We start from the raw sequence: 55,323 nt of genomic DNA on the forward strand, positions 1-55,323 counted from the left end.
ACCTTCATCGACGTGATGCGCCCCAAGCTCAACGGCATGCGCGCCATGCTGCGCGCGCGCCAGCGCGTGCTGAACCTGTCGCGCTCTGAATTGATGGACATCACCGAGGACTGGGTGGAAGCCGCGTTTTCCATCGATCCCAAGGACCGCGCCTACATGGAGCGCCTGGTGATGGCGCAGAACCGCCGCACCGCCGCCAGCCCCGACGCGGCGCAGGAAGCCACGGTGCACTAACGTGCCGCGCGATGCCGCCAGCTGTATCAGGCGATCAGATGCAGCCGGCGGCGTTGAGCCAGCCACGCGACGAATTCGGTTGCGGGCATGGGCTTGGCGTACAGATAGCCTTGTTTGGCATCCACGCCCAGCGTGTCCAGGAACGCGGTTTCTTCCAACGTCTCGACCCCTTCCGCGATCACCTTCAGTTCCAGCGTGCGCGCCACGGCCACGATGGCTCGCGCCAGCGCCTGCGACACCGGATTCTCGTTCACGCCGCGCACGAAGCTGGCGTCCAGCTTGATCGCGTCCAGCGGAATGCGCGCCAGTTGCGACAACGACGAATAGCCGGTGCCAAAGTCGTCCAGATGGACCCGCGCCCCTAATTGGCGGAACTGCTTGATCAGGTCAATCGCCGCGACCTCGTCTTCGATCAGGCAGCTTTCCGTCAGCTCGATGTCCAGCAGGCAGGGATCCAGCTCGGCGTCGCCCAGGGCGCTCATGAAGTCGCTGACCACGCCCTTGTCGTCCAGTTGGCGCGCCGACATGTTGATCGCGATGCGGATGTTCAGGCCTTCGCGCTTCCAGGCGGCCGCCTGGCGGGCGGCCTCGCGCATGACCCAGACGCCCAGCGGCGAAATCAGGCCGGATTCCTCGGCGTATGGAATGAAGACGCTGGGGCAGACCATGCCGCGCTCGGGCGAACGCCAACGCAGCAGGGCTTCCACGCCGTCGACGTCGCCGGTGCGCCCGACAAGCTTGGGCTGGTAATAGAGCATCAGGTGGTTTTCGGCCAGCGCCTTGCGCAGGTTCGTGTCCAGCCAGACATAGTCCGCGTTGCGGCGGTCCATATCGGGCTGGAACACGCGGTAGGTATGGCGCCCCGCTTCCTTGGCCACGTACATGGCGATGTCGGCGCTGCGCACGACGCTGTCCAGGTCGGCGCCGTGATCGGGGTACATCGCGATGCCGATCGAGCAACTGGTGTAGACCTCGATCAGCCCTTGGCGGAAGGGTTCGCGCAGGCGCTCGATGATGCGTTCCGCGGTGGCTTCAAGCTGCCACGCCTGCGCCTCTTCCTGCAGCACGATGAACTCGTCGCCGCCCAGCCGCGCCAGCGTTTGCCCTTCGGACAGGCAAGTGGAAATCGCCACCGACACCGCCTTGAGCAAACGGTCGCCGAAGCCGTGTCCGTAGTGGTCGTTGATGCGCTTGAAGTTGTCCAGGTCCAGGAACAGCACGCCGCCCCGTCCTTCCTTGCCGGCCGAAAGCGCTGCCTTGAGCCGCGAGGTGATCGCATGGCGGTTGGGCAGATTGGTCAGGGTGTCGGTATTGGCCAGCACGCGCAGGCGTTCTTGCGCCTGGCGCTCTTCGGTGATGTCGGTGCCCGAGCAGATCAGGTACACGCGTTTTTCGCCGCTGCCGCTGGTGACGAACTTGTTCCGGAACAGGAACAGCCGGGGGCCCTTGACCGTGTTGATCAGCCGCTCGGCCTCGTAGGATTGCCCGCGCTTGTAGAACTCGGCGATATTGCGGCGCGAGGCCATGGCCTCTTCGCGCGTCATGAACATCTCGAACACGCTGCGCCCGACGATGTCTTGTTCGCGCTTGCCCGTGTATTCCTCGCTGAGCTTGTTGAAGCGCTGCACCCGGCCGTTCTGGTCGACGATGACGATCACGGAGTTGGCTTCGGACACCACGGTCTCGGCGAAGGACAGCCCTTCGACCAGGTCCTTCGCAACGGACTCGGTGTCGGAATGCGCCGATGCGGTGCCGGCCCATTCATTGGGGTTGATCTTGCGGCCCACCAGATGCAGCCGCAACGCATCCCCGTAAAGCGAGATATCGATACGCAGGCTTGAGGTGATGCCCGTCAGGGAACGGATGGCGTCGGCCTGATCCGGGCGTAGCGCCATCGCGATATTGGTCGCGCCCTTGACCGCGGCGAGCTGGAAGGCGTCGCTATCGGCCGACAAACGCCAATACGGGCTGTGCGTACCGAAATGCGTATACAGGATCGACCTTTCGTCCTGATTCTCTGTCATCGTGGTATCCCCCCACTGTCCTACGGCTGGTTCACGCTAACAAGGCGTCCTTTAGGATGAACAGCCCTAGTCGGACCGAAAAGTACATTACGGCCTAGCCTGGACGGGGTCAATACCCCGTTGCGGCGCGATATTCCCAGTATTGCGGATTATTGCAACGCCTATCAGCGGCGAACAGGCTGCCTGCGCGTTCCTGGGCGCTTTGATGCGCCGCCACGCCCCCGCGCGATAGCCTTGTTGCGCCTGCGCCGCATTGCAATGCACAAACAAAATCGCCGAAGATTTCCTGAAGAAATCTTCGGCGTGTCGCGTCAGCCGCGCAACCGGAGGCTCAAACCAGCGGATCAAACCGGCCGGTCAGTCTCCTTTCACCCCAGCTTCGTCGATCACTTTGGTCCAACGCGCCACTTCCGCCGACACGCGGGCGCGGGCATCGGCCGGCGTCGTCCACGTGGCGATGGCGCCTTGGTTCAGCAGCGACGCCTTGACTTCCGGCTTGGCCAGGATCTTCTTCAGTTCACCGTTCAGGCGGTCAATCACCGGCGCCGGCGTGTTGGCGGGCGCGACGATGCCGAACATGGAACTGACTTCAAAGTCCTTCAGGCCCGCTTCGGCGGCGGTCGGCACATCCGGCAGCGTCTCCACGCGAGCGGGAGACGTCACCGCCAACGCGCGCAGCTTGCCCGCCTTGATATTGCCCTGCGCCGCGGGCACGGTTTCAATCATGCTCAGTACCTGGCCGCCCATCAGGTCGGTCATGGCGGGGCCGCTGCCCTTGTAGGGCACGTGCAGGATATCGACGCCGGCCGAACGCTTGAACATTTCACCGGCCAGATGCTGGGGCGATCCGTTGCCGGCCGACGCCATGGTGATGTAGCCGGGCTTGGATTTGGCCAGCGCGATGAATTCGGGCAGCGTCTTGGCCTGCACCGACGGGTTCACCACGAATACCAGCGGCACCGTGCCCACGATGGACACCGGGGCGAAGCTCTTTTCCACGTCATACGTAACGCGGCCGCGGTACAGGGCGGCATTGATGGAATGGCTGGTCAGCGCGCCCATCAGCAAGGTGTAGCCGTCGGGCTGCGCCTTGGCGACCTGGTCCGCGCCAATGTTGCCGGCGGCGCCCGCGCGGTTTTCCACGATCACCGACTGGCCCAGCGCGCTCGTCAGCTCCTGCGCCAGCACACGGCCGATCACGTCGGTCGCGCCTCCGGGCGGATACGGCACGATCATGCGGATGGGTTTGTCGGGATAGGCATCGGCCGACAGCGCCGGGGCGGAAACACCGGCACAGAGGGCCAAAAGGGAAAGCAGGACGGCACGGCGCGGCCGCAGACGCAGGTCTGACATGGGGTCTCTCCAGCCGGGATGAGTATAGGAATGGACGGACGCCCGGCTCGTCAACGGCGCAAGTGTAGGAGTCCAAACTTGATTGAAGAATCAGAATTTTTCTATCGACTGATCTAATAAACAGATCAATATATCGGCGTAAACAAAGCGCTTGCCGGCGGCTACAAAGGCTGGATATGATCTTGCCCCTGGATTATCAATAATATTATCGGGACTGAACATGACGGACGAGACCAAAGGCGGCAAGCCCGCAGCAGGGCCTTTCGACAGCGACAGCGCCGCCGCCCAGGGCGTGGCGCGGGGGCTGACCAACTATGGCGACAAGGGGTTCTCGCTGTTCCTGCGCAAGGCGTTCATCAAGGGCGCCGGTCTCTCCGACGATGCGCTGGCACGTCCGATCATCGGCATCGTCAACACCGGCAGCAGCTACAACCCCTGCCACGGCAACGCGCCCCAACTGATCGAAGCCGTCAAGCGCGGCGTGATGCTGGCGGGCGGCCTGCCGATGGACTTCCCGACCATCTCGGTACACGAAAGCTTCTCGCAGCCGACCAGCATGTACCTGCGCAACCTCATGTCCATGGACACCGAGGAGATGATCCGCGCGCAGCCCATGGACGCCGTCGTGCTGATCGGCGGCTGCGACAAGACAGTGCCGGCTCAGTTGATGGGCGCGGCCTCGGCCGGCGTGCCGGCCATCCAGCTGGTCACCGGCTCGATGCTGACCGGTTCGCACCGCGGTGAACGCGTGGGCGCTTGCACTGACTGCCGCCGCTACTGGGGCCGCTATCGCGCCGACGAGATCGACGCGCCGGAAATCGCCGACGTCAACAATCAACTGGTCGCCAGCGTGGGCACCTGTTCCGTCATGGGCACCGCCAGCACCATGGCCTGCATCACTGAAGCCCTGGGCATGATGGTGGCGGGCGGCGCATCCGCCCCGGCCGTCACCGCCGACCGCGTGCGCGTGGCCGAACGGACCGGCGCCACTGCCGTGGCCATGGCCGCATCCCGGCTGACGCCCGACCAGATCATCAACGGCAAGTCCATCGAAAACGCCTTGCGGGTGCTGCTGTCCATCGGCGGGTCCACCAACGGCATCGTCCACCTGACCGCCATCGCGGGCCGCCTGGGCATCGACATCGACCTGGCGGGCCTGGACCGCATCAGCCGCGAAACCCCCGTGCTGGTCGACCTGAAACCGTCCGGCCAGCACTATATGGAAGACTTCCACGACGCCGGCGGCATGCTGGCGCTGCTGCGCGAACTGCGGCCCTACCTGCACCTGGACGTAATGACCGTGTCGGGCCGCACCCTGGGCCAGGAACTGGATGACGCGCCCGCCGCCTTCGCGCAGGACGTGATCCGCACCGCGGCTGCTCCCATCTATCCGGTAGGCGGCCTGGCCGTGCTGCGCGGCAACCTGGCCCCCGGCGGCGCCATCATCAAGCAGTCGGCCGCCAACCCCAAGCTGATGGAGCACGAAGGCCGGGCGGTGGTATTCGAAGACGCCGAAGACATGGCGCGCCGCATCGACGACGACGCGCTGGACGTGACGGCCGACGACATCCTGGTGCTCAAGCGCATCGGCCCGACGGGCGCGCCCGGCATGCCGGAAGCCGGCTACATGCCCATCCCGAAAAAGCTGGCGCGTGCGGGCGTCAAAGACATGGTCCGCATTTCGGACGGCCGCATGAGCGGCACGGCGGCGGGCACCATCGTGCTGCACGTCACGCCCGAGGCCGCCATTGGCGGACCGCTGGCATACGTGCAGAATGGCGACCGCATCCGCTTGTCGGTGGCGCAGCGTGAAATCGCGTTGCTGGTGGACGATGCCGAGCTGGCGCGCCGCGCCGCGGCGCAGCCCATCACCCGGCCCACCGCCGACCGCGGCTACCGCAAGCTGTTCCTGCAAACCGTGACGCAGGCCGACCAGGGCGTCGATTTCGATTTCCTGCGCGCCGGCGTCACCCACGACACCGTGCCGAAGAAGTAAGCCCCTGCCATGAACGCCATCACGCCCGACGCCCTGCAAGCAGAGGCCCCCGACGCCACGCAGCGCGCGGTGGCCGCCCTGGAAGAAGACATCGTCTTCGGCCGGCTGCACCCGCGCGAACGCCTGACCGAAGACGAGCTGATGGCGCGCTTCTCCATGAAGCGCCACGCCGTGCGGCAAGTGCTGGCCGAGCTTGAGCTATTGGGAGTCGTGGAAAAAAAGCGCAACATCGGCGCCGTGGTGCGGGCGTTTTCCACCCGTGAAGTGATGGAGCTGTATGCGCTGCGCGAAGTCCTGGAAGTGCATGCGGCCAGCCAGATGCCGCTGCCCGTGCCCGAAGCACGGCTGGCGGCGCTCGTGGCGGTGCAACGGGAGCACGACGCGGCCGTCGCCGATGGCGACGCGCGGCGCGTGTTCCGCAGCAACCAGCATTTCCACCGCGAATTCTTCGGGCTGCTCGACAACGCCGTGCTGGGCCAGGCCATCGAGGAATACGCCCGGCGCACCCACCCCATTCGCTTCGGGACGCTGGTGGCCGCCGGTTACCGCGAACGCGCCCGCCAGGAGCACTGGGCGATGATCCAGGCGCTGCGCGACGGCGACCGGGCCGGGTTGATGACGGTGTGCCGCGACCACCTGCTGCCCTCGCGCGATGCCTACCTGGCTTCCGAGCTGGCGCGGCCGGGGCGCTAGCCCGCGCTACCGCCCGCGCCGCCCCGCCTACTTGAACGGATTCGAGTCGGCGCCGTAGCTGCCGCCGCCATACGCCCCGCCCACTTCCAGCGACACCGAGCCGGGATCGACCACCGACGCGTCGCTCTTGTAGTGCATCACCATGCCCGGAAAGGCCATCACCGCAGCCACCATCAGCAGCTGGATCACGATGAACGGCACCGAGCCCCAGTAAATCTGCCCGGTGGTGACCGGCTCGATCATCTTCCCGGTGACCCGGTCCTTGTAGCGGTCCCGCGGCGCCACGGACCGCAGGTAGAACAGCGCGAAGCCGAATGGCGGGTGCATGAACGACGTCTGCATATTGACGGCCAGGATCACGCCAAACCAGATCAGGTCGATGCCCAGCTTATCGGCCACCGGCCCCAGCAACGGCACGATGATGAAGGCCAGTTCGAAGAAGTCCAGGAAGAAGGCCAACACGAAGGTCAGGACGCTGACGACGATCAGGAAGCCCCACTGTCCGCCGGGCAGCCCGGTCAGCAGGTGTTCGACCCAGAGGTCGCCGTTGACGGCGCGGAACGTCAGGCCGAACACGGTCGACCCCACCAGAATGAACACCACGAAGCAGGACAGCTTGGTCGTCGTGTCCATTGCCTGCTTCATCAGGTCCAGCGTCAGACGGCGGCGGATCAAGGCCATCAGGATGGCGCCCACCGCCCCCATGGCCCCGCCTTCGGTCGGCGTCGCCACGCCAATGAAGATCGTGCCCAGCACCAGGAAGATCAGCGCCAGCGGCGGAATCATCACGAACGTCACCCGCTCGGCCAGCGCCGATAGCAGGCCCAGCCGCAATGCCTTGTTGATCAGCGCGATGACGAACGCCGTGGCGCCCCAGAACAGCAGCGCCACCACGATGCGCTCGTCGACCGGCGCGGTGTTGTTTTCGACCCAGCGCCCCAGGAAGTACGCCGACACCGCGGAAATAACCATCAGCACCAGCAACGAACGGCCGCCGCGCGTGCCGTTCGGTTCCTGGAAGCGGCGCGCCTCTTCGGGTAGCGCGGGCGCCGAAGCCGGTTTCAGCAGGCTCATGACGACCACATAGACGATGTACACGCCGGCCAGCACGAAGCCCGGCACCATCGCCGCCCGGTACATGTCGCCGATCGAACGGCCCAGCTGGTCGGCCAGGATGATCAGCACCAGCGACGGCGGGATGATCTGCGACAGCGTGCCCGACGCGGCGATGACGCCGCTGGCCAGTTTCCGGTCATAGCCGTTGCGCAACATGATCGGCAGCGAGATCAGCCCCATCGAAATGACCGAGGCCGACACCACGCCCGTGGTCGCGGCCAGCATCGCGCCCACGAACACCACCGCGATGGCCAGCCCGCCCCGGACCGAGCCGAACAGCTGGCCGATCGTCTCAAGCAGGTCTTCCGCCATGCCCGACCGCTCTAGCACCAGGCCCATCAGCGTGAAGAACGGCACCGCCAGCAGCGTGTCGTTGGAAATGATGCCGAACACCCGTTGCGGCAACGCCTGGAACAACGAGGAATTGAGCAGCCCCAATTCCATCCCGACCAGCCCGAACAGGATGCCGTTGGCCGCCAGCGCGAACGCGACGGGAAAGCCCATCAGCAGGAAGACGATCAGCGTGGCGAACATGATCGGCGCCAGATTGGCAATGAAGAACTCCATGATCAGCCGCCCTTGTTGTTCAGTTCACGCAGTGCGGCCGCTTCGCGCGCTTGCGCTTCACGGGCGATTTCTTCGGCCAATTCCTCTTCCGCGCTCTTGGCGCCCTCGCGTTCGCGCGGGTCGCGGCAACGCCCCATCAGAAAGCCGATGCATTTGATCAAGTGCGACAGGCCGGCCAGCACCAACAACGCGAACCCCACGGGTATCAGCAGTTTGACGGGCCAGCGGATAAGGCCGCCCGAGTTGGAGGACTGCTCGTTGCTCAGGTAGGAATCCATGAACACCGGCCAGGACAGGGTCATGATCAGCACGCACGCCGGCAGCAGGAAGCACAGCACGCCGAAGATCTCGATCCAGACCTGGGCGCGCCGCGACAGGCGCGAGGCGATGATGTCCACGCGCACATGGTCGTTCTTCAGCAGCGTGTAGCCCGCCGTCAGCAGGAACATGGCGCCGAACATGTACCACTGCAATTCCAGCCAGGCGTTGGAGCTGTAGTGGAAGACCTTGCGCACGATGGCGTTGCCGGCGCTGACCAGGACGACCAGCAGCGTCACCCAGGACACCACCCGGCCCATCCGCAGGTTGATCGCGTCTATGCCGCGCGATAAGGCGAGTAATGCTTGCATCTGTTTTCCCCAGAATTGTTTTTTGACCACACGTTTTTGATCACACGTTCTCGCGGCCCCGGCGGCGTCCGCCGCCCCGCGCCCGGAACCCGCCTCAGCCGTCTTCGCGGTGATGCGCCAGCCACGGCGTCGACCGGCGTTCCAGCCACGCCAACAGCGCGAACAGCAGCATGCCCATCAGCGCCAGCACGAAAATCGCGGCAAACACCCTTACCGTGTCGAACGTGCCCTGCGCGCTCATGATCACGTAGCCCAGGCCGCGCTGCGACGACACGAACTCGCCCACGATGGCGCCCACCAGCGCCAGCGAGATCGACACCTTCATACCCGCCAGGATCGAGGGCAGCGCGCTGGGCAGCCGCACCTTGAAGAAGAAATCGCGCCGCGAACCCTTCAGCACCCGCCCCAGGTCCAGCACGTCTTGCGGCACCGACCGCAGGCCATGGACGGTGTCCACGATGATCGCGAACACGGCGATCAGGAACGCGATGGCGATCTTGGGCTCGGCGCCCGTGCCCATCCAGATCACGAACAAGGGCGCGATGGCGACCTTCGGCACACTGTTCAGCGCCACGATCAAGGGGTAGATGAAGCGTTCGAACCAGCGCGACCCGACCAGCATGATGGCGATCGCCACGCCGCCCGCCACCGCCAACGCAAAGCCGGCCAGCGTCGTCATCAAGGTGTAGGCGGCGTGGCCGGCATACCAGCCCCACTCCGACGCCAATTCCAGCACTACCTGCCCGGGCAGCGGCAGCATGATGGGACGCACATGGAAGATCCGGGCCGCGAACTCCCAGCACAGCAGGAACACGGCCACCGACACCAGCCCCGCCATCCGGCGGCCGGCCCCCCGCAATAGCCGGATCATCGGACGACCTCCACGCGCGCGTCGGCCCGGGCGCCCTCGTCGATCAGGCCCATTTGCTGGAACAGCCCCCGGATGTGCCGCACGTATTCGCCGAACGCCGGCGTTTCGCGCAGCGCCAATGGCCGGGGCCGCGGCAGGTCGATCTCGATCGACTCAAGGATGCGGCCGGGGCGCGGCGAAAACACCATCACCACGTCGCCCAGGAACACGGCCTCGGCGATCCCGTGGGTCACGAACAGCACGGTATTGCGCGTCTCCATCCAGATCCGCTGCAGCTCTACGTTCATCTGGTCGCGGGTCAGCGCGTCCAACGCGCCGAAAGGCTCGTCCATCAAAAGCAGTTGCGGGTCGTCGACCAAGGCGCGGCAGATCGCGGCGCGCTGGCGCATGCCGCCGGACAGTTCGCGCGGATAGCTTTGGGCAAACGATTCCAGGCCGGTCAGGGCCAGCAGCCCGCGCACCTTTTCCTCGTAGGCCGCCACGGGCTTGTGCGCGAATTCAATCGGCAGCAGGATGTTGCGCCAGACATTGCGCCATTCCAGTAGCGCATCGCGCTGGAACACCATGCCCATGCCTTGTGGCGGCCCCTGCACCGGCACGCCCGCCACGCTCAGCTCGCCGCTGGAGATCGTTTCCAGGCCGGCCACGCAGCGCAGGAACGTGCTCTTGCCGCAACCGCTAGGCCCCAGGATGCTGACGAAGCGGCCTGACGGCACCTCGACCGATACCGCGGCCAGCGCCTCCACGCCCGATGCCCCGGGATAACGTTTGCGCACATTCCGCGCGTCGACGGCCCACGGCGTCATGGTTGCACCAGATTGTCGTAGCGCTCCGGGTGCGCCAGGCCAGGCACGTAGAACGTAGCGGGCTCGGCACCCGCGCTAACCAGGCCCACGGAGGACAGCGTCTTGACCGCCTCGGTCCAGTCCTGCGGCACGATAGCGCCAAGCCGCGCACCGGGCACGGGCTGTCCGAAGTACGGCTGCAAGGCGTCGATCTGGCCGCGCAACACCGTCTTGTCCAGCCGGGCCTGCGGCCGTTGCGCCAGAATGGCGGCCACCGCCTCGTCCTGATGCCCGGCGTAGATGTATTCCCAGGCGCGCGCCGTCACGCCGGCAAATCGTGCGATGGCCTCGCCCCGCTGCGCCAGCTTCGATTCGTTGGCGAACAGGCCGAAGCTGGGCATGTTCAAGCCGAAATCGGCGAAACGCACCGCGCGGGACGGCCGGTTCTGCGAGACGACCGGCAGGAAAAATGGAATCGTGGAGAACGCCGCGTCGGTCCGCCCCACGGCATAGGTGGAGGCTTTGCCGGCGGCGTCCACGTTGATCAGTTCAAGGTCGCTTTTCTTCAGTTTGCCCGCCGCCAGAAAGGCATCGATGAACGGCGCTTCCAGCGAACCGGCGGTGTAAGCCACCTTCTTGCCCTTCAGTTGGGCTGGCCCGGTAATGCCAGCGTCGGCGGGAACCAGCAACCCGATATCGCTCTGGCGCGCGAACACCGCCACCGCCTTGACGGGCATGCCCTTCTCGCGGGCGATCATCATGGAAGCCAGCGCGGCGTGCCCCACGTCGAAACTGTCGCCCGCCCCGACAATCTGCACCGTCGTGACCGACCCATTGCCGTCTTCCAGCGATACGTCCAGCCCGGCCTGCTTGTACCAGCCCTTTTGCTGGGCCAGGTGAAACGCGCCGTGCACGCCCCATGGCGTCCAGTCCAACCGCACCCTCAGCGGCTCTGGCGCCTGCGCCCAGGCCGATGCGCTCAACCCGGCGGCCGCCAGGCCCAATACCGCTTTGCGCCACCCTCTTGCGAATACAGCGTGCATGGTTTTCCCCGTCATCCGTCGACACTGTGCGGCCGCCATTGCAGCGGCCTATCCCCGTGCGTGCTCAGCCGCCGCGGCCGAACCAACGCTTGATGCGCGCCCACAGCACGCTGAAAAACATGGCCGTGGGATTGAAACTGGCTTGAACCAGGGGCTCACCCTGGCCGGCGGGCTGACGCAGCCGGGCCGTCACGTTGTTGCCGAAGTCCGCGATCATGCGGCGCACGAAATCCTGCACCAGCCCCGACCGAGAAAACTGCGCCAGCGGACCCTGCAGCGAATACAGCAGGTTCACGTTGACCCGTGTTTCGGTCGGCGACAGCGCTTCAAGCTGATAGGTGATATCGCCATTGGCGCGCGACTGGCTCAGCGAATCCTGCCCGGCGCCCCGGAACACCGCTCGCATGGCGGCGTCGTCCCGTTCCAGCCGGGCCGCGCCGTTGAAGGCCGCGGCCATCGGGCCAAACTTGATGGCGACGCGGCCTTTGACGCGATCGCCCTCGTGCGATTCGATCGAGGCGCCCGGCAGGCAACTGGCCAGGGCCGGCAAGTCAACCATGAACGCCCAGACGTCCGCTGCCGGGAACGGCACCTGGAAGCCAGCGTCGATCTGGCTGCCGCGGCCCTCCTTCTTGCCGGCGGGGGCCGCCGCCGCACTGGCCGTTGCGGCCGGCTCAGCAGGGTTGGAGGATTTGACGGCGTGCGCCGTCGGCGTGAAACCAGCGAACGCCACGGGTTTCTCCACCGCCGGCGCCGCGCCGCGCCCCTGCGCCAAGGCCGCGCGCAATCCTTCGACGGCGGCGTCGGGCTGCGCCCGCAGGTCCGCCAGCACCGACATCACGGCGGCAACGATACCCATGTAGCCGGTGCAGCGGCAAAGGTTGCCCGACAGCTCCACCCGGACGCGGCTTTCGTCGGCCTCGGGCAGCCGCAGCACGATATCGCGCGAGGTCGCCAGCATGCCCGGCGTGCAATAGCCGCATTGCAACGCGTGATGCTTGGTGAAGGCCGCGCGCAACCGCTGCATCACCGGATCGGCGTCGTAGCCTTCGATGGTTGTCACCTGCCGGCCTTCGCAAGCGACCGCGAACGAAATACAGGACCGCACCGGCGCGCCATCCACCAGCACCGTGCAGGCCCCGCAAACGCCATGCTCGCAACCAAGGTGAGTGCCGGTCAGGCGTGCCTGATCGCGCAAGAAATCCCCCAGATGCATGCGCGCGGGCGCCTCGTGCGACACGCGCTTGCCATTCACTTCCAATGTCACCTGAACCATGGTTATTCCTGTCAACCCAACGCCTGAGCCAGGCAGCGCGCCACGGCCGTCCCGTGCAGCTTGCGGTGGTGTTCATCCTTGTCCGGCATGACGCCGGCCAGTTCATCGGCCAGCAGCGTCTCGTCCAGGCCCGCCAGCCCCTGCCGCGCGACGCGCGCGGCCAATCCGGGCAGCAGCTTGGGCGCGCCGTCCAGGGCGCCCACGGCAACGCGGGCGGCGCCCGTCGCCGGATCGAACCAGGCGGCGCAGCTGGCCTCGGCAAATTCGCCGGTTTTGCGGCAGAACTTGTAGTAGCCCCAGCGCGACTGGGGGCTGGCGACCGGCACGTGCACCGCGGCGATGAGTTCGTCGTCGCGCAGGTCCGTGGTGTAAGCGCCTTGCATGTAACCGTCTGCGGGCAACATGCGCACACCGTCCGGGCCGGCGATTTCCAGCGCCGCCCCCAAACCGACCACGGTCAGCACCCAGTCGGCCGCCGGATCCGCATGCGCCAGGCTGCCGCCCAACGTCCCCCGATTGCGGATGGCGCGGTAGGCAATGCCTGGCGCCACCTGCTGCAACGGCGTGCCGCGAAGAAGTTCGTGCACGCCATCTTCGATTTCAGCGTGTGTCACGGCCGCGCCCACGCGCAGCATGCCCCCCTGCCGCGTGACGGTCCGCAGTTCGTCCAGACCCGAGATGTCGATCACCACCGGCGGACGCGCCAGGCGCAGGTTCAGCATCGGGCCCAGCGACTGGCCCCCGGCCATCAACTTGGCGCGGCCATCGTGCCCCCGCAGCGCGCCCAGCGCTTCCTGCAGCGTGCCGGGGCGCGCGTATTCGAATGCAGCGGCCTTCATGCCATCACCTCGGCGGCGGCCTGAACGGGCTGCTTGCCCTGCGCAATGGCGGCAAGCACCCGCGTGGGCGACAAGGGCGTGCGCAACAGTTCGGCCGCGCCAAGCGGACGCAGCGCGTCGTTGACCGCGTTGAACAGCACGGCAGGCGGCGCGATGGCGCCGCCTTCGCCCATGCCCTTGGCGCCGAATTCAGTATGCGGCGACGGCGTCTCGAAATGATGCAGCCGCATGTTGGGGACTTCCGTGGCGCCGGGCAACATGTAGTCCGCCAGGGTCGACGCCAGGGGCTGCCCATTCTCGTCGTAAGGCGTCTCTTCATAGAAGGCGGTGCCAATGCCCTGGGCCACGCCGCCGATGGTCTGGCCTTCGACCACCATGGGATTGATCATGGTCCCGCAATCCTCCACCACCACGTAGTCCAGGATTTCGACGCCGCCCGTGCCCGGATCGACGGCGACCACCGCCGCGTGGGTCGCATAGGTAAAGCAACCCGTATCAACCTTGGGCTTGTAGCCCACCGTGACCTCAAGGCCGCTGGGATCGACATCGGGCGGCAACAGTTGCGGCCGCAGATACCAGGCGTCGGCCACGTCCTTCACCGACACCGACTTGCCGTTCGCCTCCAGCCGGTCCTGGTTCCAGGTCACGCTCGCGGGATCGACCTGCAGCAAGTGCGCGCCGATATGCGTTAGCCGGGGCAGCAGGCGTTTACAGGCCTGCGACACCGCCCCGCCCGACATCACCAGCGAGCGGGACGCGTAGGTGCCGGTGGAAAATGGCGTCTGCCCGGTATCGCCGTGCAGCAGCTTGATGCTGCCCACGTCGACACCCAGGATCTCGTTGGCGATCTGGGCAAAAGTAGTCTCCATGCCCTGCCCGTGGGAATGCACGCCGACCCGCAGCTCCAGGCCGCCGTCGGGCGTGACCCGCGCCGTCGCCTGATCGAAGCCCGGGATCACGGGGGTGCCCCAGGCGGCGAACACGGACGTGCCATGCGCGGCCTGCTCGGTATAGGTGGCCAAGCCCACGCCGATCAAACGGCCGTCGGCTTCACCGCGACGCTGGCGTTCGCGCACCGCGTCCACGCCGATCATGTCCATGGCCTGCTGCAAACTGGCGGGATAGTTGCCGCTGTCCAGGTGCTTTCCGGTGACGTTGACGAACGGCATCTGGTCGCCCTGCACCAGATTTTCGTGGCGGACTTCCCAAGGCTCGCGCCCGACTTCACGCGCAATCGCATCCATCGTCAGTTCCATGGCAAAGCACACGCCGGTGCGCGCCACGCCGCGATAAGGCACGAATCCGGGCTTATTGGTGGCCACCGCCCGCGTAACGCAGCGGTATCCCTTGAAGGCGTAAGGCCCGGGCAGGTTTCCGATGGCCTGGCCCGGTTCCAGGCCGATGGTGAACGGCCAGACGGAATAGGCGCCGCCGTCGATGGTGATCTTGGCGTCCAGCGCCAGCAGTTTGCCGCGGCGGTCGGCATAGGCCACCATCTCGTAATGGTGCTCACGCGAATTGGCGCCCGCGGTCAAGTGTTCACGGCGGTCCTCGATAAAGCGGAACGGCCGTTTGAAGGTCTTGGCCAGCCACGCCACGCACAGTTCTTCCTGCTGCAAGACGCACTTGTACCCAAAGGCGCCGCCCACATCGGGCGACACCACCCGCACGCGGCCCTGCTCCAAATCCAGGCATTGCGCCAGCACGCTGCGGATCATATGCGGCACTTGCGTGGCGCTGACCACCACCAGTTGGTCGGCCTGGTGGTCCCAGTACGCCAGCACCGCCTTGCCTTCCATGGGCACCATGCATTGGCGCGCGAGGTCGATCTTGCGCCGGACCACCACGTCGGCCTGGGCCGCGTACTCGTCAAACTGCTTGTCGGCATTCAGCGTGACGAAGACGTTGTCACGCCACTGCTCATGCAGCAGATCGCCCGTTGCAGCCTGCGCGCTATCAACGTCGGCATACACCGGCAGGTCGTCGTAGTCGACCTCGATCAGTTCGGCATAGTCTTCGGCTTCGGCGCGCGTCGGCGCAAACACCATGGCGATGGGTTCCCCCACGAAACGCACTTTTCCCGACGCCAGCGGCGGCTGGGCCGACGCTTGATAGGTCGGCAGCGTGGAATCGGCCACGATGTCGCGCGCATCGGGCATCGACTGGCGCAGGAACACGTTGCCGGCGACCGCGTCGGCCACGCGCACCGCCGAAATGCGCGCATGCGCAAGCGGGCTGCGCAGGAACGCGACTTCGCTCAAACCCGGCATGGCCATGTCGGCCACGAAATTGCCCTTGCCGTGCAGGTGGCGCGCGTCCTCCTTGCGCGGCACGCGCGCACCCACTCCCTGCGGCTTGCCCGGCCGGCCGTGCGCATTGGCGTGATCTGTCGTCATGACTGCCCTTCGCCTCCCCGGGTCACTTGGCCTGCGCCTTCGCCACGGCGGCGAAGGTGTAGTTGTCCAGCGGGCTTTCGGCAACGCGGAACCAGCCGGCCTGATCCACCTGGAATTTTTTCCAATCCGGATAGATCGCGGCAAAGTCCGGATTCTTGGCAGACAGTTCCACCCACAGCTCTTGCGACGCGTGATAGGCGGCGTCCATCACTTCCTTGGGGAAGAAACTGACTTTGGCCCCGCCGGCAATCAGCTTGCGCAGCGCCAGAGGATTGCGCGCGTCGTAGTTGGCCAGCATGCGCATGGTCTGCTCGCCCGCGGCGGCTTCGAACGCGGCCTGGTAGGCCGGGGGCAGTGCATCCCAGGCCTTGTCGTGCACCATGCTGGTGATCGACGCGCTGCCTTCGAACCAGCCGGGGGAATAGTAGTAAGGCGCCACCTTATTGAAGCCCAACTTCTCGTCGTCGTATGGCCCGATCCACTCGGCTGCGTCGATGGTGCCCTTTTCCAGCGCCGGGTAGATATCGCCAGGCGGAATCTGCTGCGGCACCGCGCCCAGCTTGGACAAAACCATGCCGCCAATCCCCCCGATCCGCATGTTCAACCCTTTCAAGTCAGCGACCGACTTGATTTCCTTGCGGTACCAGCCACCCATCTGTACGCCGACGTTGCCACAGACGTGATTCACGATGTTGTATTTCTTATAGAGCGCCCGCAGCATCTTCAGGCCGCCGCCCGAATGGATCCAGGCATTGTGCTGGCGCGCATTCAACCCGAACGACAGGCCGGTATCGAACGTCAGCGCCGTGTTCTTGCCGATATAGGCCGTGCTGAGCACGTGGTTGCATTCGACCGTTCCGTTGCTGACCGCGTCCATGTTCTGCGCGGCCGGCACCAGTTCGCCGCCGGGAAACGCGCGGATCTCGAACTTGCCTTCCGTCAATTGCGCCACGCGCTTGCAAAGTTCTTCGGCCGAACCATAGATGGTGTCCAGGCTCTTGGGCCAACTGGTCGACATGCGCCAGCGCACCGCCGGCGCGGACTGCGCGATGGCGGGCATGCCGACAGTGGCAAGTCCGGCGCCGGCGGCGCCAGCGGCTTGTGCGAGGAAACGGCGTCGTTGCATGTAGTGCTCCCGATCTGATTCGATTGAGTCCCCTTGGACCCGCCTCAACCCATGCCAACGCCGCATTTTCAAGACCCAAAAAAACGTTAGCACACTGAATTGTTAGTCAGCATACTGACAGTAATTTTGAGTGTCAACAAGGTTAATCCCGACTGCGAAAGGCGCGAAAACCCTGCATTTCCAGCCGCTTACGAGGGGGCAGCAAGCCGCCCGTCTTCATCGCGTCGGGGAAATCCCTAGCTCCTGAGTTGATTTTTTGGGCAGTACACTGACCACATTACTCAGCATACTGATTAGAGAGTTCTATGAACTGGATCCGCATTGCCTCTACCGACCAGATCACTGACGACGACGAAGTCATTCCCGTCGCGGCCGGCGAGAAACAGCTTGCGCTATATCGTAGCGAAGGCGAGTTCTTCGCGTCGGACAACGTCTGTACGCACGCCTACGCACTGCTGTCCGACGGCTACCTGGAAGACGGCTGCATCGAATGCCCGTTGCACCAGGCAAAATTCGATATCCGCACCGGCCAGGCCATGTGCGCGCCGGCCACCCGCGGCATCCGTGTTTACCCGGTAAAAGTAGAAGGTCAGGACATCTACGCGAATGTGCAGGGGTGAACATGGCTGACGCCGACTCGATCCTCATCATCGGCGCCGGGCAGTCCGGCGCGGTCGCGGCGGCGGCCCTGCGAGACCTGGGCCATGACGGCCCCATCACGTTGGTCGGCCGCGAGCCGCATGCCCCCTACGAACGCCCGCCCCTGTCCAAGGCCGTGCTGCAAGCAGCCGACGCGCATGCGCAGACGGCCGTCCATCCCGGCGGCTTTTATGAACAGCGGCGCATCGCATTGCTGACCGGCGCCGAAGCCGTGCGGCTGGATGCCGCGGGCCATCTGGTTCACCTGGCCGACGGACGCCGCCTGCCCTACCGCCGCTGCCTGCTTGCCACCGGCGGCCGCGCGCGCGAACTGCCCAGCCTGCCCCGCGGCACGCCCGGCGTGCATTACATCAGGACGTTGGATGACGCGGCGGCGCTGCGCGCCGGCTTGACGCCGGATGCGTGCGTCGCCGTCATCGGCGGCGGTTTTCTTGGCCTGGAAGTCGCATCCACCGCGCGCGGCCTGGGCGCACGCGTGACCGTGCTGGAAAGCGCAACGCGCCTGCTGGAACGCGTGCTGCCGCCGGCCTTGTCCGACTGGCTGGCCGAACGCGCCCGGCATGCTGGCGTGACGCTGCGCCTGGACGCGCGCATTGCGCGCTGCGACTGGCAGCCCCTTCCCGATGACACCGTCCCGCATCAGGCCCGCTTTACGATCGAACTGCAGGACGCCACCGTGATCGACGCCGACGTAGTGGTCGTCGCCATTGGCTTGTCGCCCGAGGTGTCGCTGGCCGCCCAGGCCGGCCTGGCGCTGGACCCTGCCAACGGCGGCATCGTCGTTGACGCCGACTGCCGCAGCAGCGACCCCGACGTCTACGCAGCCGGCGACTGCGCCAGCCAGCACCGGCGTCATCTGAACATGGCGCTGCGGCTGGAGTCGTGGCAGAACGCCAACGAACAGGCGCGCACCGCCGCCGCTGGCATGCTGGGCCAACCCGCGCCCGGCGAACCCTATCCGTGGTTCTGGACGGACCAGTTCGGCTGCAACGTGCAGATGCTGGGTCTGCCGCAACCCGGGCTGGCCTATACCTGCCGCGGCACGCCCCAAAGCGAAGCCGACGCGCCCAAGTTCATCTGGCTGGGCCACCGCGACGGTGTGCCGGTCCATGCCATTGCCATCAACGCCGGCGGCGACCTGCGCCAATTGCGCGTGCTGTTCGAACAAGGCCTGCGCATCGATCCGCAGCGCTATGCCGACGAGACCGTGGCGCTTAAGCCGCTGGTGAAAGCCTGCCAGCAGCTCGTCGCCGCCACGCCCTGAATTCCATTGCTGCCCCGCCTCGACAGGAGCTTTTCATGTATCAATCACAAACCGTCATCGGCCGCACGGTAGCGTCGAAAGACGCCGCCCTGGCCGACTGTGTCTGGCCGGAAGACGCGCTGCACTACATCCCCGACTGGGTCTACACCAGCAGCGCCGTCTACGATCAGGAAGTCGAAAAGATCTTCCACGGCAAGACGTGGAACTACGTGGCGCTTGAGGCCGAACTGCCGAATCCGGGCGACTACAAACGCTCTTATGTCGGGCCGACGCCCGTGGTGGTCTCGCGCGCCGAAGACGGTTCGGTCAACGTGTTCGAGAACCGCTGCGCCCACCGTGGCGCCGAGTTCTGCCGCAATAGCCAGGGCAACGCCAAGGAATTCGTCTGCCCGTACCACCAATGGTCATACGACCTGAAAGGCAACCTGCAAGGCATTCCCTTCAAGCGCGGCGTGAACCGCGAAGGCGGCATGCCCAAGGACTTCAAGAACGACGAGCACGGCCTGCGCAAGCTGCACGTGACCACGCGTAACGGCGTCGTCTTCGCGTCGTACAGCGCGGACGTCGAACCCATCGACCAGTACCTGACGCCCGAGATCCTGGCCGATTTCGACACGGTCTTTCCCGGCAAGAAGCTGAAGATCCATGGCTACTACCGCAACGAGCTGCCGTGCAACTGGAAGATGTACCACGAGAACCTGAAGGATCCGTACCACGCGACCCTGCTGCATTCGTTCCTGGTCGTGTTCGGGCTGCTGGTGGCCGGCAACAAATCGGCCATGCTCGTCGATTCCGTGCACGGCCGCCACGGCACCATGGCGTCGGCCAAGAGCGAAGATAAGTACGCCACCGTCAGTGAAGAAAACAAGAAGGAAATGCGCTCCTTCCATGACGGCCTGCACCTGCAGGACGACCGCTTCCTGGAATTCGTGAAAGAGTTCGACTCGCCCTGGTCGGTCACGATGCAGACCGTATGGCCCAACCTGATCGTCCAGCGCGAGATGAACACGCTGGGCGTGCGCCAGATCGTGCCCAACGGGCCCGACAGCATGATCATGCAATGGACCATGTTCGGTTACGAAGACGATACGCCCGAAATGGAACGCCACCGCCTGCGCCAGGGCAACCTGATGGGTCCGGCCGGCTTCCTCGGTCTGGAAGACAACGAAGCCATGAAGTTCGTGCAGGAAGGCGTGCGGCGCGCCAGTACCGACGTCAATGTGCTGAAGCTGGAATCCGGCAAGCAAGGCACGTCGAACACGCTGATTTCGGAGGCCGCGATCCGCTCGATGTACAGCTACTACCGCGGCGTGATGGGCTTCTGAGCAGGAACCGAGACACATGAGAACCCGATTCGAATTTTCCCCCCGCAAGATCGATCCGGCGCGCGCCATCGCGCTACGCCAGGAAATCGATGAATTCCACGCCGACTACTGCGCCACGCTGGATGCCGGCCAGGTCGAGGCCTGGCCCGGCTTCTTCACCGAGGACGGCCTGTACCGCGTGACCGCGCGCGAGAACGCCGAGCTGGGCCTGCCGGTCGGACTGGTCTATTCCGAAGGCCGCGCGATGATGCACGACCGCGCGGTGGCCATCTCCCGCACCCAGATGTTCGCCCCGCGATACATGCTGCATCTGGTCAGCAACACCCGCGTGACCCGCGAATCGCCTGAAGGCGAGATCGAATCCCAGGCCGCCTTCATGCTGATGCAGACCCTGGTGGAAGGCCCCACGACCCTGCATCTGGCGGGTACCTACTATGACCGCTTCACCCGGGAAGACGGCGTGCTCAAACTGAAGGAACGCCAGGTGGTGTACGACACCACCATCCTGGCCAATGACCTGGTCTACCCCGTGTAGGCAAGCGGCCCTGAACATGAAAAAGGGGTTGTGCCGGCAAGGCACAACCCCTTTTCCGTTGGCGGAACGCCAGCGCCTTCAGGCCATCGTCGCGCGCACGGCTTCCTCGCGCGTCAGCACCGTGGCGTATTTCTGGCGCATGTCGAACAGATTTGCCTCATGCGGACCCATGGCGCGGTCCCCCACGCAGTCGGACACCACCAGCGGCCGAAAACCGTACTGCATCGCGTCCACGACGCTTGCCCGCACGCAGCCGCTGGTGACTGCGCCCGCCACCAGCAGCGTCCCCACCCCGCGCTGCGTCAACCATGCCGCCAGGCCGGTGCCGAAGAATGCCGAAGGCACCGTCTTGCGCACCACCAGTTCCCCGGCGGCGGGCGTCAACTGAGGCACGATCGCGCTGTGGGGGTGCGCTTCCTTCAGCGTCAGCATGCCCGGCACTTTCAGCGTGAAGATGTTGTGGTCGGCGTCGTCGTCGGCGAACACGATGCGGCTGTGCGCCACCGGCCAGCCCTGGCTGCGCGCATGGCCCAGCAGAAGCGTCGTCTGCGCGATGGCCGAAGCAATGTTGCCCCCGCCGAACACGGCCGGGTCGGCGAAGCCATTGACCAGGTCCACGATCAGCAGACCATAGGGCGGCTTGGGGGTCATCGTGGCGCCAAAGCCCTGGCGCTCGTAGGCAGAGATGTCGTCATGCATGAAGCGGCTTCCTTGATCGATGGTTGTTGGGCGCCATGGCCTATTGCTGCCCGGCGGCGCTATCCAGCACCTTGCCCTGGCGCACCACGTCTTCGCCGTCCAGCCGCACGGTGCAACCGCGCAACGGGATGTCGATATGGCAGGTGGTGGTGCGGCTGCCGCCCGCCTCGTTGTTCGGGCCCAGCGAGAACAGGAAATTGCCTTCGTAAGCCCGCGCATCCATGCCAATGGTGGCCTCGCGGTCGTACAGGCCCAGCGTGGTCCAGTGCGCGCGCGGCTGCAAACCCCAACCGATATGCGATATCGCGTATGCCTCGGGGTCCTGGAACGACGCCACGTACTCGCGCAACAGCTCCGCGTCGACTCCGCCTTCAATGCGCGTGGCAAAACCGTTTTCCACCGTAAGCGTGATCGGCGTGCGCACGTACAGCTTCTGCGGCAGCAGGATATCGCCCGCATCGATCACGATCGTGCCGTTGGCCCCGCGCTCGTTCGGCCAGGTCAGCACAAAGCCGCTAGGCCAATGGTCCCACCGCCCGGGCTCGTCCACGAAGCCGTATTCGCTGATCGCCGGAAACTCGCCCAGCGGGCAGCGCAGGTCCGTGCCGGCGGCCGACACCACGCTCATCTCGCGCGCCGCGCCAATGCGCGCCGCCGCGGCCTTCACGCGGGTCCGGTCCGCTTCGGAAGGCACCAGCCGCGCCAGCACCTCGGGCGGTTCCACCGCCAGCAGAATCTTGGTGCCGGTGGCCAGGATCTCGTGCTGCTCCGGCGAAAACAGCAGCGTCATCAAGTCCAGCACCAGGTCGCTTTCCTTCAGCGCCGCGATCGCGGGTTGGTTCCCGGTCAGCGGCGTGGTGCCCAGGTAGGCCAGCGAATCGCGGCTTAACGCCTTTTCGCCATTGACCGGCGGCAAATCCAGCCGGTTGACCACCGCCCCCACCGATTGCGCCGCGATCAGCGCCGTCGACAACGTTTGCGGATGGGTCGCGGCGCTGGTCAGCACCGTCACCGACTGGCCGGCTTGCAGCTTTGACAAGGTCAGCACCTGCTGCCAGGCCTTTACCATTTCATAGTCGCTTACAGGCATGATTCTCTCCTTGCTTGAAGGCCCGGCGATTCAGGCTTGCACCAGCGGCGCGCCCAGGAAATCACCGAAGGCCGCGTAGAAGCCTTCTTCGTTGTCCCACGGGATCATGTGGCCCGCCGCCGGCACGCGGTGATGCCGCGTGCCGGGCGCCAGCCGCGCGATTTCGGCCGCGTCGTCGTCCAGCACCACGTCGCCCTTCTCCGCCGTCACCAGCAAAACCGGCACATCCAGAAGCGGCAGGTCGGCATGGATATCGTCGGTCTGGAAGGCGTCGAAGCTTTGGACAATGGCGCGCTCGTCGCAGGTGTGCAGCCATTCGGCGCGCAGTTGACGCTGCGCATCCGTCCAGCTCGGGCAGAAGGCGCGCATAGCCTCGGCATCCATCCCGTGGCGGGCCTGCGCCATGGAATCGACATACCACGGCAGCTTGGCCGGATAAGGCCGGCGGCCGGGGCCGGACACCGGCGGATCGACCAGCACCAGGCGGTGCAAGCCGGCAGGCCGGCTCCGGCCCGCGCGCACGCCGATGCGCCCTCCCATGGAATGGCCGACCAGGCTGTATTGCGCCAATCCCAGCGCTTGCGCGAAGGCCAATACGTCGGCGGCTTGCGCGTCCAGGCTGTAGTCCAGCGACGCGCCAGCTTCCGACAGGCCGCGACCGCGCACATCCAGGATGTAGGTGTCGAACGTCTTGCCAAACCGCTCGCCCACAAAGCCCCACGTGGCCGCGGGGCTGGTGATGCCCGGCACGATCACGACCGCATCGCGCCCGGCCGTGTGGGCGCCACCGTAGCGCAGGTAATGTTGGCGGATGCCGTTGGCATGGACGTTGCCGCCATAGAGATAGGTGCTCATGGCTGCGTTCCTCAGTAAGCGCCCGACAGCAGCGCGCCGGCGCCGGGAACGACGGGCTCCAGGTCCAGCGATTTCAGGATGGCGTAGGTGGTGGCCACGGCGGCGGTAATTACCGGCTTGCCTGTCTGCGCCTCGACTTTGGCGATGGCCGGCAGCGACGGCATCTGCACGCAGGCCGACAGCACGATGGCGTCGACATCACGGGTGTCCATCTGCGCAACGATCTCCGGCAAGCGTGCCGGGTCGTGCCGGCCGACGTCCAGATTGTCGGGAATTTCCAGCGCGCGATAGTCCACCACCTCAAAACCTTCGTTGCGGATGTAGTCCACCACCAGCTCGGTCAACGGCTTCATGTATGGGGCCACCACCACGATGCGGCGCGCGCCGATCACCTTCAGGGCGTCTACCAGGGCGCCCGCGCTGGTGATCACGGGCGCATCCGCGCCATTGGCGGCCGTGTGCGCCTGCAGGCGCTTTTCCGAGACCCGGTGATAGCCATGGCCCATCGCCATGATCGCCACCAGGCAGGCGTATCCCAACACGTCCACCCGCGCGTCGCTCAGTTCAACCGCGCAGCGGTCGGACTCGCCATCCATCGCCGCCAGTTCCTCCTTCACCACCTTCTTCATGCGCATCCGGCTGGAATGGAACGTAAAACGCTCCGGCCGGATCTGTTGGCGCGCCAGCAGCATCGCGGGAATTTCGGTTTCCATCGTCGTGTTCGAGCTCGGCACGATCTGGCCGATACGGAAGGGTCTTTGCATGGTTGCTCCTTTTTCCCGGGGATCAGAGTTTGAACAGGCGGCGCGCGTTACCGTGGCAGACCAGGTCGCGGGTGGCGTCATCCATCGGCGCGCGTTCGATGAACTCGGCGGCCAGCGCCGTCGATTCATAGGGGTAATCCACCGAGAACATCACGGCTTCGCGGCCCATCTCGGCAATGGCTGCCATCAATGTGGGAGGCGAACAGACCCCGGACGTGGTGATGACGATATTGCTGCCCAGGTATTCCGACGGCGCGCGCGCCAGTTTGATGCCATGCGAATACACCGCGAAGCGGCTGTCGAAACGCCACCGCTGGAACGGCAGGCCCTCGCCCATATGACCCAGGATGAGCTTGACGCCCGGATAGCGGTCGAACACGCCGCCGAACAACAGTCGCAGCGCGTGCGTGGCGGTCTCGACGCCCCAGCCCCACGATGCGCCCACCAGTTCCGGATGGCCCGAATAGGCTTGCGGCACCACGTAGGGATCGCTGGGATGCAGGTAAATCGGCACATCCAATTCCTGCACCTGCTCCCAGAAGGGGTCATAGGCCCGGCCGTCGTAGTACACGCCGTTGGTGTGGCCGTTGATCAGCGCGCCCTTGAAGCCCAGCTGCTTGACGCAACGGGTCAGCTCCGCCGCGGCGACGCGGGGGTCGTGCATCGGCAAGGTGGCAAAGCCGCCATACCGGGTCGGATGCCGGGCAATCTGGCTGACCAGGAAATCGTTGTTCTCCTGCGCGCGGTTCAGCGCCACCGCGGCATCGGCTTCTGCCTGCACGCCGGGGCCGGTCTGCGACAAAATGACGTAGTCAATGCCAGCGCGGTCCATTTCGCCCAGCCGGACTTCATCGAAATCCACCAGCCGCGCGGCCAGATCGGCCAGCACGACCGGATCGATATGCTGCGCGAAACTCTTTGAATAATCCTTGAATCCGACCGCTGTGTAGTGCTCCTCGAACGCGATCTTGCGCACTTTGCTCATTCCCCTGCTCCCAGTGTGAAGGCGCGGCGCCTGCCCCGCCCCGGCATGCCAGCGTCTATTATCAGTACACTGACTATTTGATTGGAACAACCGGACGCCCGCACGGCATGCTTGCAGGCAGAACCCGCGCCGCTCGGCTCCCGAATTTACGTCAGTATACTGACTTTATAGTCAGCGTACTGACCAATTAGGGAAATCCCGGGGCGGAACGCAGCCGCTGGAATACAGCCGAAAAAAGGCGCGAAAATAGGTAGGGATAGACACTAGAGACACCGCGCCAGATCATCAGTACAGTGAACATAAGCCCTGCCCGCGGCCCTTTTTCCGCGGACCCGCCTCAGTGAGAAACCGATGAACGCCCTGGACCTTGACGTACTGCAACTTGCCCGCGACTGGGTCGCCGCCGGCAGCCGCGTGCACCTGATCACCGTTGTGCAAACCTGGGGCTCGGCGCCGCGGCAGGCGGGCGCCATGCTGGCGGTGCGCGACGACGGCCGGGTGGCCGGTTCGGTGTCCGGCGGCTGCATCGAAGACGATCTGATCGCGAAAGCCCGCGCCGACGAACTTGAAGACGCCCCTGCCCGCCTGACCTACGGCGTCACGCGGGACGAGGCCGCGCGCTTTGGCCTGCCTTGCGGCGGCACGCTGCGCCTGATCAGTGAACGGCTGCGCGACACGGTGTGGCTGGACCGGGTGCTGGCGTCGATCCGCGAGCACCGCCTGATCCAGCGCACGGTGGACCTGCTGGATGGCCACACGTCGGTGTCGCCGGCCGGCCCCGCCGATGGGCCCGATTTCGACGGCCGCATCTTCCGCAGCGTGTATGGGCCGCGTTGGCGGCTGCTGATCATCGGCGCGAACCAGACGGCCCGCGTCTTGGCGGACATCGCCGCGACGCTGGAATTCCACGTCACGGTATGCGACCCGCGCGAAGAGTTCTTCACCGATTGGAGCGCGTCCCAGGCCACGCTGCTGACCAGCATGCCGGACGATGCGGTGCTGGAAATCGGCACCGATGAGCGCACCGCGATCGTCGCCGTCACGCATGATCCCAAGCTGGACGACATGGCGCTACTGGAAGCGTTGAAGTCCCGCGCGTTCTACGTCGGCGCGCTGGGCTCTCGCGCCAACCAAGAGAAGCGGCGCGAACGGCTGCGGTTGTTCGACCTGGACGACAGCCAGATCGACCGCCTGCATGGCCCGGTGGGCCTGGGCATCGCCAGCAAGACGCCGGCCGAGATCGCCGTGGCCATCGCCGCCGAACTGATCTGGGTGCGCAACACGCTGGGCGATGGGCAAACCGCCCGCGGCGTGGCCCGGATGAATGCGCTGAAGGGCTGACAGCGAAAAGGCGCGCGCCTTGGGCGCAGCGCCTGCGCCTTACATCGGCTTGAGCGTCGTGCGGCTGTACTGGTTGTTGGCTTCCACCAGCGTGGAAAGCAGCTTCATGAAAATCTCTTGATTGCGCGTGGACAAGGGCTCCAGCAAGCGCTGTTGCGCGCGGGCCATGCCTTCCTGCAGCAGTCCCATGATGCGCAAGCCTTCCGGGGTAATCACCGCCTGGCGCGAACGCTTGTCGGTGGGATTGACCCGGCGTTCCACCAAGCCCCGCTCCTGCAGGCGCTTGACGACGTCGGCGGTGGTGGTGCGGTCCAGCCCCAATTCCATGCCGATGGCGGTCTGGTCCAGCCACGGACTGAGCGACAGCGCGGTCAGCACACCGTACTGCACAGGCGTCACGTTCTGCGTCTTGCACTCTTCATAGAACATGGCGTAGTGGATCTGGTTCAGGCGCCGCACCAGATAACCGGGGCGCGACCACAGCACCTGCTTGGCCGGATCGAAAATATTGTTGTCGGTCTTCTGAGTTGCGACGCGCTTCTGGGACGTCGTCTTTTTCTGTACATCCGGCACGTTGGGGCAGCTCCGATATTAGTTAGTGTACTGAGAATAATACCACCGGCTGCTTCGTGTCGACCGCCTTTGGGCGGCCACTTGCGGGAAATCAAAAACGGCGTGACGGCCCCTGCGAAAGGCTACCGCGGATGGGCGGCTAAATACGTTTTCAGCGTCTGCACCAGCGCCGCCGCGGCCGGTGAAAGGCTGCGGTTGCGCGACGTCACCAAGCCAATCGAACGCTCTGCCACCGGCCCCGTCAGCGGCCGTTGGACGATGGCGGTCTGCGATACCGCGCCCGCGGCGATCTCGGGCAAGGCGGCCACGCCGAAGCCGCACTCGACCATGGCCACGATCGTCGTCAGGTGTTCGGCTTCGAACGCCGGCGTGAAGCGGATGCGGTTCTGCAGAAAGGCCCATTCCGTGTACTGCCGAACGCTGCTGGGCTGCACCATCGACACGTGCGCGGCGGTCGCGGTGTCGGCCCAGCGCACCGGTCCGCGTGTCTTGGCCAGCGGATGCGATTCGGGGATCAGCAGCAGGAAACTGTCGGACAGCAGCGGCACGTAGTGCAGGTCGGCATGCTGCGGGTCGGCGGCGGTCAGCGCGAAATCCACCTCGCCCGCGCGCACCAGGTCGAAGGCGGGGCCCGACAGCGTGTCGCGCACTTTCAGCGCCACGTGCGGATGCGCCTGCCGGTAGGCCATCAGCACGCGCGGCAGCAGCCGGGCCGCCAGCGAAGGCAGCGCGGCAACCGACACCTGGCCCTGCTCGGCGCTAGTGATGCCGCTGACCGCCGCGATCGCGTCCCGGAACGCCACCTGCAACGTCGCGGCCTGCTGCATGAAGACTTCGCCCGCGGCCGTCAGCCGCACCGTGCGGGTGGTGCGGTCGAACAGCCGCACGCCCAAGGCCTCTTCGATGCGCTGCACCTGCGTCGACAGCGCCGATTGCGACAGGTGCAACTGCGCCGCCGCCTGCCGGAAATTCAGTGTGCGGCCCAGCACCAGCGTGGTGTCGATATCGCGCATCGAAAGATTGATCTGCATGATGCCTTGCCTGCCCCTATTGATCTGTTTTAACGATCATTCTATCCAAAAAATCTGATTCATCAATCAAAGTGGCTTCTCTACACTCGCCCCCAACGACGATGCAAGAAAGGAGCAAACCATGCAGACGGACGCAACAGCGCTGCCCAACCCGGGCGCGGCGCATGCAGTGGTAGTGGGCGGCGGCACGATGGGCGCGGACGTGGCGGTGGTGCTGACCCGCGCGGCCTGCCGCACAACCGTGATCGAATCCGACACGGAACGCGCGGCCGGCCTGCCCGCCCGCGTGGCCGAGAACCTGAAGACCATCGGCCGCGAAGCCCATGCCGCGCTGCTGGCCACCGCGCCCAGCCTGGATGCGGTGGACTGGTCTACCGTGGACCTGGTCATCGAGTGCATTCCGGAACGCCTGGACATCAAGCAGGCGCTATTCGCGGACCTGGTCCAACGCGCCCGTCCGGACGCCATCCTGGCCAGCAACAGTTCCAGCTTCCCCATCAGCGCCATCGGCCAGGGCCTGGACACGCGCGGCCGCATGCTGGGCCTGCACTTCTTCATGCCCGCGCACCTGGTGCCGCTGGTGGAAGTGGTGCTGGGCGAGGCCAGCGACAATGCCTGCGCGGATTCGCTTATCGCCTTCATGCGCCGCTGCGGTAGCGTGCCAGTGAAGGTCAAGCAGGACCTGCCCGGCTTTCTGGCCAACCGCTTGCAGCATGCGCTGTCGCGTGAAGCGTTCGACCTGATCGACCGCGGCATCGCCTCGCCGGAAGACGTGGACGCAGCGGTGCGCTTCGGCTTCGGCTTCCGCTTCCTGGCAGCCGGCCCCGTCATGCAACGCGATCACGCGGGCATCGACGTGCACGCCGCCGCTGGCGCAACCATGTACCCGACCTTCTGCAATGCGGACCATCCCGCGCGCTGCCTGACCGAACGTGCGGCCGACGGCCGCTACGGCATGAAAGCGGGCGAAGGCTTCTACACCTGGACGCCCGAGACCATTGCCGCCGAGCGCGCGCGCTACGACCGGCTGCTGCGCGCCGGCCTTGACCTGATCAGCCCCGAATTGCCGGAAATCCAGCCATGAACGCGTCCGCTTTGCCGCGCGCCGCGCTGGCCGAATCCCCCGTCATCATCACCGTGGCGCCCAACGGCGCCTACAAAAAGGCCGCCGACCACCCCGCCGTACCGATGACGCCCGACGCGTTGGCGCTGGAAGCGCGGGCCTGCCTGGACGCAGGCGCCGGCATGATGCACATGCACGTGCGCAAGCCCGACGGCAGCCACTTGCTGGACGCGCAAGCCTACCGCGAAGCGTTGGCCGCCGTTGATCGCGCCGTGGGCCGCGAATTGCTGGTGCAAGTCACCAGCGAAGCCGCCGGCGTCTACAAGGCGGCCGAGCAAATCGCGCTGGTGCGCGAACTGCAGCCCGAGGCCGTGTCCATGGGCTTGCGTGAAATCGCCGTGCCGGACATCCCCGAAACAGAACTCGCGGCGTTTTTCGCCTGGGTGGCGGAACGCCGCATCATGGCCCAGATCATTTTGTACGACGAAGGCGACGTGCTGCGCTGGCAGTCGCTGCGGGCGCGCGGGCTGGTGCCCCCGGGCGCCTGGTCGGTGCTGTTCGTGCTGGGCCGCTACAGCGTGGGCCAGACGTCTTCGGCCTACGACCTGTTGCCCTTCCTGACGGCATACGACCACACGCTGCCCTGGGCCATCTGCGCATTCGGCGCCGAAGAAAACGCCTGCGTCACAACGGCGGCGGCGTTTGGCGGCCACATGCGCGTGGGTTTCGAGAACAACTTGAAGCTGCGCGACGGCAGCATCGCGCCGGGCAATGCGGCGCTTGTCCGGCAGGCCGCCGAAGGCGCTCGCGCGTTGGGACGGCCAGTGGCCACCGCGGAAGACGCGCGGCGCATCTACGGCGCCATCGGCTAATCATCAACGCGAATCAGTATCAAGTACCTGACGCCTTCCGGAAAAGCGTCAGGCACTTTCATATATAGCGCCACGGTGCAATTGTTTCGCCGTGATGCAACATTGACGCCATGTAAAAGCACTGCTAAAAACTTCGACATCCGCACGTTCAATGCAATACCCCAACTGTCAAAGTGAGGTGGTGTGTGCAAAACGAGTCTGATGGCTACACAAAGCCCCAGGAGCTGCGAAGTTTTCTGTTCCTGACGGCTGTCATGGCCCCCGTCCTTACGGTCGTCATCGTGGCGGGCTACGGTTTCATCGTCTGGTTCTATCAGCTGATCGCCGGCCCCCCGGGCAGCTGATGAGACGCGACGGAACCCCCATGTCCGCGCTTCCCTCCCCCGCGCCGTCCCCGCCCCCGGCCGAGCTGCATATCGCCAGCCTGGTCGTGCACGCCTTGCCCAAACGCCTGCCCGATGTCCGCGCCGCCATCCTGGCCGTCGCGGGATCCGAAATCCATGGCGCGTCCGACACCGGGAAACTGGTGGTCACGCTGGAAGCGCCTTCCACCGACGACATGATGGCGCGGATCTCGCAGATCCAGCGCCTGGATGGCGTGCTGGCCTCGGCGCTGGTCTACCAGCACGCCGACACGCTTGCCGCGATGAACGAGGAGATTGGCGATGTCCATGGCTCGTAGAGATTTCATCAAGCAATCCGCCGCCGCGGCCGCCGCCACCGTGGCGGGCATTCCCATCGTCGGATACACACAGAACATCGTGACGGAATCCGAAGCAGCCAAGCTGAAATGGTCCAAGGCGCCCTGTAGATTCTGCGGGACCGGCTGCGGCGTGAACGTCGCGGTGAAGGACAACCAGGTCGTGGCCACGCACGGCGATTTCAACGCCGAGGTCAACAAGGGCCTGAACTGCGTCAAGGGCTACTTCCTGTCCAAGATCATGTACGGCAACGACCGGCTGACCACGCCGCTCTTGCGCATGAAAGACGGCAAGTACGCCAAGGACGGAGAGTTTGCGCCGGTGTCCTGGGACCAGGCGTTCGACGTGATGGCCGAACAGTTCAAGCGGGTGCTCAAGGACAAGGGGCCAACGGCTGTCGGCATGTTCGGGTCGGGGCAATGGACCGTGTGGGAAGGCTACGCCGCGCTGAAGCTGATGAAAGCAGGCTTCCGGTCGAACAACCTGGACCCGAACGCGCGCCACTGCATGGCGTCGGCGGCCGTGGGATTCATGCGGACCTTCGGCGCCGACGAGCCCATGGGCTGTTATGACGACATCGAGAACGCCGACGCCTTCGTGCTGTGGGGTTCGAACATGGCCGAAATGCACCCTATCCTGTGGACGCGCGTTACCGACCGCCGGCTGTCCGCGCCGAAAACCAAGGTCGCGGTGCTGTCCACCTTTGAGCACCGCTCTTACGAACTGGCCGACCTGACGCTGACCTTCACGCCGCAGACCGACCTGGCGATCTTGAACTACATCGCCAACTACATCATCGAGACCAAGCGCGTGAACCGGGACTTCGTCGACAAGCACACCGTGTTCCACGAAGGCAACACCGACATCGGCTACGGCTTGCGGCCCGACCACCCCTTGCAAAAGGCCGCCAAGAACGCCGACAAGGCGGGCGGCTCCAAGCCCATCACCTACGACGACTTCGCCAAGTTCGTCTCCAAGTACGACCTGGAATACACGTCAAAGTTGACCGGCGTGCCGCAGAAGCAGCTGCAGGACCTGGCCGAGCTTTATGCCGACCCGAAAATCCGCGTGACGTCGTTCTGGACCATGGGCTTTAACCAGCACACGCGCGGCGTGTGGGCCAACAATATGGTCTACAACATCCACCTGCTGACGGGCAAGATTTCAACGCCGGGCAACAGCCCATTCTCGTTGACCGGGCAGCCCTCGGCGTGCGGCACTGCACGCGAAGTGGGCACGTTTTCCCACCGCCTGCCGGCCGATCTGGTGGTGACCAACCCCAAGCACCGCGCGCACGCGGAGGACATCTGGCAACTGCCCGACGGCACCATCCCCGACAAGGTGGGCGCGCACGCCGTGCTGCAGAACCGCATGCTGAAGGACGGCAAGATCAACGCCTATTGGGTGATGGTCAACAACAACATGCAGGCCGCGGCCAACCTGATGAACGAAGGCCTGCCGGGCTACCGCAACCCCGACAACTTCATCGTGGTGTCGGACGCCTACCCCACCGTCACGACCATTTCGGCCGACCTGATCCTGCCCGCGGCCATGTGGGTGGAAAAGGAAGGCGCCTACGGCAACGCCGAACGGCGTACCCAGTTCTGGCATCAACTGGTGAATCCCCCGGGCGACGCGCGTTCCGACCTGTGGCAGCTGATGGAATTTTCCAAGCGCTTCAAGGTGGAAGAGGTCTGGCCGGCCGACCTGCTGGCCAAAAAGCCCGAGTACCGGGGCAAGACCCTGTTCGATGTCCTGTTTGCCAACGGAAAGGTCAACAAATACCCCAACAGCGAACTGAACGCGGAATACGAAAACCAGGAATCAAAGGCCTTCGGCTTCTATGCGCAGAAGGGCCTGTTCGAGGAATATGCCGAATTCGGCCGCGGCCACGGCCACGACCTGGCCCCCTTCGATACTTACCACGAGGCGCGCGGCCTGCGCTGGCCCGTCGTCAACGGCAAGGAAACGCTGTGGCGCTACCGCGAAGGCAGCGATCCCTACGTGAAGGCCGGCGCCGGCTTCGAGTTCTACGGCAACCCGGACGGCCGCGCCATCATCTATGCCCTGCCCTACGAACCGCCCCCGGAATCGCCGGACAAGGAGTATCCGTTCTGGCTATCCACCGGCCGGGTCCTGGAGCATTGGCATTCCGGATCCATGACGCGACGGGTGCCCGAACTGTATCGGGCGTTTCCCAACGCGGTCTGTTTCATGCACCCCGACGACGCGCAGGCGATGGGCCTGCGGCGCGGCGTGGAGGTAGAGATCGAGTCGCGGCGCGGCAAGATGCGCACCCGGCTCGAGACCCGGGGACGCAACAAGCCGCCGCGCGGTCTGGTCTTCGTGCCCTGGTTCGACGCCGGTCAGCTGATCAACAAGGTCACGCTGGACGCCACTGACCCGATCTCGTTCCAGACCGACTTCAAAAAGTGCGCGGTCAAGATCGTCAAGGTCTGAACGGCCCCCGGGAGACAGCCATGAAGCTACGCGCCGCCATCATCGCCATCGGCATCCTTCTGGGTTCGGCCGCCTGGGCCGCGCCGCCGCTCGAGGTCCAGGACCCCATGCGCGGGCCCACCCCGATCGCCGAGGAAGCCAATCCGCCCCTGATCAGTCCGATCGAAAACAAGGACATCAAGCGGATGCGCACCTATTCAATGCAGCCGCCCACGATTCCGCACAAGATCGACGGCTACCAGATCGACAAGAACTACAACCGCTGCCTGGCCTGTCACGCGCGGGTGAACACCGAGGAAACGCAAGCGCCGCCCCTTAGCGTGACGCACTACATGGACCGCGACAGCAACGTGTTGGCCGAGGTCTCGCCGCGGCGCTACTTCTGTGTGCAGTGCCACGTGCCGCAGGCCGAGGCCAAGCCGCTGGTGTCCAACACGTATCAGGACATCGACGTGATCCTCAAGCGCCTGACGGCCCCGGCCACCGGCAAGAAGTAAGGGATTGATGCCGCCATGTTCAAGCTCCTCAAGCGCTACTGGAACATCATCCGCCGCCCCAGCGTGCACTTCAGCCTGGGCTTTTTGACGATCGGCGGCTTCATCGGCGGCATCCTGTTCTGGGGCGCCTTCAACACCGCCATGGAACTGACCAACACGGAAAAATTCTGCACGGGCTGCCATGAAATGCGCGACAACGTGTATGCGGAATTGAAGGGCACCATCCATTTCACCAACCGTTCGGGCGTGCGCGCCCTGTGTTCGGACTGCCACGTCCCCCACAACTGGACGGACAAGATCGCCCGCAAAATGCAGGCGTCCAAGGAAGTGTGGGGCAAGATCTTCGGCACCATCGACACGCGGGAAAAGTTCGTGGACAAGCGGCTGGAACTCGCGCGGCACGAATGGGCGCGGTTCAAGGCCAACGACTCGCTGGAATGCCGCAACTGCCACAACTACGAATACATGGATTTCACGCGCCAGAGCGTGCGCGCGCAGAACATGCACTCCACCTACCTGGCGGACAAGACCAAGACCTGCATCGATTGCCACAAGGGCATCGCCCATACGCTGCCGCACATCCCGCCTGGCCAGACCTCTGATGCGGCGTCGCCGGCCGGAGGGCCCAAAGAGGTAGCGAATGCGGCCCGTTGACGCGCCCCCGCCGATGCTGTCGGCCAACGGGCTGCGTAGCCCGCGCGGCGGCCCTGACGGCCAGCGTCCTGTCCACTTCGACCTGCATCGCGGCCAGCTCCTGCATGTGCAGGGCGCCAACGGCAGCGGCAAGACAAGCCTGCTGCGCATGTTGGCCGGCCTGCTGCGCCCGTTGGCCGGCACGCTGCATTCGGAAGGCGGGAACGTGCGCCGCGACCCCGCCGCGTACTTTGCGCGCGTGGCGTTCCTGGGCCACGCCAATGGCCTGTGCGGCGAACTGACCGCGCTGGAAAACGTGCGCTACGCCCAGCATGTGGCCGGCACGCCGCAAGAAGATGACGCCATTGCCGCCGCCCTGCGCCGCTGGCGGCTGGAAGGCTGCCTGCACCTGCCCGCGGCCCGGCTGTCGCAAGGCCAGGGCCGCCGGCTGGCGATGGCCGCCGTGGCGCTGGGCGGCAAGCCCCTGTGGTTGCTGGACGAACCGGATGCCGGCCTGGACGCGGCCAGCCTGGACCACTTGTGGCGAACGTTGGACGCGCACCTGGACGCAGGCGGCGCGGCGGTCGTGGCGTCGCACCGGGCGCCGGGCGCGTCTACCTCTCGCACGCAAACTTTGAACATGGATGACTACGCGGATGCTGGCTACGCTGTCTCAGTTGGCGCTGCGTGACGTCCGGCTGGCCTGGAGGCGGCCCGCGGATACGCTGGGCGCCACGCTGTTCTTCATCGTCGCGGGTTCCCTCTTCCCGCTGGCGGTTGGCCCCGACCCCGCCTTGCTGCTGGCCATCGGGCCGGGCGTGCTGTGGGTCTGCGCGCTGCTGGGCATTCTGCTGAGCCTGCACCGCCCGTTTACGCAAGACCATGACAACGGCGCCCTGGAACAACTACTGGTGTCGCCGCATCCGCTGCCGCTGCTGGTGGGCGTGAAGCTGGCCGCGCACTGGTTCAGCGCTTGCCTGCCGCTGATTCTTGCCAGCCCCGTGCTGGCCCTGCAATTCGGCCTGCCGCCGCAGGCGATCGGCGTGCTCGTCCTGTCCCTGCTGCTGGGCACGCCCACGCTGGCGCTGGTGGGCGGCCTGGGCGCGGCGCTGACGCTGGGCCTGCGCGGCGGTGCGCTGCTGCCGTTGCTGGTGCTGCCGCTGTATGTGCCGGTGTTGATCTTCGGCGCGGGCGCCGTGTCCGCCACGCATGCAGGCCTGGGCGCCGGCCCACAATTGTCGCTGCTGGGCGCGTGCCTGTGCCTGGCGATCCTGTTATGCCCCTGGAGCGCGTCCGCCGCGCTGCGCGTGGCGCTGGACTGAGAGGCCCCATGCACAAACAACCCGCCTTCGATTCGCCTTACGCCGCCGGTTCGTCCGCGTCCGGCGGCGGCTGGATGCGTTACGCGTCGCCCGCCGCGTTCTATCCGCTGGCTGGCCGCCTGATCCCCGTGCTGGCGCTGGCCGCCGCGCTCTTCGCTTGCGCGGGCCTGTACGTGGGCCTGGCCGTGGCGCCCACGGACAGCCAGCAGGGCGAGGTCTATCGCATCTTGTTCATCCACGTGGCCGCGGCATGGATGTCGATGTTCCTGTACCTGGTGATGGCGGGCTACGCCGCGCTGGGGCTGATCTACCACACGCGCCTGTCGTTCATGATGATGCGTGCGCTGGCGCCCACGGGCGCACTCTTCACGTTCCTGACCTTGTGGACCGGGGCATTGTGGGGCAAGCCCACCTGGGGCGCATGGTGGGTCTGGGATGCGCGGCTGACGTCGGAACTGATCCTGCTGTTCCTGTACCTGGGTTTCATGGCCTTGCAGGCGGCCACCGACGACGTGCGCCGCGCCGACCGCGGCGGCGCCATCCTGCTGCTGGCCGGCGTCGTAAACGTGCCCATCATCTATTTTTCGGTGCGATGGTGGAGCACGCTGCATCAAGGCGCCTCCATCAATCTGACCTCGGCGCCCAGCATGGCCCGCATCATGGTCACCGCCATGCTGCTGATGGTGGCCGCCTTCTGGCTGTACAGCGCGGCAGTGGCGTTGGCACGCGTGCGCGGCCTCATCGTCGAACGCGAGCCCGCCGCGGCGCGCGCCGGCCGCCCAACCCCGGAGGCCCCATGAGCTGGGACGCGCTGTTCTCGCTGCACGGCCACGGCCCCTACATCCTGGGCGCCTACGGCGTCACGCTGGCGCTGATGGGGCTGGAAGCCTTCGTGTTGTGGCGCCGCGCCCGTGTCCGGCGCGCCGCCACGCGCGGGCATGCAGGCAAGGGCCTGCCATGACGCCGCGCAAGCGCCGCACGTTGGCCATCGCGGGCGGGCTGGGCCTGTTGGCTTTGGCCACCGCGCTGGTGCTCAACGCCTTGCAGTCGAACCTGGTGTTCTTCTTCAGCCCGACCCAGGTGGCGGCGAAAGAAGCGCCCCGCAACGGCAGCTTCCGCGTAGGCGGGCTGGTGGAACAAGGCTCGGTGCGCCGTGAAACCGACGGACTGACCTTGCGGTTCATCGTGACTGACACCGCGCACACCGTGCCGGTGACCTACCAGGGCCTGCTGCCGGACCTGTTCCGCGAAGGCAAAGGCGTGGTGGTCGCAGGCAAACTGGATGCCGACGGCGTGTTCCGCGCCACCGAAGTGCTGGCCAAGCATGACGAGAACTACATGCCGCCCGAGGCCGCGGATGCGCTCAAACGCGCCGGCAAGACCACGGCCGCGAACACGATGCAGGCGGAGGCACGATGATTCCCGAGATCGGTCTGTTCAGCCTGATCCTGGCGCTGCTGACGGCGCTGGCGCAGACCGTCCTGCCGCTGATCGGCGCCGCCACCGGCTGGCAGGCCGGGCTGCGCGTGGCGCGGCCCGCAGCCGTCGGCCAGTTCTGCCTGACCCTGCTGGCCTTCGGCTGCCTGGCGTGGTCGTTCGTGCACAACGATTTCTCGGTGTTGTACGTGGCGGGCAACTCGCACGCGGACCTGCCCGCCGCCTATCGCTTCGCGGCGGTCTGGGGCGGGCACGAAGGGTCGCTGCTGTTGTGGCTACTGCTGCTGACCGCCTGGACGCTGGCCGTGGCCGTGTTCAGCCGCCGTCTGCCCCTGGCCTTCGCCGGCCGCGTGCTGGCGGTGATGGGCGGGATCAGCGTAGGGCTGTTGCTGTTCCTGCTGTTTCTGTCCAATCCGTTTGAACGGCTGATGCCGCCCGCCATGGCCGGCCGCGACCTGAACCCGCTGCTGCAAGACCCCGGCATGATCGTGCATCCCCCCATGCTCTACATGGGCTATGTGGGATTTTCCGTGGCGTTCGCCTTCGCGATAGCGGCCTTGCTGTCAGGCGAACTGGATGCGCTATGGGCGCGCTGGGTCCGGCCCTGGACGCTGGCCGCCTGGACTTTCCTGACCGTCGGCATCCTGCTGGGCAGCGCGTGGGCGTACTACGTGCTGGGCTGGGGCGGCTGGTGGTTTTGGGACCCGGTGGAGAACGCGTCGTTCATGCCATGGCTGGCGGGCACCGCGTTGATCCACTCGCTGATCGTGACCGAGCGCCGCGGCGCATTCCGCAGCTGGACCGTGCTGCTGGCGATTTGCACGTTTTCGCTCAGCATCCTGGGCACGTTCCTGGTCCGCTCCGGCGTGCTGACCTCGGTACACGCCTTCGCGGTGGACCCGGGGCGCGGGCTGTACATCCTGGCCTTCATGACCGTAATCGTGGGCGGATCCCTTGCCCTGTACGCCTGGCGCGCGCCGACGGTCGGCCTGGGCGGGGGCTTTGCACTGTTGTCGCGGGAATCCCTGCTGCTGTCGAACAACGTGGTCCTGACCGTGGCCGCCGGCTCGGTGCTGCTGGGCACGCTATATCCCGTGGTGCTGGACGTGCTGGACTGGGGCAAGATCTCCATTGGCCCGCCCTACTTCGAAGCCGTGTTCGTGCCGCTGATGACCCCGGCCATCTTCCTGATGGGCGTCGGTCCGATGGCCCGCTGGAAGCAGGCCGACATGCCCGACCTGGGCCGGCGGCTGCGCGCCGCGTTCGCAGTCAGCGTGGCAACGGCTGTGCTGGTACCGCTGACGATGCCGGGCCCGCCGCGGCTGGGTTCGCCCATGATCGTGCTGGGCCTGTGGCTGGCGGCATGGTCGGTCGCAAGCGCCGCCGCGCACGCTGCGCAGCGGCTGACGGACGGCGGCGGCCAATGGCTACGCCGCCTGGGGCGCCAACCGCGCGCCTGGTACGGCATGCTGCTGGCGCATGCCGGCATAGGCATCTTCATCGCCGGCGTCACGCTGGCCAATGGCTATGAGGTCAAACATGAACTGCGGATGGATCTGGGCGCCATGCAGGAAGCCGGCGGCTACCAGTTCACGTTCGCCAGCCTGGCGCCCGCGACCGGCCCGAACTACACCGCGCAGCGCGCCGTGTTCCCCGTCACGCGCGACGGCAAACCCGTGGTGACGCTGTATCCCGAGAAGCGCCTGTACACCGTGCAGGACATGGCGCTCAGCCAGGCCGACATCGACAGCGGCTTCACCCGCGACCTGTTCGTGGCGCTGGGCGAACCCGTGGGCGACACGGCGTGGACCGTGCGCATCCAGGTCAAGCCCTTCATGACCTGGATCTGGACCGGCTGCCTGCTGATGGCCCTGGGCGGCCTGCTGGCGGCAGGCGACAAGCGCTACCGACGCGCGCAGGATGCCGCGGCCCGCCTGCCCAAGGCCGACGCCGCCCCGTCCGCGCATACCGCGCAAGGGGGGGCCTGATGCTGCGCTACCTGCTGCCGCTTGGCGCCTTCATGGCGATGGCCGTGTTCCTGGCCATGGGCCTATCGCGCGACCCGCGCGCGGTGCCGTCCGCGATGATCGACAAGGCCGCGCCGCCCATCGACTTGCCCCTGCTGCAAGCGCCCGGCCAGCGGCTGGACGTGCAGTCGCTGCGGGGGCAAGTCTGGCTGCTGAACGTATGGGCGTCGTGGTGCGGCCCCTGCCGCGATGAACTGCCGGTGCTGCGCGACGTCGCCCAGCGCCACGGCATTCCGCTGTATGGCTTGAACTACAAGGACAAGCCAGAAGACGCGCGGGACTGGCTGGCACGCAACGGCAATCCCTACGTCGCGTCCGCCAGCGACACCGACGGCCGGGTCGGCATCGAATACGGAGTCTACGGCGTACCCGAGACCTTTGTCATCGATGGCGCCGGGCGCATCCGGTACAAGCAACTGGGCCTGATCACGCCGGACATCTGGCGCACCCGGATCCAACCCGTGATCGAGGGGTTGCGATGAACGCGGCCCGGCCTTTTGCCACATGGCTGCTGGCGCTGGCGTGGGCGATGGCGATCATGCTGGCTGCGGGCCCGGCATCCGCCACGCAGACGCCGGCCGCCCTGCCCCCGCTGTCCGCCGCCGACCAGCAACGCGCCGACAAGCTGGCGCACGGCTTGCGCTGCCTGGTCTGCCAGAATCAGACGCTGGCGGATTCCAATGCGCCATTGGCGCACGATATGCGCAACCTGATCCATGCCCAGTTGGCCGAGGGCCGCAGCGACGCCCAGATCATGCGTTTCTTCGAAGACCGCTACGGGGATTTCGTCCGTTACGACCCGCCGTTCAAACCCGCCACCTGGCTGCTGTGGCTGGGACCGTTCGCGCTGCTGGCGCTGGGGTTCTGGGTGCTGCTGCGCACGTTGAAGCGCCGCTCGGGCGTGCGCCCGCCGCTGACCGCCGACGAACGCGCCCGCGCCGCCCGCTTTCTGGATACCGGTTCATGACCACCCTCTGGCTTGTCGTCCTGTTGCTGCTGCTGGCCACGCTGCTGTGCCTGATCCCGCCGCTGGTGCGGCGCGCGCCCGCTGCCGGCCCGGCGTCCGACGCCAGCGTGCGCGCGTTCTACCTGGCCCAGCGCGAGCAACTGCGGCGCGACAGGCAAAACGGCAGCCTGAGCGCCGACGGCCTGGCGCGGGCGGAAGACGAGCTACAGCGCGACTTGCTGCAAGACCTGGCGTTGCGACAGCAACAAGCCGCGCCGGTCCGGGGCCAACGCGCGGGCGTGGCGGCCGCTTGCCTATTGAGCGTGCTGATCCCCATCGCCGCCGTGCTGCTGTATGGCAAGCTGGGCAATCCCCGCGCAGCGGCAGATGCCTCCGTCATGGCGGGCGCCGCCGAACCGCATGCGGCCGATACTGGCGACGACATGGCAGTGGCCATCAACGCGCTGGCCCAGCGCCTGCGTCAGGCGCCCGACGATGCAGACGGCTGGTACACGCTGGCGCGCTCATACGAAACGCTGGGCCGCTATGCCGACGCCGTGGCCGCCTATCAACAGGTGCTGCGTCTATTTCCCGGCCAACCCGCTGTGCTGGCCGACATGGCCGATGCGCTGCTGTCGGCGAACCGGGGCGAGCCCGACGCCAATGCCATCGAGGCGGTGGCGCAGGCGTTGGCCACGCAGCCCGATCAGCCCAAGGCCTTGGCGCTGGCCGGCATGATGGCATTACGGCGCGGCGATGCCGCCGAGGCGCTGGCCCATTGGGAACGTTTGCAGACCCTGCTGCCGCCGGATTCCGAGGCCGCGCGGCAGATCCAATCCAACATCGCCCAGGCGCGCGCCATGGCAGCCAGCACGACGGCCGGATCGAATCGCGCATCGCCTGCATTGGCCGGCACGAAAGCTGAAGCAAAGCCTGCGGGGGACGCGCCTGCCTCTGCCGCCCGCATCAGCGGGCAAGCCCGCATCGCCGACGCCTTGCGGGGCCAGGTCCAACCCGACGATACCGTGTTCATCCTGGCGCGCCCCGTCGAGGGGTCGCGCATGCCGCTGGCCATCCTTCAATGGCGCGTGTCGGACCTGCCTCGCGCGTTCGTGCTGGATGACAGCAGCGCCATGTCGCCCGACGCCACCCTGTCGCGAGCCAGCAAAGTCCAAGTGGAAATCCGCATCAGCCGGTCTGGCACGGCCGCCGCGCGTCCGGGAGACCTGAGCGGCGTGTTGCCCGATGTGGCCGTCCGCGCGGACGGCCTGGAGCTGGTGGCCGACACCATCGTGCGCTAACGCGCATCGGCATCGGCCACCACACCTGCCTACGCGCGTCTGCTTACGCGCGTCTGCCTACGCGCGCTCGATGCGCGCCGGCAGGCCCTGGCGCACCGCGGCGCCGGACACCCAATCGATCCAGACGTTGGCGTGCTCACCCCGCGTAATGTCGCCAAAACCCAAGTCGTTCAGGTTGACGCCCGCCGCCAGCGCGGGATCGTGCGGCATCGGCTTGCCATCTACCACGTGGGCGCGCGCGCCCAGTTCCGTGTGGCCGTAGCCGTGCTCGATACCCACCGCGCCCGGCTGGATGCCGTCGCGCAACAGGGCCGACCCCGTCAACGCGCCACCCGGCGTCACGATGCGCACGGGATCGCCGTTGCGCAACCCCAGGCGTTCACCATCCTGCCGGTTGATCGACACGGGGTTATGCGGATGCACCTGGCGCAGCCGGTTCACGCCGATGGACATGGAGCTCATCAGGTTCGACTTGAACGAGCTGAGCAAGAAGGGCCATTGCTGCGCCGGATATTCCGCGCGCATGTCGCGGCCATCGGCCAAGCGGGCCGGATACCAGGTGGGACAGCCGCTATACCGCTCCCCCGTCATGGCATGGCGGAATCCCGCCAGTTCTTCGCTCCAAATCTGCAAGGGCTTGGCGTAGGCTTGGCGCGTATGCCGATTTTGGCCCTTGTCCACCCAGGCGTCTTCCATCTTGTCGAAGCGCCCGCCCCGGCTCATCAGCATGGCCACCTGCCGCCATTCCCCGGGCTTCAGTTTTTGCTGGAGCAGGCTCCGGTAGTGCTCGACCCCGGTCAGCGCCATGTCGTCATCGGTGGCCTCGGGCACCGCTCGACCGGCCGCAAACGCGATATTGGCCATGCCGCGCAGGAAAAAGTCTTCAGGCGTGTCCAGCGCGTACTTGGCGCCTTCCTTATCCGAGATCGCGTTTTCGCCAAAACCCGGCATGCCCAGGCGCTTGGCGCAGGCGATCAAGAAAGTCTCCAGGCAGACCGGTTCATTCGTGGCCGTGCGCGCCACGCGCGGCTGCACCGCGGGCCAACGCACGGTAGAGGCCTTGGCGACCACATCAGCCCAGGGCGCGGACACGCCCCAGCTTTCGTAGGTGACGGTATCCGGCACGATGTAGTCGGCCAGCGCATTGGTCTCGTTGATGAACGCGTTGATCGACACCGATAGCGGCAGGATGCGCGGGTCTTTCATCTTGTCGATGATCACGCCCTTCAAGCCCGCGATGCCGTAGATGGGGTTGCTCATGTGGTTGAACCAGACCTTGGCGCGGTACGGATACCCGGCCAACGCGGACGCCAGCATTTCGGAACTGAGCCCGCCCGTGGCCGGATACCACGGCGCGGACGCCGGATACGCCGGCTGCCCCGCCGCTTTCTTGCGCTTGAATTCGCTGGACTTCTCGTAAGGGAAGCGGTTGCGCGACAAGGCAACGCCCTTCGGCGTGGCGCGGTTGGCAAACCCCGCGATGTTGTAGCGCGGGCCAGGGCCGTAAGGCGGGAACGGGCCGGCATCCAGAACCAGTCCGCCGTCCACGTTCAGGTTGCCCACCAGCGTGTTCAACATGGCGATGGCATAGGCCGTGTAGAACCCGGAACCGCTCATCGTGCCGCCATGGGCGTCGGCCACGGCACGCTTGCCGTAGCTGGTGAAGCGCTTGGCCAGCGAAGCGATCTTGTCGGCCGGCACGCCGCACAGGCCGGCGTAATCGTCCAGCGTCTTGCGGTGCGATTCTTCGCGCAACAAGCCCAGCGACGAGCAGACACGCACGGCGTCCGCACTACCCGCCATGCCGGGCACCGCGATGCGCTCGTCGACGAACAGGGTGGCGGCCAAGGCAGCCGTATGCGGCGCCAGCGTGCCGTCTTCCAGCCGGACCACGTAGACGTCTTCCCATTTTTCGTCTGCGTCGGCCGGACGCGGCCAGCCCAAGTCCGCGCCGCGCACGAAAGTGCCCAGGCGCGGGTGGCCAGGTTCTGCCACCACCAGATGCGTGGCGTTGGTCCAGGCCGCTTCACCTGCCGCCTTCATGGCGTTGGGGCCGGGCTGCGCCAACATGCGGGCGTCGAAGCGCTCGTTGTCGAGGATCCAGCGGATCAGCCCCATCGCCAATGCCAGGTCGCTAGCGGGATTCACAGGCACCCATTCGTTGCCCGAGCCCGCCGACAGGCTGGACGAGGCGGGCAGTACGGGCGACACCACGACATACGTAAAGCCGTCCGCCTCGGGGCGCACGCGCGCCTCGGCCAGTTGCCGGGCCTGACGTTGGAACGGGTTGCCCGCTTGCGCCGGCGCGGCACCGATGAACAGGCCGAAGCGCGCATTGTCCCAATCGGGTTTGCCGTGCGGCATGCCCTTCAAGTCGCCCAACGCGGCGCCCGCGCCCACGCGGAAACTCTGCCCGCAATACGAGCCGTGATTGCTGAAGTTGACCGTGCCGAACGACTGCCCGGCAAAGCGCTGGATCAGCGGCGTGCGGCCTTCGTTGGAGGCGTCGGTGAACAGGAACTGGTTGACCTTTGCGCCGTACTCCGGATTGTCGGGGTCCAGCAATGTGTCGCGATCGAAAATGGCGCGCAAGCCTTCCACATGGCCTTCGCCGAACAGGTCGCCGCCTTCGCACACTTCCTGCACCAGCTGTTCAAACGAGATGCTCTGCCACTTGCCCTCGCCCCGCCCGCCGACCCGCTTCATGGGGTGCAGCACGCGGAACGGGCTGTTCATCTGCTCAAGCATGGCCGAGCCGCGAGCGCACGACGTGGCGCGGCCTTCCAGGCCGTTTTCGCCCCCCAGTTGCGCATAGACCTCGCGCACCGGGGTTTCCATCGCGGCGGGGCGCGTAGTCGCTAGCGGATGGTACGGGTTGCCCGCCACGCGCAGGATGCGGTTTTCTTTGGTGTCCACGCGCAGGCGCACGCCGCATTGGGTCCAACAGCCCAGGCAGCTGGACGGGCTGACCGTCTGGCCTGGTTGGGCAGCCAGCGCGCCCGTCAACGGGTCGATGCGAAATTCCGCAGTCAGCGAATTGCCGCGCACGGCATGCGCGGTGGCGACGCCGGCGGTGCCGTGCGCCAGGCCTTTCACGGCGCGGGCGACGGTTTCGCCATAGCCGGCCGCAAACGCCGCCATGCCGCCAGCGACCAGGCCGCCTCGCACCATCAACTTGCGCCGCGCGGCGTCGGCCACGGCATCGCCGGCCGCATTGGCCGCATTGGCCACATTGGCCACATTGGCCGCATCAGGCGTATCAGGCAGGCGCGCGGCGCCAGGCTTGTCGTCTTCGTGTTGCTTGTCCATTGCTTTGTCTTCCATGTGCATTCGTCTTGCGGCGGCTCAGGCCGCCATGCCGCGCGCGCGCGCCGGGAACCGTTCCAGGGCCCAAGCCGTGGCAGTGACCAGCGCCACGCACAGGCCCAGCACCCCGACCATGCCCAGCAGGCCGTCGCTGCCCCAAGGCATCTCGTACAGATACAGGCCGGCGCCGTACTTGGGAACGCCCTGCACGCTCATGAACACCACCCAGCGGAAGATCCACGCGGCGGCCAGCATGGTCAGCGCCAGCGCAGCGGAGGGCAACGGTGCAGCCAGCGCGCGTGCCGGACGCTGCAGCAGCGCGATCATGCAAAAGGCAGTGATAACCGCGCCCGCCAGGCTGATGCGCCAGATGGGGAAGTCCGCGAACAGCCGCAAGGCGGCATCGAACGAGGGATCCACGCCCAGGGTGCCCAGCAGAGCCCAAGCGCCAGCACCCAGCGTCATCAGCACGACGGCGGCAAGACTCAGTTGGCGCAGCATGCCCACCGGCAAGGCCTTCATGCCGCCCGGCAGCCACCGGCCCACCAGGAACATGGCGCCCAGCGCGCCCAACCATGCCGTCAACGCGAAGTTCACGGGCAAAAACACCGTGTGCCACAGCGGCCGCGAACGCAGCACCATGACTTCGGCACCCGTATAGACCAGGATCGAGACGGCGGACAACGCCAGGGCCACGCCCAGCACGCGCATCCAGCCGATGCGGCCCCACCACCACGCGGCGCAGAACAGCACGGCCAGCCCCGCGAACACAGGCAGCAGCAAGGCGCCCAACCACATCCACGACCACGGCGTGGCTTGCGTGTAGAAGTGCCAGAACCGGCCAGGCTGGTGCAGGTCGGCCAGCAGTGACACGGGCGCGGTGACGGCGGTGACCACCAGCACCGTCGCCGCCGCTGGAAGTAAGCGGCGCGCGGGCGAACCTGGGGAGCCAAACGCGGCGAAGGCGGCGGTCAGCGCGGTAGTGGCGCTGATGCCGATAAGAAAGAAGTACTGCACGGCCCACGGCAGCCAGGCGGCGTCATAGACTGGCGTAAGCAATTCCGAGATCTGCATGAAAGTCCCCTTGTGTTGGCTCAATGTCCGCCAGCCAGGCGCACGCCGGCCTGGCCGTCTACCTGGTGCACGAATGCGTCGGGCAGGCCGATGTAATAGACGTGGGGGTCAGTCTTCATTTCCGGCTTCAAGACTTTGATGTCGGCTTTGTGTTCGACCAGCAGTCGGGAAATGGCGCTATCAGGGTCGTTCATGTCGCCGATGACACGCGCACCGCCCACGCAGCTTTCCACGCAAGCGGGCAGCAAGCCGGCCTCCAGGCGGTGTTCGCAGAACGTGCACTTGTCGGCCGTTTGCGTCTCGTGGTTGATGAAGCGGGCGTCGTAAGGGCAGGCTTGCACGCAGTAGGCGCAGCCGACGCAGCGTTCGTTGTCGACCAGCACGATGCCGTCTTCACGCTGGAAGGTGGCTTGCACGGGACAGACGGGGACACAGGGCGGGTTGTCGCAGTGGTTGCACAGGCGCGGCAGCATGACCATGGCGGCGGCGCTGCCATCGTCGGGGGTGACTTCGTATTGCAGAACGGTGGTGCGGAATTGCCCGATAGGTGGCAGGTTTTCCATGGAACAGCTGACCGTACAGGATTGGCAGCCGATGCATTTGCGCATATCGACGACCATGCCGTAGCGCTTGCCCGCGATGCCGGGACGACGCGGAGGTTGGCCGTTCAGGCCGGTGGCTTGTGCGTGGATGGGAATGACGGTGGCGGCGGCGCTTAGGCCGAGAAGCCCTTTCAGGAAGCCACGTTTACTGGGGAGAGGGGGTTCTGGAGGGACGGGTGAAGGGGGCATTGCGGAGGACTCCGGGGCGGTTACTTTTTGTTGTTATTAACTTATCACTCCTAGTTATATAGAGGATTGATTTGGGTCAAATAGGGGACGGATATGGGGTTTTGCAATCCAGCCGGGGCGACGCGGACGGCGTCGCCACGCAGCTCGTCGCCCGTTACCGATAACCAGATGCCGGGCAATGCCGCATGCGCTGCTCCGCGTTTGCGAATTCTTGCCTGGGCTATCGGCGATCTGCCCGCTTTGACCGTCAAACGGCGGGCGCTGCACGGCTGCAGATCTTGCTGTTGATCCGCGCGCCAGCGACGTTCGTGCTGCGGCGCGTGCGCAGGCTGGCCGAAAGCCGGGAGCTGAGGCCGGCCTATGAACCCAACAATCGGAAAGGCCTGCCGACCATCTCATTGCTTACGCCAGGGGCCATGGTCTATGCCGAGCGGGTACTGCTCCTGACTGAAACGTCGGTGCGGGGGCTCCTGCAAACACCGTTGGAAACTGCTGAACCCGCTGGAGGATGCCAATAAATTCGCGGCGAAACCTCAGCGTCTGACACCTTAATTGTGTGGGGAACGGACTCTACATCGATTTCGTACTAATCACGGGGAGCAGGTCACGCCTGCTCAGGTCGAGGCCGCAGCGTCTTAATCAAACTGTCCGGAAAATCCGGGCGAGTCCAGACTACATTTCTCGAAAATGTAGTCTGATACCTTGATTTAATAGGACGGAATGGGCGATCCATTCCTGGGGGGGATAAACTCGTCTACCTTTCCGGCAGCGTCACCAGTTGCTTTTGCACCATCTACATAGCTTTAATCTCTGAAATCAGAGCCAAAAACTCTGACTCAGTTAAAGCAAACTCCTCGCCCTCCTCCATTGCCATCAATGTGAGGAGTGCTCGATCCATGGGGGCAGTAATTTCTAAGCCATGGTCTTGATAGATTTCAAACGCCACTTTAGAAATTCTAAAGACGTCGAAACCTCTAGCCAGTGTTCTTTCTAGATCCATAGCAAGATCAGCTTGTGAGTACATTATTTCCAGCTCTCCAGCTCTGCGCCTGTAGGAGGATAGTGCTGCGCACTAACTGGCTGTCCATTAACGCTTTTAGGGTGAACCCGTATGACATTTCCTGAATGATCATAGTTTTCCATCCACTGCCTAGTGGAGCCAGTCGTAGGATTGTACTCCGTGGCAAACGAAGCACCACGAGTAACACCTTCAGCTCGAGCAGGGACTTCCTGTGTGTAATACCGAATTCGTCCATCATGAAGTGTTTTGGTAATAGCCGCGTTCTCCTGTGCTTTCTGCAAGCCTGAGAGCTTTGCCCTCAAAGCAGCTTGGGCGTTAACACTCGCTGCTTCACCAGATATTGCTGCGGTTTCTTTTGCACCAACTAGTCAGACGACATTGGGTGGAGCTTACGCCATGATCTCTGCGGACACATTTCCTGCACGAGCGAATTCTATAAAAACAGTACAAACAAGTTCTACATCACGCGTGACCGCCCTAGCAGGATACATCTCACCTAAAATACTGACGAGTTCGTTTTTCGAGTTGAGATCAGTTAAAGTTCTCACGCCATGCTCACCATCTCCATCATATTCGCTAAGCATCAGTAAGAAATTTCCACTCTCAACATACAATACCAACTCATAGGGCTGACCTTCACATTCCAACTGACGCCGCATTGTGATAACGCCGGAGCGTTCACTGATGGAACTCAACACATCCCGAATAACAAATTCTTCAGGATCCACGAAAACTTCTAGCTGATGACGACCGCCATTAGAGTCAACAATATAACCTCCAAAAACCATACTCATGGCACTTCCTTAATCCACCGCATTCCCGGCACCCAATTATATTTTTTTGGCAATCCCGTTACGTCACCCATCGCTTGAACAGTTAAAGACTTCAATCCGGCTTTTTCCGCCGCTGCTGCTATATCACCTTTTCGCTTCTTAGTGGGAACCGAAGTGGAATGTATCGAAAATATCTTTGTTCCGTTTATCAGCGTGCAATACAGGCTGGCGCTCAATCTGGATTCCAGAACATCATGTTTCACTTCGATCCATCTGACTCACACGTTTCTTCTTCATCGTCTCGCTTTCTCCTACTCAACCATCCACGAGGATATGGAGAAGGCTCAAATGGACGGATACCCAATTGGTGTGCCCTAGCAGCATAACCACCGACACCCCCAACCACAAAACCGACTATATATAACCATCCCGTCCGCCAAAGGTCTAGATCGAGAAAAACCACCCCACCGCCAACGATCACAAAAAAAGCTCGGAACAAGGGGCGGAAATTTCCTTCACGGATAAATATCGTTTCTATTTTTTTGACAAATCGCATAAAAATATTAATTTGCATATTTCAATTTTAAGTAATCACCAATTACATTGAAAATCGACGAAGCGAGTGGGGCAACATCACCTACCGCCTTCACACCATAGTCGATAGCAGCAGCCCTGACCAAACGCCTGTTGGAACTCCAGTTGCTCGCGGACCTTATCCTTGTCGAAGATCTGCCCGATGCTGCCATTCGCGCCTGCGGTGTCGCGGCTTAGGCCCGCCGTGCTGTCGCGGCCGGTTTCCTTGTCCGAGCGCACCTCAATCGTGCCCGGCGCGATGGCGGCGTAGGCCGTGCAGGAATCGCTGCCGTTGGTATGACCAAAGCTCAATCCCGAGGGACCGAGCCCATTCGCACCGCCCTTATTTGCGACGTCGAACGCACCCGACATGCCGAGGTTCAGACCGACGGTCGTGGACTTGTAGGCGGCCTTGTTCTGCAGATCGGTAAAGCCGAACGTCTCCGCCGACAGTTTGTTCCTCGCCGCTTCCGCGTCGCTGGCGATCACCGCCCCATCCAGTTGCGTGTGCTTGCCGACGTAGATGTCAAATCCACCCGACCCTGCGTACAGCCCAGATTGTTCGATGACGCTGTCGTAGTTCGACTTGGTCTTGCCGATGCTGGCGCCGACATAAGCATTGCCGCTCATGGAACCAAAGTTGAAGCTGCCGCCTGCATTCACCTGGCTTTGCTTGGCGTTGTAGCGGTCCGTGTCCTGCTGGCTGGCGATGGTCAGGTTGCGGCCAATGTCGGCACGAATGCTGTCAGCGCGCGCTTGCGCGCCCATCATCACGGTGTCCCGGCCCGAGATCAGCGTCAGGTTGTCGCGGGCGCTGACCTGCGTTTCCTGGTACGTCGTGCCATTGCCGTTGGCATTGCCTTTGCCCGCGTAACCGCTGGCGAAGACATTGATGCCGCCTCCGCTGCCGCTATCGGACACGCCAATGCCCACGCCGACATTCCAGCCGCTATTTTTGTTGGTCGAGGTTTCTGTTGAGGTTTTTGCCTGGCTCAGAAGATAGAGATCATTCGTCGCTGCCAGCAGGACGTTCTTGCCAGTGACGTCGCTTCCGACAATCGACAGGTTGCCGGACCCGGCGCCCCCCTTCTCGCCCAGCGCCACAATGGATACGTTCCCCCCGCCATGATGGACGACCCAAACGCGGTTTCTTGCGTGCGCTTAGTCTCGCTGACGGATTTGCTGGAACTCAGGCTGATCTGAATTTGGGCGCTTGCGGCTTCCTTTTGTGCCTCAGTTGCCTGCGAACCCTTTGCCGCGTCCATCATGCGATCGGCCTGCACTGCCTGATACGCGGCCTGCCCGACCTTGACGGCCGCCAGGCGGCCGCTCTTGGCTTCACCGGCTTGCTCGAGCGTGCCGTGCATCTGTTGCGCCGCGCCCAGCATGCCTCCGGCTATACCAATCGTGAGACCGGATTGCTTGAGCTCGTGATACTCGTGCTGACGGGCTTCGCCCACGCCAGCAACAATGGCGACGTTGCGGCTGCGATCGAGATATCGCCATCCTGCGCCAGCACCTCGCCGGCGAACACGCCGACATCGCGGCCCGCGTCGATGATCACGTTGCCACCGACGCTGCTCCATCTATATACGTCCCTATAGGCCCACCAAAATTCACCCATTCTTTCGAGCCCGGCATGCCAACTGGAATATTACCGGCCTGCTGTCCAGTTCCAGCACTTCGGCAAGCTTGCGGGGGTCACTGCTCAAAACACTACGGCCTGGCGTGTACGAATTATGACCTGCAAAGTGCTTCTCTTGAGCACGCCCTTTAAACAGCGGGCACCTCTGTTGCACCAAAGGAAACTCAGACAAACGAAATGTCTAACCTATCGACCCGCCATGAAATCAGCTTCCCCTCAAGGAAACCAAAATCCGCCAAAAAAATCTCATCACAGAAGGTCAACTCACTACAGCACAAACAACCGCCCCTCAACTCGCCGATAATTCTGTATGAATAGCCTGGACCTTCTCTAAGGACTGAGGGTGTGACATAAGAATTCTCTTGAACAATATACTCGCCAAAAACCATCGGCAACAACTCTGCCCGATACACTCGCCCTATCTCAAGCTGATAGGGAAGATAGCTTGCAAAGCAGGTAAGCCGCTGACCACATACAACAATCGAGACTTCCTCTTCTATTTCAGGATTGATGCCATCAACAAGCACTGAATAAATCATGGTACAGGCCTTATAGTTTTATATTTAGGGTCACCATTCAACATCTTCCAAAAACCCTTACCACTTTCCACATAAATTGTAGTGATGGCACCATCAGAATTAGTGCCTACAAATCCATACTTCGGATCTCCACGGGACGGTTTACCCATGAACTGCACGTACGCAGTTCGCATTTCGCCCTTGTACAGATACTGAACCGTATCCCTGCCTTGCATAATATCCTTGCCCGCCTGCAAATATTCGATAGACGACTTTACCCCAAATTCAGCACTGTGTTTTTCAAAGTGACCAATCAGCTTTGCCTCATCAGCAAAACTAGCCGACTTCACATTTACAGTCGCTTTTGCACCAACTTATTCGTGAGAAGCTAAAGTCATAGTCGCTTGATGCAAAGCCGTCATAAGGTCCTCAAGTTTGAAATTCCATTTGCCTCCCTCAACAGGGGGATAAATTTCTATTTCAATTGGTCTTCCTGGCTCATGTGATACCTCAGCCAACTGACTCTCCCCCGCTCAAATCTCGAATACACAATTCTCCCGATCTGGGGGGCTTGTTATCACAGTAGATAAAATATTCATGGCTTCGGCCGCTCCGATAAACCAATAAATTTTTCATTCGAATCGTAGCGAAGCCCGCGGCCATCGGGGGCAATCACATCCATGACCTTCCCAAATCTACCGGTGTCTTTATAGGTTACGGTGGTCGCAGCATTGCTCAAGATCTCGTCAGCTATTTTTTACCTTGGACGTTGATTTCAGAAGGGCTTCCTTTAACGCTAGGAAACGCACTGCCTTCACGACTACCGTGTTTTTGGAGTGCTCGACCAGCTAATGAAAGTTGTCCTGATTTATCGGCCGGATCAAGTAGTTTTCCTGCATTCGACAAATCATCAATGTTTCTCCCAGCGAACGCACTACCTTTTGCACCTCCTACCTCAACCTTGCCCCCCACCTTCGCGGCATTAACTGCCTTGTCTGCCTCGGCAAACACATGTACCGCTTGTTCGCCCTTCTTCATAATGCCACCAAGCACTGGCAACAGGCCAATACCTGCGAAGAAGCGATTTGCCTCTTCCCCCGGTCACCGTCTTACCCGTCAACAGCTCATACAACGCGCTAGCGTTTGACACCCCCGGAGTCAAGTCGAGCACGGCTTGCGCAAGTGTGTCGGCCTTTTCCTTGCTCAGTTACGCATACTGACTCAGCGTTAGCGCCACGTCATACGCAGCCGCCATCTTATCGGCTCGATCAAACTCCGCTTGCAAGCAGCTATTGTCATCGGCGCACGTGGCGATCGCTTTCGCTGTTACCTCCGCCTTCATGCGCGCAACCTTTTCGCGATCCTTATAGCGGCTGTTGTTCTCCACCTCTATACGCGCCGCGATCTCCGCGGGCACGGCAGCCCACGGATCAATCCATGCGGCAATGCCAGCAACGATGCTGCTTATCAGGTTGACGCGCGCTTGCGGGACCGAAGTCTAGTTATCCAGGCACTGTTGATGGCCGTGGCCAGGCGAAAGCCGCAACCGGGGCTGATGCATCACAGCGATCGGGCCGCCCAATACAGTTCAGCCGAGTATCGTGCAATGCTGACAGCCAACGGCATTACTATCAGCGTGAGCGCCAAGGGCGATCCCCACGATAATGCCGTGGCATAGAGCTTCTTTAGCAACCTCAAGAACGAATTAACGCACCACGACGTCTTCCATAGCAGGGAGCACGCACGGCTGGCGATCCTCAACTACATCGAGATCTTCTACAACCACCAGCGAATCCATCAGGGGCCAGGCTATCGAACGCCTGCTCAGGTCGAGGCCGCAGCGCCTTAACCAAACCGTCCAGAAAATCCGGGTTAGTCCAGACTACATTTCTCGGAAATGTAGTCTGGCACCTTAATTGTGCGCAGCCGGACATCTTAATTCGGGGGCGAAGAGCTTCCTCACGAATTTGACGAACAAGCTAACGCATCACCAACACTTCTCCAACCGTGAGCACGCTCGGCAGACGATCCTGAGTCATATAGAGGTATTTTATAACCGCTTGCGAATCCACTACATGCTCCAATATTATCCATCACCCAGGCCAAAGCCACGCACTTGATAAGACTGATCGAGAAATCGGCTCAACGCAGTATGAATCCTTAACGGGGAAAACAGAAATTCAATCTTTTTTTTGCATCGCTAATTATCTCTAACCATCCCTGAGAGCTGATAACGTCGTCATCAAGAGCCAATACAAAAGAACCCGGTGAAAAACTGAATGCATAAATTTGGGAAGCAAGGGAATTGGAAAACAGTGACTCAATTCCCGCAAACATTCCGTCATACATGCAAATCGCTACTTTGCAGGACGGGTAAGAAACAGCGTTTTCTAAAAGCCCATAAATCGCTGAGCCTACTTCCTGAGAGTCGGTCAGAACATACTCTTGCAACGCTGCGCCATATACCCATGCCTCATCGCGAAGCTCATACACGTCAGCTCTCCAATCCCTGACTTCTCGCAAATGTGCGATCGCCCCCTCCATATCGGAACTCGGAAAAACGCCATAACAGAGAATTCGAATCTCGCCCCGCCCTTCGGTCGAAAGCGCCTTCCGCCATTCCATAATCACCTCCGCTTAACGGGATAAAATTATATCAAGCTTATTTTTATCCGAGACAAATGAAGAGATAATTTTTCCCTTCATTGGCCCGCCCTTAGCTACGACTCTCACGATATTCCGGCCCTCTGCCGACCCCACAAGTGCTCGCCCTTCCGTCGCTCCAATACGCCAATCTGCAACGTGCGTTGGCTCCTGCAAAACCGGAATTGCAATATCTTTGAGTGACTTTACTCTTGATTCTAGAGAACCCGTATTTGGAATCACACCCCCCTCCAGGTGCCGAATAGCGTGTCCGCCATCCCCTCTTATATCTGCAAGGGCCGACTGAGCATCGTCCGGGGTCAGTCCTATCGGAAAGCCTGACGGGGCACCATTCGTTGCCGAGCCATCCTCCTTAAATACCAGCCCCGCCCCCTGCTCCTCCGGCAACGGCGTAGTCGTCGTAGTCTCACCCAAGGGCCCATTATTCTCCTGCCCCGGCACTGCAATCGGCCCAATCGCCTCGCCCGGCCAAACCGGAATCTCCGAACCAAACGTCTCCTTCTCGGAAGGCAGCGGCGGCGGCGCATCCACCCTCACCACCTCACCAGGCTTACCCGGCAGCGCCGTCTCGCGCTCCACTGTGTCGCCCACGAATTCGGACACCCAGTTCCCAACGGCATCAGACGCAGCGGCAATGCCCACCAGGGCCGCCGTTCCGACATAAATGGCGCCATCCTTCATCTGCACGGCAACGTAGACGGTCTTGTCCGACACATACGTGACCGCCCGCTGGCAGCTCGGCGTCGTTGCACACTTGGCCGCCGCCGCGCTAACCGCAGGGATTGCGAGCTGCCCGCAGTTCTGCGACGTTTCCAGCCCCGCCGCCGTACTCGCCGTTGCCGCATCCGCTCCTGCAGCACTCGCTATGCCTGCCACCAGACTCGTGACTAGATTGCGTCGCGCTTCGACTTGCTCGGGGGTTAAGCCCTCGGGCGATCCCATCAGGCTGTTCAGGAGGCTGCCAGCACTCGCGCCCAAGGCGCCCGAGGCGCAGGCTGCGCCTTGGCCTGCAGCACCCGCGCGTCCCACGATGCCGTGCAACGCCGCACGCGCAGCTTCCGATTGCGGATCCCGGCCTAGGCTATCGGCGATCTGCTTTACTTGGCCTGCCCCCAGGCCCTGAAGGTAGTTCACCGCGGCCGACTGCACGAATGCGCTAATCGAACCCGTCACGTTTGCGCCGGCCGCCCCGGATACGGCTTGCCACACCAGACCGTACTTGCCGCCGGCGCTCCAATCCTGTGCACGTTGCACCTGAGCCATGAGCGCGCTCATGCTCAGCGCGTCGCTGGCAGGGCCGCTCTCGGTCGTGTCAGAGAGCGCTCAACGGCATGATTCTCAAGTACCAGGCGTCGCGGATTATGGGAACAAGCAGTAACCACCAAGCAAGCAGCTAGGAAGAAACGCTACAGCAGATAAAAAAAACACCGAAGCTAGGCCGGTGTTTAGGGTAAGTACTGCTCAAGCAAACTAAATTTTGCATTCCGACAGAGGGATCGAACGACCATCGGTAATAACAAATTGATCACCTTCGATTCGAGCCTGCAGCAAACCAAGGCCTTCTGCACCGGCTCGACTGCCACTTACAGCATTCGGGTCGGATGTTTCCAGCGGAGCGCCTACGCCTTT

The 55,323-nt window shown here is 64.1% G+C and carries 57 protein-coding genes and 2 pseudogenes (1 of these 59 running past the window's edge); 28 read left to right on the forward strand and 31 right to left on the reverse strand.

What is annotated here, in order from left to right:
- Positions 1-234, forward strand: the final stretch of a protein-coding gene (locus ACI0FO_RS07890; RefSeq protein ID WP_416025553.1) for a crotonase/enoyl-CoA hydratase family protein. The gene continues 651 nt to the left of window position 1, outside the view; 234 of the gene's 885 nt are visible here — the last part of the coding sequence; its start codon lies off the left edge, out of view; its stop codon occupies positions 232-234.
- Between the two features lie 26 nt (positions 235-260).
- Here ACI0FO_RS07890 and pdeR read toward each other — a convergent pair whose 3' ends face one another.
- Together pdeR and ACI0FO_RS07900 are read right to left on the reverse strand one after the other, a co-directional pair.
- Complete coding sequence (gene pdeR / locus ACI0FO_RS07895) at positions 261-2,258, reverse strand: cyclic di-GMP phosphodiesterase (RefSeq protein WP_416025555.1); 1,998 nt, start codon at positions 2,256-2,258, stop codon at positions 261-263.
- Positions 2,259-2,615: 357 nt separating this feature from the next.
- Entirely contained in the window at positions 2,616-3,611 is a 996-nt protein-coding gene (locus ACI0FO_RS07900; RefSeq protein ID WP_416025557.1) for a Bug family tripartite tricarboxylate transporter substrate binding protein, read from the reverse strand.
- Between the two features lie 220 nt (positions 3,612-3,831).
- Between ACI0FO_RS07900 and ACI0FO_RS07905 the strand changes: the two genes are divergently transcribed.
- Positions 3,832-5,607 (forward strand): IlvD/Edd family dehydratase, encoded by a 1,776-nt coding sequence (locus ACI0FO_RS07905; protein ID WP_416025558.1) that lies wholly within the window; start codon positions 3,832-3,834, stop codon positions 5,605-5,607.
- A 9-nt stretch (positions 5,608-5,616) separates the two neighbouring features.
- A complete protein-coding gene (locus tag ACI0FO_RS07910; protein ID WP_416025560.1) occupies positions 5,617-6,300 on the forward strand; it encodes a GntR family transcriptional regulator in 684 nt (227 codons plus the stop codon).
- Between the two features lie 27 nt (positions 6,301-6,327).
- Here the strand turns inward: ACI0FO_RS07910 and ACI0FO_RS07915 are convergent, their stop codons facing one another.
- The 9 genes from ACI0FO_RS07915 to ACI0FO_RS07955 all read right to left on the reverse strand — a co-directional run bounded on the left by ACI0FO_RS07915 (position 6,328) and on the right by ACI0FO_RS07955 (position 16,948).
- Complete coding sequence (locus ACI0FO_RS07915) at positions 6,328-7,983, reverse strand: TRAP transporter large permease (protein ID WP_416025562.1); 1,656 nt, start codon at positions 7,981-7,983, stop codon at positions 6,328-6,330.
- Between the two features lie 2 nt (positions 7,984-7,985).
- Positions 7,986-8,612: a TRAP transporter small permease subunit gene (locus ACI0FO_RS07920; protein ID WP_416025563.1), complete on the reverse strand. Its 627-nt coding sequence runs from the start codon at positions 8,610-8,612 to the stop codon at positions 7,986-7,988.
- A gap of 94 nt (positions 8,613-8,706) precedes the next feature.
- A complete protein-coding gene (locus tag ACI0FO_RS07925; protein ID WP_416025565.1) occupies positions 8,707-9,483 on the reverse strand; it encodes an ABC transporter permease in 777 nt (258 codons plus the stop codon).
- Positions 9,480-10,289: an ABC transporter ATP-binding protein gene (locus ACI0FO_RS07930; protein WP_416025567.1), complete on the reverse strand. Its 810-nt coding sequence runs from the start codon at positions 10,287-10,289 to the stop codon at positions 9,480-9,482. The genes ACI0FO_RS07925 and ACI0FO_RS07930 overlap by 4 nt, the downstream gene beginning before the upstream one ends.
- A complete protein-coding gene (locus ACI0FO_RS07935; RefSeq protein ID WP_416025569.1) occupies positions 10,286-11,311 on the reverse strand; it encodes an ABC transporter substrate-binding protein in 1,026 nt (341 codons plus the stop codon). The genes ACI0FO_RS07930 and ACI0FO_RS07935 overlap by 4 nt, the downstream gene beginning before the upstream one ends.
- A 64-nt stretch (positions 11,312-11,375) precedes the next feature.
- Complete coding sequence (locus tag ACI0FO_RS07940; protein WP_416025689.1) at positions 11,376-12,593, reverse strand: xanthine dehydrogenase family Fe-S subunit; 1,218 nt, start codon at positions 12,591-12,593, stop codon at positions 11,376-11,378.
- Between the two features lie 5 nt (positions 12,594-12,598).
- A complete protein-coding gene (locus ACI0FO_RS07945) occupies positions 12,599-13,426 on the reverse strand; it encodes an FAD binding domain-containing protein (RefSeq protein ID WP_416025571.1) in 828 nt (275 codons plus the stop codon).
- Entirely contained in the window at positions 13,423-15,822 is a 2,400-nt protein-coding gene (locus tag ACI0FO_RS07950) for a xanthine dehydrogenase family protein molybdopterin-binding subunit (RefSeq protein ID WP_416025573.1), read from the reverse strand. Before ACI0FO_RS07950 ends, ACI0FO_RS07945 begins: the two co-directional genes overlap by 4 nt.
- 22 nt (positions 15,823-15,844) lie before the next feature.
- Positions 15,845-16,948: a TRAP transporter substrate-binding protein gene (locus ACI0FO_RS07955; protein WP_416025575.1), complete on the reverse strand. Its 1,104-nt coding sequence runs from the start codon at positions 16,946-16,948 to the stop codon at positions 15,845-15,847.
- A 305-nt stretch (positions 16,949-17,253) separates the two neighbouring features.
- Between ACI0FO_RS07955 and ACI0FO_RS07960 the strand changes: the two genes are divergently transcribed.
- The 4 genes from ACI0FO_RS07960 to ACI0FO_RS07975 are packed head-to-tail and all read left to right on the forward strand — an operon-like array spanning position 17,254 to position 20,732.
- Positions 17,254-17,568, forward strand: a complete 315-nt coding sequence (locus ACI0FO_RS07960) for a non-heme iron oxygenase ferredoxin subunit (RefSeq protein WP_416025577.1) — start codon at positions 17,254-17,256, stop codon at positions 17,566-17,568.
- 2 nt (positions 17,569-17,570) lie between these two features.
- Positions 17,571-18,872 carry an NAD(P)/FAD-dependent oxidoreductase gene (locus tag ACI0FO_RS07965; protein ID WP_416025578.1) on the forward strand — a complete coding sequence of 434 codons (1,302 nt, stop codon included), beginning with the start codon at positions 17,571-17,573 and terminating at the stop codon, positions 18,870-18,872.
- A gap of 35 nt (positions 18,873-18,907) precedes the next feature.
- Positions 18,908-20,197: an aromatic ring-hydroxylating dioxygenase subunit alpha gene (locus tag ACI0FO_RS07970; protein WP_416025580.1), complete on the forward strand. Its 1,290-nt coding sequence runs from the start codon at positions 18,908-18,910 to the stop codon at positions 20,195-20,197.
- A 16-nt stretch (positions 20,198-20,213) separates the two neighbouring features.
- Positions 20,214-20,732 carry an aromatic-ring-hydroxylating dioxygenase subunit beta gene (locus ACI0FO_RS07975; protein ID WP_416025582.1) on the forward strand — a complete coding sequence of 173 codons (519 nt, stop codon included), beginning with the start codon at positions 20,214-20,216 and terminating at the stop codon, positions 20,730-20,732.
- 78 nt (positions 20,733-20,810) lie between these two features.
- Here ACI0FO_RS07975 and ACI0FO_RS07980 read toward each other — a convergent pair whose 3' ends face one another.
- Genes ACI0FO_RS07980 through ACI0FO_RS08000 form a run of 5 tightly spaced genes read right to left on the reverse strand, consistent with a single transcriptional unit; the run spans position 20,811 to position 25,125 of the window.
- A complete protein-coding gene (locus ACI0FO_RS07980) occupies positions 20,811-21,431 on the reverse strand; it encodes an isochorismatase family protein (RefSeq protein WP_416025584.1) in 621 nt (206 codons plus the stop codon).
- A gap of 40 nt (positions 21,432-21,471) precedes the next feature.
- On the reverse strand, positions 21,472-22,521 hold the full coding sequence (locus tag ACI0FO_RS07985) for a 2,5-dihydroxypyridine 5,6-dioxygenase (protein ID WP_416025586.1): 1,050 nt from the start codon (positions 22,519-22,521) through the stop codon (positions 21,472-21,474).
- A gap of 30 nt (positions 22,522-22,551) precedes the next feature.
- The gene (locus ACI0FO_RS07990; protein ID WP_416025587.1) at positions 22,552-23,376 is read right to left on the reverse strand and encodes an alpha/beta fold hydrolase; all 825 of its coding nucleotides are present in this window, start codon (positions 23,374-23,376) and stop codon (positions 22,552-22,554) included.
- A gap of 11 nt (positions 23,377-23,387) precedes the next feature.
- On the reverse strand, positions 23,388-24,140 hold the full coding sequence (locus ACI0FO_RS07995) for a maleate cis-trans isomerase family protein (protein ID WP_183014682.1): 753 nt from the start codon (positions 24,138-24,140) through the stop codon (positions 23,388-23,390).
- Positions 24,141-24,162: 22 nt separating this feature from the next.
- A complete protein-coding gene (locus ACI0FO_RS08000) occupies positions 24,163-25,125 on the reverse strand; it encodes an amidohydrolase family protein (RefSeq protein ID WP_416025590.1) in 963 nt (320 codons plus the stop codon).
- 351 nt (positions 25,126-25,476) lie between these two features.
- On the opposite strand from ACI0FO_RS08000, the gene ACI0FO_RS08005 reads away from it, so the two are divergent.
- The gene (locus ACI0FO_RS08005; RefSeq protein WP_416025592.1) at positions 25,477-26,466 is read left to right on the forward strand and encodes an XdhC family protein; all 990 of its coding nucleotides are present in this window, start codon (positions 25,477-25,479) and stop codon (positions 26,464-26,466) included.
- A gap of 39 nt (positions 26,467-26,505) precedes the next feature.
- Here ACI0FO_RS08005 and ACI0FO_RS08010 read toward each other — a convergent pair whose 3' ends face one another.
- Complete coding sequence (locus ACI0FO_RS08010; protein ID WP_369868999.1) at positions 26,506-26,973, reverse strand: MarR family winged helix-turn-helix transcriptional regulator; 468 nt, start codon at positions 26,971-26,973, stop codon at positions 26,506-26,508.
- A gap of 188 nt (positions 26,974-27,161) precedes the next feature.
- Complete coding sequence (locus ACI0FO_RS08015; RefSeq protein ID WP_416025593.1) at positions 27,162-28,070, reverse strand: LysR family transcriptional regulator; 909 nt, start codon at positions 28,068-28,070, stop codon at positions 27,162-27,164.
- A gap of 121 nt (positions 28,071-28,191) precedes the next feature.
- On the opposite strand from ACI0FO_RS08015, the gene ACI0FO_RS08020 reads away from it, so the two are divergent.
- The 16 genes from ACI0FO_RS08020 (at position 28,192) to ccmI (ending at position 41,329) form a co-directional block, all read left to right on the forward strand.
- Complete coding sequence (locus ACI0FO_RS08020) at positions 28,192-29,154, forward strand: 3-hydroxyacyl-CoA dehydrogenase family protein (RefSeq protein ID WP_416025595.1); 963 nt, start codon at positions 28,192-28,194, stop codon at positions 29,152-29,154.
- Positions 29,151-30,005, forward strand: a complete 855-nt coding sequence (locus ACI0FO_RS08025; protein WP_416025597.1) for a 3-keto-5-aminohexanoate cleavage protein — start codon at positions 29,151-29,153, stop codon at positions 30,003-30,005. The genes ACI0FO_RS08020 and ACI0FO_RS08025 overlap by 4 nt, the downstream gene beginning before the upstream one ends.
- A 185-nt stretch (positions 30,006-30,190) precedes the next feature.
- The gene (gene napE, locus ACI0FO_RS08030) at positions 30,191-30,349 is read left to right on the forward strand and encodes a periplasmic nitrate reductase, NapE protein (protein ID WP_105560214.1); all 159 of its coding nucleotides are present in this window, start codon (positions 30,191-30,193) and stop codon (positions 30,347-30,349) included.
- A gap of 20 nt (positions 30,350-30,369) precedes the next feature.
- On the forward strand, positions 30,370-30,687 hold the full coding sequence (locus ACI0FO_RS08035; protein WP_416025599.1) for a chaperone NapD: 318 nt from the start codon (positions 30,370-30,372) through the stop codon (positions 30,685-30,687).
- The gene (napA, locus tag ACI0FO_RS08040) at positions 30,671-33,166 is read left to right on the forward strand and encodes a periplasmic nitrate reductase subunit alpha (protein ID WP_416025601.1); all 2,496 of its coding nucleotides are present in this window, start codon (positions 30,671-30,673) and stop codon (positions 33,164-33,166) included. Before ACI0FO_RS08035 ends, napA begins: the two co-directional genes overlap by 17 nt.
- Before the next feature lie 20 nt (positions 33,167-33,186).
- On the forward strand, positions 33,187-33,663 hold the full coding sequence (locus ACI0FO_RS08045; protein WP_416025602.1) for a nitrate reductase cytochrome c-type subunit: 477 nt from the start codon (positions 33,187-33,189) through the stop codon (positions 33,661-33,663).
- Positions 33,664-33,678: 15 nt separating this feature from the next.
- Positions 33,679-34,317 carry a cytochrome c3 family protein gene (locus ACI0FO_RS08050; RefSeq protein WP_416025604.1) on the forward strand — a complete coding sequence of 213 codons (639 nt, stop codon included), beginning with the start codon at positions 33,679-33,681 and terminating at the stop codon, positions 34,315-34,317.
- Complete coding sequence (gene ccmA / locus ACI0FO_RS08055; RefSeq protein ID WP_416025606.1) at positions 34,304-34,987, forward strand: heme ABC exporter ATP-binding protein CcmA; 684 nt, start codon at positions 34,304-34,306, stop codon at positions 34,985-34,987. The genes ACI0FO_RS08050 and ccmA overlap by 14 nt, the downstream gene beginning before the upstream one ends.
- Positions 34,953-35,618 carry a heme exporter protein CcmB gene (ccmB, locus tag ACI0FO_RS08060; protein WP_105560208.1) on the forward strand — a complete coding sequence of 222 codons (666 nt, stop codon included), beginning with the start codon at positions 34,953-34,955 and terminating at the stop codon, positions 35,616-35,618. Before ccmA ends, ccmB begins: the two co-directional genes overlap by 35 nt.
- An 8-nt stretch (positions 35,619-35,626) precedes the next feature.
- Positions 35,627-36,418: a heme ABC transporter permease CcmC gene (gene ccmC / locus ACI0FO_RS08065; protein WP_416025607.1), complete on the forward strand. Its 792-nt coding sequence runs from the start codon at positions 35,627-35,629 to the stop codon at positions 36,416-36,418.
- Entirely contained in the window at positions 36,415-36,579 is a 165-nt protein-coding gene (ccmD, locus tag ACI0FO_RS08070) for a heme exporter protein CcmD (protein ID WP_416025608.1), read from the forward strand. The genes ccmC and ccmD overlap by 4 nt, the downstream gene beginning before the upstream one ends.
- Entirely contained in the window at positions 36,576-37,037 is a 462-nt protein-coding gene (gene ccmE, locus ACI0FO_RS08075) for a cytochrome c maturation protein CcmE (RefSeq protein WP_416025610.1), read from the forward strand. The genes ccmD and ccmE overlap by 4 nt, the downstream gene beginning before the upstream one ends.
- Positions 37,034-39,043: a heme lyase CcmF/NrfE family subunit gene (locus ACI0FO_RS08080; RefSeq protein WP_416025612.1), complete on the forward strand. Its 2,010-nt coding sequence runs from the start codon at positions 37,034-37,036 to the stop codon at positions 39,041-39,043. Before ccmE ends, ACI0FO_RS08080 begins: the two co-directional genes overlap by 4 nt.
- Positions 39,043-39,564, forward strand: coding sequence for a DsbE family thiol:disulfide interchange protein (locus ACI0FO_RS08085; protein ID WP_416025614.1), 522 nt, complete (start codon positions 39,043-39,045; stop codon positions 39,562-39,564). Before ACI0FO_RS08080 ends, ACI0FO_RS08085 begins: the two co-directional genes overlap by 1 nt.
- Positions 39,561-40,049: a cytochrome c-type biogenesis protein gene (locus ACI0FO_RS08090; RefSeq protein WP_416025615.1), complete on the forward strand. Its 489-nt coding sequence runs from the start codon at positions 39,561-39,563 to the stop codon at positions 40,047-40,049. The genes ACI0FO_RS08085 and ACI0FO_RS08090 overlap by 4 nt, the downstream gene beginning before the upstream one ends.
- On the forward strand, positions 40,046-41,329 hold the full coding sequence (ccmI, locus tag ACI0FO_RS08095; protein ID WP_416025616.1) for a c-type cytochrome biogenesis protein CcmI: 1,284 nt from the start codon (positions 40,046-40,048) through the stop codon (positions 41,327-41,329). The genes ACI0FO_RS08090 and ccmI overlap by 4 nt, the downstream gene beginning before the upstream one ends.
- Positions 41,330-41,386: 57 nt before the next feature.
- Here ccmI and ACI0FO_RS08100 read toward each other — a convergent pair whose 3' ends face one another.
- The 7 genes and pseudogenes from ACI0FO_RS08100 to ACI0FO_RS08130 all read right to left on the reverse strand — a co-directional run.
- Positions 41,387-44,500 carry a tetrathionate reductase subunit A gene (locus tag ACI0FO_RS08100; RefSeq protein WP_416025692.1) on the reverse strand — a complete coding sequence of 1,038 codons (3,114 nt, stop codon included), beginning with the start codon at positions 44,498-44,500 and terminating at the stop codon, positions 41,387-41,389.
- Between the two features lie 174 nt (positions 44,501-44,674).
- The gene (gene nrfD, locus ACI0FO_RS08105; protein ID WP_416025618.1) at positions 44,675-45,709 is read right to left on the reverse strand and encodes an NrfD/PsrC family molybdoenzyme membrane anchor subunit; all 1,035 of its coding nucleotides are present in this window, start codon (positions 45,707-45,709) and stop codon (positions 44,675-44,677) included.
- A 20-nt stretch (positions 45,710-45,729) separates the two neighbouring features.
- Positions 45,730-46,500, reverse strand: a complete 771-nt coding sequence (gene dsrO, locus ACI0FO_RS08110) for a sulfate reduction electron transfer complex DsrMKJOP subunit DsrO (RefSeq protein ID WP_416025619.1) — start codon at positions 46,498-46,500, stop codon at positions 45,730-45,732.
- A 793-nt stretch (positions 46,501-47,293) separates the two neighbouring features.
- A complete protein-coding gene (locus ACI0FO_RS08115; protein WP_416025620.1) occupies positions 47,294-47,524 on the reverse strand; it encodes a hypothetical protein in 231 nt (76 codons plus the stop codon).
- Positions 47,525-47,910: 386 nt separating this feature from the next.
- On the reverse strand, positions 47,911-48,315 hold the full coding sequence (locus ACI0FO_RS08120) for a DUF6911 family protein (RefSeq protein WP_416025622.1): 405 nt from the start codon (positions 48,313-48,315) through the stop codon (positions 47,911-47,913).
- Positions 48,312-48,530, reverse strand: a complete 219-nt coding sequence (locus ACI0FO_RS08125) for a cytidine deaminase-like fold-containing protein (protein WP_416025624.1) — start codon at positions 48,528-48,530, stop codon at positions 48,312-48,314. The genes ACI0FO_RS08120 and ACI0FO_RS08125 overlap by 4 nt, the downstream gene beginning before the upstream one ends.
- Positions 48,531-48,927: 397 nt before the next feature.
- Positions 48,928-49,980: pseudogene (locus tag ACI0FO_RS08130) on the reverse strand (hemagglutinin repeat-containing protein); the annotation flags it as partial.
- A 38-nt stretch (positions 49,981-50,018) separates the two neighbouring features.
- Between ACI0FO_RS08130 and ACI0FO_RS08135 the strand changes: the two are divergent.
- Complete coding sequence (locus tag ACI0FO_RS08135) at positions 50,019-50,471, forward strand: hypothetical protein (protein ID WP_416025626.1); 453 nt, start codon at positions 50,019-50,021, stop codon at positions 50,469-50,471.
- Positions 50,472-50,483: 12 nt separating this feature from the next.
- Here the strand turns inward: ACI0FO_RS08135 and ACI0FO_RS08140 are convergent, their stop codons facing one another.
- The 4 genes from ACI0FO_RS08140 to ACI0FO_RS08155 form a co-directional block, all read right to left on the reverse strand.
- Positions 50,484-50,666 carry a polymorphic toxin type 50 domain-containing protein gene (locus ACI0FO_RS08140; protein ID WP_416025694.1) on the reverse strand — a complete coding sequence of 61 codons (183 nt, stop codon included), beginning with the start codon at positions 50,664-50,666 and terminating at the stop codon, positions 50,484-50,486.
- 10 nt (positions 50,667-50,676) lie between these two features.
- The gene (locus tag ACI0FO_RS08145; RefSeq protein ID WP_416025628.1) at positions 50,677-51,051 is read right to left on the reverse strand and encodes a hypothetical protein; all 375 of its coding nucleotides are present in this window, start codon (positions 51,049-51,051) and stop codon (positions 50,677-50,679) included.
- The gene (locus ACI0FO_RS08150; RefSeq protein ID WP_416025630.1) at positions 51,048-51,380 is read right to left on the reverse strand and encodes a hypothetical protein; all 333 of its coding nucleotides are present in this window, start codon (positions 51,378-51,380) and stop codon (positions 51,048-51,050) included. Before ACI0FO_RS08150 ends, ACI0FO_RS08145 begins: the two co-directional genes overlap by 4 nt.
- A 400-nt stretch (positions 51,381-51,780) precedes the next feature.
- Positions 51,781-52,068 (reverse strand): hypothetical protein, encoded by a 288-nt coding sequence (locus ACI0FO_RS08155; protein WP_416025631.1) that lies wholly within the window; start codon positions 52,066-52,068, stop codon positions 51,781-51,783.
- 241 nt (positions 52,069-52,309) lie between these two features.
- Between ACI0FO_RS08155 and ACI0FO_RS08160 the strand changes: the two genes are divergently transcribed.
- The 3 genes and pseudogenes from ACI0FO_RS08160 to ACI0FO_RS08170 all read left to right on the forward strand — a co-directional run bounded on the left by ACI0FO_RS08160 (position 52,310) and on the right by ACI0FO_RS08170 (position 53,150).
- Entirely contained in the window at positions 52,310-52,708 is a 399-nt protein-coding gene (locus ACI0FO_RS08160) for a DDE-type integrase/transposase/recombinase (protein ID WP_416025633.1), read from the forward strand.
- Positions 52,709-52,720: 12 nt separating this feature from the next.
- Positions 52,721-52,879, forward strand: a pseudogene (locus ACI0FO_RS08165) (IS3 family transposase); the annotation flags it as partial.
- A 67-nt stretch (positions 52,880-52,946) separates the two neighbouring features.
- On the forward strand, positions 52,947-53,150 hold the full coding sequence (locus ACI0FO_RS08170; RefSeq protein WP_416025635.1) for an IS3 family transposase: 204 nt from the start codon (positions 52,947-52,949) through the stop codon (positions 53,148-53,150).
- A gap of 40 nt (positions 53,151-53,190) precedes the next feature.
- On the opposite strand, the gene ACI0FO_RS08175 is transcribed toward ACI0FO_RS08170, so the two are convergent.
- Together ACI0FO_RS08175 and ACI0FO_RS08180 are read right to left on the reverse strand one after the other, a co-directional pair.
- On the reverse strand, positions 53,191-53,523 hold the full coding sequence (locus ACI0FO_RS08175; RefSeq protein ID WP_416025637.1) for a hypothetical protein: 333 nt from the start codon (positions 53,521-53,523) through the stop codon (positions 53,191-53,193).
- A gap of 144 nt (positions 53,524-53,667) precedes the next feature.
- Positions 53,668-54,969 carry a hypothetical protein gene (locus tag ACI0FO_RS08180; RefSeq protein ID WP_416025639.1) on the reverse strand — a complete coding sequence of 434 codons (1,302 nt, stop codon included), beginning with the start codon at positions 54,967-54,969 and terminating at the stop codon, positions 53,668-53,670.
- Between the last annotated feature and the right edge of the window lie 354 nt (positions 54,970-55,323).

Origin of the sequence: Achromobacter marplatensis (assembly GCF_049060505.1) — a bacterium.
Taxonomy (GTDB): Bacteria; Pseudomonadota; Gammaproteobacteria; order Burkholderiales; family Burkholderiaceae_B; genus Achromobacter; species Achromobacter marplatensis_A.

What these genes read in the sequence shown, in the direction of transcription:
- pdeR (WP_416025555.1), bottom strand. Translation starts at nt 2,258, where the DNA reads ATGACAGAGAATCAGGACGAAAGGTCGATCCTGTATACGCATTTCGGT.
- ACI0FO_RS07900 (WP_416025557.1), bottom strand. Translation starts at nt 3,611, where the DNA reads ATGTCAGACCTGCGTCTGCGGCCGCGCCGTGCCGTCCTGCTTTCCCTT.
- ACI0FO_RS07905 (WP_416025558.1), top strand. Translation starts at nt 3,832, where the DNA reads ATGACGGACGAGACCAAAGGCGGCAAGCCCGCAGCAGGGCCTTTCGAC.
- ACI0FO_RS07910 (WP_416025560.1), top strand. Translation starts at nt 5,617, where the DNA reads ATGAACGCCATCACGCCCGACGCCCTGCAAGCAGAGGCCCCCGACGCC.
- ACI0FO_RS07915 (WP_416025562.1), bottom strand. Translation starts at nt 7,983, where the DNA reads ATGGAGTTCTTCATTGCCAATCTGGCGCCGATCATGTTCGCCACGCTG.
- ACI0FO_RS07920 (WP_416025563.1), bottom strand. Translation starts at nt 8,612, where the DNA reads ATGCAAGCATTACTCGCCTTATCGCGCGGCATAGACGCGATCAACCTG.
- ACI0FO_RS07925 (WP_416025565.1), bottom strand. Translation starts at nt 9,483, where the DNA reads ATGATCCGGCTATTGCGGGGGGCCGGCCGCCGGATGGCGGGGCTGGTG.
- ACI0FO_RS07930 (WP_416025567.1), bottom strand. Translation starts at nt 10,289, where the DNA reads ATGACGCCGTGGGCCGTCGACGCGCGGAATGTGCGCAAACGTTATCCC.
- ACI0FO_RS07935 (WP_416025569.1), bottom strand. Translation starts at nt 11,311, where the DNA reads ATGCACGCTGTATTCGCAAGAGGGTGGCGCAAAGCGGTATTGGGCCTG.
- ACI0FO_RS07945 (WP_416025571.1), bottom strand. Translation starts at nt 13,426, where the DNA reads ATGAAGGCCGCTGCATTCGAATACGCGCGCCCCGGCACGCTGCAGGAA.
- ACI0FO_RS07950 (WP_416025573.1), bottom strand. Translation starts at nt 15,822, where the DNA reads ATGACGACAGATCACGCCAATGCGCACGGCCGGCCGGGCAAGCCGCAG.
- ACI0FO_RS07955 (WP_416025575.1), bottom strand. Translation starts at nt 16,948, where the DNA reads ATGCAACGACGCCGTTTCCTCGCACAAGCCGCTGGCGCCGCCGGCGCC.
- ACI0FO_RS07960 (WP_416025577.1), top strand. Translation starts at nt 17,254, where the DNA reads ATGAACTGGATCCGCATTGCCTCTACCGACCAGATCACTGACGACGAC.
- ACI0FO_RS07965 (WP_416025578.1), top strand. Translation starts at nt 17,571, where the DNA reads ATGGCTGACGCCGACTCGATCCTCATCATCGGCGCCGGGCAGTCCGGC.
- ACI0FO_RS07970 (WP_416025580.1), top strand. Translation starts at nt 18,908, where the DNA reads ATGTATCAATCACAAACCGTCATCGGCCGCACGGTAGCGTCGAAAGAC.
- ACI0FO_RS07975 (WP_416025582.1), top strand. Translation starts at nt 20,214, where the DNA reads ATGAGAACCCGATTCGAATTTTCCCCCCGCAAGATCGATCCGGCGCGC.
- ACI0FO_RS07980 (WP_416025584.1), bottom strand. Translation starts at nt 21,431, where the DNA reads ATGCATGACGACATCTCTGCCTACGAGCGCCAGGGCTTTGGCGCCACG.
- ACI0FO_RS07985 (WP_416025586.1), bottom strand. Translation starts at nt 22,521, where the DNA reads ATGCCTGTAAGCGACTATGAAATGGTAAAGGCCTGGCAGCAGGTGCTG.
- ACI0FO_RS07990 (WP_416025587.1), bottom strand. Translation starts at nt 23,376, where the DNA reads ATGAGCACCTATCTCTATGGCGGCAACGTCCATGCCAACGGCATCCGC.
- ACI0FO_RS07995 (WP_183014682.1), bottom strand. Translation starts at nt 24,140, where the DNA reads ATGCAAAGACCCTTCCGTATCGGCCAGATCGTGCCGAGCTCGAACACG.
- ACI0FO_RS08000 (WP_416025590.1), bottom strand. Translation starts at nt 25,125, where the DNA reads ATGAGCAAAGTGCGCAAGATCGCGTTCGAGGAGCACTACACAGCGGTC.
- ACI0FO_RS08005 (WP_416025592.1), top strand. Translation starts at nt 25,477, where the DNA reads ATGAACGCCCTGGACCTTGACGTACTGCAACTTGCCCGCGACTGGGTC.
- ACI0FO_RS08015 (WP_416025593.1), bottom strand. Translation starts at nt 28,070, where the DNA reads ATGCAGATCAATCTTTCGATGCGCGATATCGACACCACGCTGGTGCTG.
- ACI0FO_RS08020 (WP_416025595.1), top strand. Translation starts at nt 28,192, where the DNA reads ATGCAGACGGACGCAACAGCGCTGCCCAACCCGGGCGCGGCGCATGCA.
- ACI0FO_RS08025 (WP_416025597.1), top strand. Translation starts at nt 29,151, where the DNA reads ATGAACGCGTCCGCTTTGCCGCGCGCCGCGCTGGCCGAATCCCCCGTC.
- ACI0FO_RS08035 (WP_416025599.1), top strand. Translation starts at nt 30,370, where the DNA reads ATGTCCGCGCTTCCCTCCCCCGCGCCGTCCCCGCCCCCGGCCGAGCTG.
- napA (WP_416025601.1), top strand. Translation starts at nt 30,671, where the DNA reads ATGTCCATGGCTCGTAGAGATTTCATCAAGCAATCCGCCGCCGCGGCC.
- ACI0FO_RS08045 (WP_416025602.1), top strand. Translation starts at nt 33,187, where the DNA reads ATGAAGCTACGCGCCGCCATCATCGCCATCGGCATCCTTCTGGGTTCG.
- ACI0FO_RS08050 (WP_416025604.1), top strand. Translation starts at nt 33,679, where the DNA reads ATGTTCAAGCTCCTCAAGCGCTACTGGAACATCATCCGCCGCCCCAGC.
- ccmA (WP_416025606.1), top strand. Translation starts at nt 34,304, where the DNA reads ATGCGGCCCGTTGACGCGCCCCCGCCGATGCTGTCGGCCAACGGGCTG.
- ccmB (WP_105560208.1), top strand. Translation starts at nt 34,953, where the DNA reads ATGCTGGCTACGCTGTCTCAGTTGGCGCTGCGTGACGTCCGGCTGGCC.
- ccmC (WP_416025607.1), top strand. Translation starts at nt 35,627, where the DNA reads ATGCACAAACAACCCGCCTTCGATTCGCCTTACGCCGCCGGTTCGTCC.
- ccmD (WP_416025608.1), top strand. Translation starts at nt 36,415, where the DNA reads ATGAGCTGGGACGCGCTGTTCTCGCTGCACGGCCACGGCCCCTACATC.
- ccmE (WP_416025610.1), top strand. Translation starts at nt 36,576, where the DNA reads ATGACGCCGCGCAAGCGCCGCACGTTGGCCATCGCGGGCGGGCTGGGC.
- ACI0FO_RS08080 (WP_416025612.1), top strand. Translation starts at nt 37,034, where the DNA reads ATGATTCCCGAGATCGGTCTGTTCAGCCTGATCCTGGCGCTGCTGACG.
- ACI0FO_RS08085 (WP_416025614.1), top strand. Translation starts at nt 39,043, where the DNA reads ATGCTGCGCTACCTGCTGCCGCTTGGCGCCTTCATGGCGATGGCCGTG.
- ACI0FO_RS08090 (WP_416025615.1), top strand. Translation starts at nt 39,561, where the DNA reads ATGAACGCGGCCCGGCCTTTTGCCACATGGCTGCTGGCGCTGGCGTGG.
- ccmI (WP_416025616.1), top strand. Translation starts at nt 40,046, where the DNA reads ATGACCACCCTCTGGCTTGTCGTCCTGTTGCTGCTGCTGGCCACGCTG.
- ACI0FO_RS08100 (WP_416025692.1), bottom strand. Translation starts at nt 44,500, where the DNA reads ATGGTGCGAGGCGGCCTGGTCGCTGGCGGCATGGCGGCGTTTGCGGCC.
- nrfD (WP_416025618.1), bottom strand. Translation starts at nt 45,709, where the DNA reads ATGCAGATCTCGGAATTGCTTACGCCAGTCTATGACGCCGCCTGGCTG.
- dsrO (WP_416025619.1), bottom strand. Translation starts at nt 46,500, where the DNA reads ATGCCCCCTTCACCCGTCCCTCCAGAACCCCCTCTCCCCAGTAAACGT.
- ACI0FO_RS08115 (WP_416025620.1), bottom strand. Translation starts at nt 47,524, where the DNA reads ATGTACTCACAAGCTGATCTTGCTATGGATCTAGAAAGAACACTGGCT.
- ACI0FO_RS08120 (WP_416025622.1), bottom strand. Translation starts at nt 48,315, where the DNA reads ATGAGTATGGTTTTTGGAGGTTATATTGTTGACTCTAATGGCGGTCGT.
- ACI0FO_RS08145 (WP_416025628.1), bottom strand. Translation starts at nt 51,051, where the DNA reads ATGATTTATTCAGTGCTTGTTGATGGCATCAATCCTGAAATAGAAGAG.
- ACI0FO_RS08155 (WP_416025631.1), bottom strand. Translation starts at nt 52,068, where the DNA reads ATGAAGAAGGGCGAACAAGCGGTACATGTGTTTGCCGAGGCAGACAAG.
- ACI0FO_RS08180 (WP_416025639.1), bottom strand. Translation starts at nt 54,969, where the DNA reads ATGAGCGCGCTCATGGCTCAGGTGCAACGTGCACAGGATTGGAGCGCC.